Here is a 49,842-nt window from a genome sequence, read left to right on the forward strand (position 1 = left end):
ACGCCTGCGGCTCCGCCCCTCCAGGAAACGCACCAGTCCCGCTTCTTCCGCCCGCAGGCCCTTGCGTGCACGCGCCTTGCGCTGGCCCCGCAGCGAACCCGCCAGGTACGCCGACAGCACCGCCGGGGTATTGCCCAGCTGACTCGAGACCTGGCGGATCACCTCCACTACCTCGCGCTTGGCTCGGGCTTCATCCTCCCAGGGGGCCTCGCGCAAGTAAGCCAAGGCCAGTGCGCTGCCGGCCCAGGTCCGGTAGTCCTTGGCAGTGAAGTATTGAGCGGTAAGGGGCGGGGAATTCTGCCGCCTGGGCGAGGCCTCGTCAGGCAGGTCTTTGCCGGCTCTTGGGGTCACTTCGCTGCGCGCCTCGGCTTACCGTTTTGTAGGAGGCCTGCCCCACACTTGATAGGCAATCCCCATCTGCATCGATATGATGCAGCCTCCTTGAACCGTCGAGTCGGGTTGATGCTGTCCCTGTTAAAGCTCCTCGAAGATGGCCAGTTCCATTCTGGCGAAACGCTCGGTAAACAGTTGGGTGTCAGCCGCAGCGCTGTCTGGAAGCAACTGCAACATATCGAGGAGCAATTAGGCATCTCCTTCCACAAGGTGCGTGGGAAAGGGTATCGCCTTGCGCAGCCCTTATCGCTTCTCGATGAGCAGACGATCAGGAACGCAGTTCCTGACTGGGACGTTCATGTCCTCACAGAAGTCGACTCGACCAATGCCGAGGCGATACGGCGCATGGCTGGTTCGCGAAGCCACCCGATTTTGGTATTGGCGGAACGGCAGACCGCTGGGCGAGGCCGTCGGGGGCGCAAGTGGGTCAGTCCCTTCGGAGAAAACCTCTATTACAGCGTGGCGCTCCCAGTCACCGAGGGCGCGCGGCAGCTTGAGGGGCTCAGTCTGGTCGTAGGGCTGGCAGTGCTTGAGGCACTGGACGCCACAGGTATCCAGGCGGGGTTGAAATGGCCTAACGATCTCCTGGTGAATGGCAAAAAGGTCGCGGGTATCCTGCTGGAGCTAGTGGGCGACCCGGCAGACGTATGCAATGTGATCATCGGCATTGGGGTCAACGTGAACATGACCGTGCCGCCCGAGCAGATCGACCAACCCTGGACGTCTTTACGAGACATTCAGGGTAAGTCCGTCGAGCGAAATGCCTTGGCCATCCGCCTGAGTCAGTCATTACAGCGCTTTCTGGTCCGCCTGCGGCAAGAGGGTTTTTCCGGATTGCGCGCGCTGTGGGAGCACCATCATGCCTGGCAGGGGCGCGCCGTCAGCCTGACTTCCGGAGCCCAGCAGATCGACGGCGTCGTATTGGGTATCGATGAGCAGGGAGCGCTACGGTTGAAAACGGAGCAGGGCACCATCCATTACAGCAGCGGAGAGTTGAGCTTGAGGCTACGTGATGATTCTTGAGCTCGATTGCGGGAATACCTTCATAAAGTGGCGAGTGATCGAAGCCGGCCACGATCGCGTGATCGGTTCCGGTGTGGTGGGTTCGGATGACGAGCTGGTCGCCCGGCTGAAAGCCATTCCCCGACTTCAGCTCCGCCATTGCCGCCTGGTCAGTGTTCGGACGGATGAAGAGACCGAACGATTGATGGCGAGCCTGCAGGTGCATTTCGGCGTCGTGCCGGTCATGGTCCGGCCGGCAGAGCGCCTGGGGGGCGTGACCAACGGCTACGAGCAGCACCAGCGCCTGGGGCTCGACCGCTGGATGGCGATCGTGGGGGGGTACCGCCTCGCGCGCGGCGCCTGCCTGGTGCTGGACCTGGGGACCGCGGTCACCTCGGATCTGGTCAACAGCGACGGCGCCCACGTCGGAGGCTTCATCTGCCCGGGCATCTCCATGATGCGCAACCAATTGCGTACCCACACACGCCGCATTCGCTACGATGACCTGGCCGCTGAGCGAGCGCTGCAGGCAATCGAGCCGGGGCGCTCGACGGTGGAGGCGGTAGAGCGTGGTTGTCTCCTGATGCTCCAGGGTTTCGTGAAAACCCAGATCGACATGGCGCACCACGCGTTCGGCGAATCCTTCACGGTGTTCCTGACCGGCGGAGATGCCGTCCTGGTACAGGACGTATTGCCTGAGGCGAAGGTGGTTCCCGATCTCGTGTTCGTCGGCCTGGCGATCGCCTGCCCCTTGTCTTGAGGCCCATGTAATGCGCTGGTCATTTCTATTCCTGCTTGTCCTGAACCTCTTCTATTACGTATGGCATCAGCAACAGGCTCCCCTGCATCCCAAGGAGACGGGATCGCTTACCGTCTATAAGGATGCGAAGCAAAACATCCAGTTGCTCAGTGAATCAGTTACACAACCGCGCCGAGAGACGACCGCGTCATTGCCAGGCGCTCCCGAGGATGTCTGCCTGTTCCTGGGCGGCTTCGAGCGTGAGGAGGAGGCGCGTGAAGTGGAGCAGCGGCTGCTCAGCCTGGATATCCAATCCCGTGTACAGGCGGTGGATGCGGCGGCGGGGATGGACTACTGGGTCTATCTCGCGCCACTGGCATCGCGACAAGCTTCGCTTCGCCAGCTGAAAGAGTTGCAGGCGCGCAAGATCGACAGCTACATCATCACCCAGGGCGATCTGTCGAACGGCATTTCCCTGGGAATCTTCCCGCGCAGCGATTCGGCGGAAAGCGTCTTGCAGCGCCTGCGGGATGCAGGTTACGAGCCGCTGATGCGGGAACTGCCGCGTGCCCACCGCAGCTTCTGGGTGCGGATCGCGCCGGAAAGTCGACGGCTCGCGGACGATGCGCTGCTCGGCCAACTGTCCAGCAGCTTCAAGGATTTGCAGCATCAATTAATGCCTTGCGAAAGCGTTGCATCGGCTCGCTAGTTTGTCTAGAATGGCGCCCGCTCCGCAGCGCTAGTGTCCATGCCTGGTTCTGAAGAGCGGTTGTCGAAGTAGCTAAGCTCAAGATTTTAATGAGAAAAAGCTTGACAGCCGGGTGGCAGATATTGAAAATGCCGCCTCCTTTGGAGGGATTCCCGAGTGGCCAAAGGGATCAGACTGTAAATCTGACGTCATAGACTTCGAAGGTTCGAATCCTTCTCCCTCCACCAGTTTCAAGCGTGAGCTGCAGGCTCCGCGGGTATAGTTCAGTGGTAGAACCTCAGCCTTCCAAGCTGATGATGCGGGTTCGATTCCCGCTACCCGCTCCAGGTTTGCTGCTGATGCAATAGGTTTGGCTCATGTAGCTCAGTTGGTAGAGCACACCCTTGGTAAGGGTGAGGTCAGCGGTTCAAATCCGCTCATGAGCTCCATTACGTACAAAGGCAGATATGAAAATATCTGCCTTTGTTTTAATGGCGGCGTGACTCGCTCAATTACATGATGGGGGACGGTCTCGATGGCAAAGGAAAAGTTTGAACGTAACAAACCGCACGTCAACGTCGGCACCATCGGTCACGTTGACCATGGCAAGACCACTCTGACCGCTGCGCTGACCAAGGTCTGCTCCGAGACCTGGGGCGGCTCCGCTCGCGCCTTCGACCAGATCGACAACGCGCCGGAAGAGAAGGCTCGCGGTATCACCATCAATACCTCCCACGTCGAGTACGACTCGCCCGTGCGCCACTACGCCCACGTGGACTGCCCGGGTCACGCCGACTACGTGAAGAACATGATCACCGGTGCTGCCCAGATGGACGGCGCGATCCTGGTCTGCTCGGCTGCCGATGGCCCCATGCCGCAAACCCGCGAGCACATCCTGCTGTCCCGTCAGGTAGGCGTTCCGTACATCGTCGTGTTCCTGAACAAGGCCGACATGGTCGACGACGCCGAGCTGCTCGAGCTGGTCGAGATGGAAGTTCGCGATCTGCTGAACACCTACGACTTCCCGGGCGACGACACCCCGATCGTCATCGGTTCCGCGCTGATGGCCCTGAACGGCCAGGACGATAATGAGATGGGCGTCTCCGCCGTGCGCAAGCTGGTGGAAACCCTGGACTCCTACATTCCGGAGCCCGAGCGCGCCATCGACAAGCCGTTCCTGATGCCGATCGAAGATGTGTTCTCGATCTCCGGCCGCGGCACCGTGGTAACCGGTCGTGTCGAGCGCGGCATCGTCAAGATCCAGGAAGAAGTGGAAATCGTCGGTATCAAGGCGACCACCAAGACCACCTGCACCGGCGTCGAGATGTTCCGAAAGCTGCTCGACGAAGGTCGTGCTGGCGAGAACGTGGGCGTGCTGCTGCGCGGCACCAAGCGCGAAGACGTGGAGCGTGGCCAGGTTCTGGCCAAGCCGGGCACCATCAAGCCCCACACCAAGTTCGAGTGCGAAGTGTACGTACTGAGCAAGGAAGAAGGCGGTCGCCACACTCCGTTCTTCAAGGGCTACCGTCCGCAGTTCTACTTCCGGACCACCGACGTGACCGGTAACTGCGAGCTGCCGGAAGGCGTTGAGATGGTAATGCCGGGCGACAACGTGAAAATGGTTGTCACCCTGATCGCTCCGATCGCCATGGAAGAAGGCCTGCGCTTCGCGATTCGCGAAGGCGGCCGTACCGTCGGCGCCGGCGTGGTTGCCAAGATCGTCGAGTAATCGATTGATCTTGCTCTGTCAGGCCGGCATAATGGCCGGCCTGACTTCAGTTACAGGCCAGTAGCTCAATTGGCAGAGCAGCGGTCTCCAAAACCGCAGGTTGGGGGTTCGATTCCCTCCTGGCCTGCCAGATTTCCAAGCGCGCGAAGTCTGGCCTTTCTCCAACAGGATCCATGCTGATGAATGCCAAGGCTGAAGCCAAACCCAATCGCTTCGATGCTCTGAAATGGCTCGTCGTGGCTGTCCTTGTTGTGGTTGGTGTGGTGGGTAATCAGTACTTCTCCGCCCAGCCGATTCTTTACCGCGTTCTTGGTTTGCTGACTTTGGCCGCCGTCGCAGGATTCATCGTCCTGCAGACCGTCAAGGGTCAGGCCTTCTTCGTGCTGGCCAAGGAAGCGCGTGGCGAGATTCGCAAGGTCGTTTGGCCCACTCGTCAAGAGACCACTCAGACCACGTTGATCGTCGTTGCGGTGGTCCTGGTTATGTCGCTGCTGCTGTGGGGGCTCGATTCCCTGCTCGGCTTGATTGTTTCGATGATTGTTGGTCGGTAGGTGCGCCGTGGCTAAGCGTTGGTACGTCGTACATGCTTATTCGGGTTACGAAAAGCATGTCATGCGTTCGTTGATCGAGCGCGTCAAGCTGGCCGGAATGGAAGACGAATTCGGCGAGATTCTGGTCCCCACTGAAGAAGTGGTGGAGATGCGCAATGGCCAGAAGCGCAAGAGCGAGCGCAAGTTCTTCCCCGGCTACGTGCTGGTGCAGATGGAAATGAACGAAGGCACTTGGCACTTGGTCAAGGACACGCCTCGTGTCATGGGCTTCATCGGTGGTACCGCGGACAAGCCCGCGCCGATCACCGACAAGGAAGCCGATGCGATTCTGCGTCGTGTGGCCGACAGCGGTGACAAGCCGAAACCCAAGACGCTGTTCGAACCGGGCGAGACCGTCCGGGTCATCGACGGGCCTTTCGCCGATTTCAATGGCGTCGTCGAGGAAGTCAACTACGAGAAGAGCCGGATCCAAGTCGCCGTGCTCATTTTCGGACGCTCTACTCCGGTGGAGTTGGAGTTCAGCCAGGTCGAAAAGGCATAACTGGCATTGCATCCCTTACCCCGCAGCCGATGGTTGCGGGGTTTTTGCGTCACCGGGATAAACGCGAAAGCAACCGGGGAGCCGTCAAGGCGTCCGCACCCGTAATTGGAGTAGCAAATGGCTAAGAAGATCCAGGCTTATATCAAGCTGCAAGTGAAGGCCGCCCAGGCCAACCCGTCGCCGCCGGTCGGTCCCGCACTGGGCCAGCACGGCGTGAACATCATGGAGTTCTGCAAGGCGTTCAACGCCCGTACCCAGGGCATGGAACCGGGCCTGCCGACTCCGGTGATCATCACCGTCTACAGCGACCGCAGCTTCACGTTCGAGACCAAGAGCACCCCCGCTTCCGTGCTGCTGAAGAAAGCAGCCGGCATCGCCAGCGGTTCTGCGCGTCCCAACAGCCAAAAAGTCGGCACTGTGACCCGTGCCCAGCTGGAAGAGATCGCCAAGACCAAAAATGCCGACCTGACCGCCGCTGACCTCGACGCGGCCGTGCGTACCATCGCCGGCTCCGCTCGCAGCATGGGTCTGACCGTGGAGGGTGTGTAAATGGCTAAGCTGACCAAGCGCCAGAAGGCGATCGCCGAGAAAGTCGAGGCGGGCAAGCAATACGGCTTCGAAGACGCTGCCAAACTGCTGGCCGAGCTGTCGACCATCAAGTTCAAGGAATCCGTGGACATCGCCATCAACCTGGGCGTCGATCCGCGTAAATCCGACCAGGTCGTGCGTGGCGCCACTGTGCTCCCCAACGGCACCGGCAAATCCGTTCGCGTCGCTGTGTTCACCCAGGGTCCGGGCGCCGAAGCCGCGCTGGCTGCGGGCGCCGATCGTGTCGGCATGGACGAGCTGGCTGCCGAGATGAAGGGCGGCGACCTGAGCTATGACGTGGTCATCGCGTCCCCTGACGCCATGCGCGTCGTCGGTCAGCTGGGCCAGATCCTCGGCCCGCGCGGCCTGATGCCGAACCCGAAGGTCGGTACCGTGACCCCGGACGTCGCCACTGCGGTGAAGAATGCCAAGGCCGGTCAGGTTCGTTTCCGTACTGACAAGAACGGCATCATCCACGCGTCCGTGGGCAAGATCGATTTCGAGCCGACCAAGCTGAAGCAGAACGTCGAAGCACTGTTGGCCGACCTGAAGCGCCTGAAACCGTCCACGTCCAAAGGCATCTACGTGCAGCGCGTGACCCTGAGCAGCACCATGGGTCCCGGCCTGCAGATCGACCAGGCTTCCCTGGAGGCGTAAGGAACATGTGGCCGACGGTTCGCCGTCGGCTGCCACTATTGGGGTCCCTGCCTGGCGGGGGCTGTCCAAGACCGTAGGTGGCGCAAGCCTTAAATCACCCGCCTACGCAGATGGTGCTCCCGATTCTTACCGAATCAGACACCAAAGCCGTCCGGCTCCGGCCGGGCGAAACGGTAACATCCAGGAGTAAACCCGTGGCAATCAAACTCGAAGACAAGAAGGCCATCGTCGCTGAAGTCAACGAGGCTGCCCAGGCTGCCCTGTCCGCTGTCGTGGCCGATGCCCGTGGCGTGACTGTCGGCGCCATGACCGGACTCCGTAAAGAGGCCCGCGAAGCCGGTGTGTACGTGAAAGTCGTGCGTAACACCCTGCTGCGCCGCGCCGTCGAAGGCACTCAGTTCGATGTGCTCGGCGACGCGTTCAAAGGCCCGACCCTGATTGCGTTTTCCAACGAGCATCCTGGCGCTGCCGCCCGGATCTTCAAGGACTTCGCCAAGGGTCAGGACAAGTTCGAGATCAAGGCCGCCGCCTTCGAAGGCAAGCTGATCGCAGCCAACCAAATCGACGTACTGGCTACCCTGCCGACCTACGACGAAGCGGTTTCCCAGCTGATGAGCGTGATCCAAGGCGCTACCAGCAAGCTGGCCCGCACCCTGGCCGCCATTCGTGACCAGAAAGAAGCCGCTGCCGCCTGAGGCGCCCGGCCGATTCTGCTCAACCCCATTCCAGGCGGCTTAGGGTCGCCAACCGATACAGGAAACTAGAGTCATGGCTCTGACCAACGAAGACATCATCAACGCCGTATCCGAAATGTCCGTCATGCAAGTGGTGGAACTGATCAAGGCGATGGAAGAGAAGTTCGGTGTGACCGCTGCTGCCGCCGTTGCCGCTGGCCCGGCTGCCGGCCCGGCTGCTGCCGCTGAAGAGCAAACCGAGTTCACCATCGTCCTGACCGAAGCCGGCGACAAGAAAGTGAACGTGATCAAGGTCGTTCGCGAACTGACCGGTCTGGGCCTGAAAGAAGCCAAGGCTGTGGTCGACGGCGCTCCGGGCGTGGTGAAGGAAGGCGCTTCGAAAGAAGAAGCCGAAGCCGCCAAGAAATCCCTGGAAGAAGCAGGCGCCAAGGTCGAGCTCAAGTAAGTTCGCTCTTGCGTCTACAGCCTGAGCGACTCGCGAAAGGCTGATGGCTGGTGGCTCATGCCACCGGCCTTTTTCCGTTCTAGACAGGCAGTCTGGTGGCTGCCTGTCTAGAACGGAAAACCCCACCCGAGGGTGGCGCGAACATGGGTTCGCACGATTTTCTGGCTGCTTCCGTCGGGATGGAGCCAAACAAGCAGGTGACCAAGCTGGGGAACGCTGATGGCTTACTCATACACTGAGAAAAAACGTATCCGCAAAGACTTTAGCAAGTTGCCGGATGTCATGGATGTGCCCTACCTCCTGGCCATCCAGCTGGATTCGTATCGCGAATTCCTGCAGGCAGGGGTGAGCAAGGATCAGTTCCGCGACATCGGCCTGCACGCGGCCTTCAAGTCCGTCTTCCCGATTATCAGCTATTCCGGCAACGCCGCTCTGGAATACGTCGGCTATCGCCTGGGCGAGCCGGCGTTCGACGTCAAGGAATGCGTGCTGCGCGGTGTGACCTTCGCGGTCCCGCTGCGGGTGAAAGTGCGCCTGATCATCTTCGACAAGGAGTCGTCGAACAAAGCGATCAAGGACATCAAGGAACAAGAAGTCTACATGGGGGAAATCCCCCTGATGACCGAGAACGGTACCTTCATCATCAACGGTACCGAGCGCGTCATCGTCTCCCAGCTGCACCGCTCCCCGGGCGTGTTCTTCGACCACGACCGTGGCAAGACCCACAGCTCCGGCAAGCTGCTGTACTCCGCGCGCATCATTCCGTACCGCGGCTCCTGGCTGGACTTCGAGTTCGATCCGAAGGATGCCGTCTTCGTTCGTATCGACCGTCGCCGCAAGCTGCCGGCATCCGTGCTGCTGCGTGCGCTGAACTACAGCACTGAGGAAATCCTCAATGCGTTTTACGACACCAACGTCTACCACGTCACGGGCGAAAGCCTGAACCTGGAACTGGTACCCCAGCGCCTGCGTGGCGAGATCGCGTCGTTCGACATCAAGGACGCCGGCGGCAAGGTCATCGTCGAGCAGGGTCGCCGGATCACCGCGCGCCACATCAACCAGCTCGACAAGGCCGGCATCAAAGAGCTGGAAGTGCCGATGGAATACCTGCTGGGCCGCACCACGGCCAAGGCCATCGTGCACCCGGCCACCGGCGAGATCATCGCCGAGTGCAACACCGAGCTTACCACCGAGATGCTGGTGAAGGTCGCCAAGGCCCAGGTCGTCCGCATCGAGACGCTCTACACCAACGATATCGACTGCGGTCCGTTCATCTCCGACACCCTGAAGATCGACTCCACCGGCAACCAGCTGGAAGCCCTGGTCGAGATCTACCGGATGATGCGTCCCGGCGAGCCGCCGACCAAGGAAGCCGCCGAGACCCTGTTCAACAACCTGTTCTTCAGCGCCGAGCGCTACGACCTGTCCGCAGTCGGCCGCATGAAGTTCAACCGCCGCATCGGTCGTACCGAGATCGAGGGGTCCGGCGTGCTGAGCCGCGAGGACATCGTCGAGGTGCTCAAGACCCTCGTCGACATCCGTAACGGCAAGGGCATCGTCGACGACATCGACCACCTGGGTAACCGTCGCGTCCGCTGCGTCGGCGAGATGGCCGAGAACCAGTTCCGCGTGGGCCTGGTGCGTGTCGAGCGGGCGGTGAAAGAGCGCCTGTCCATGGCCGAGAGCGAAGGCCTGATGCCTCAGGACCTGATCAACGCCAAGCCGGTGGCCGCTGCGATCAAGGAGTTCTTCGGCTCCAGCCAGCTGTCCCAGTTCATGGACCAGAACAACCCGCTCTCCGAGATCACCCACAAGCGCCGTGTCTCCGCACTCGGCCCGGGCGGTCTGACCCGTGAGCGCGCCGGCTTCGAAGTCCGCGACGTACACCCGACCCACTACGGCCGCGTGTGCCCGATCGAGACGCCTGAAGGTCCGAACATCGGCCTGATCAACTCCCTGGCCGCCTATGCCCGCACCAACCAGTACGGCTTCCTGGAAAGCCCGTACCGCGTGGTCAAGGAAGGCAAGGTCACCGACGAGATCGTGTTCCTCTCGGCGATCGAAGAGGCTGACCATGTAATCGCCCAGGCGTCCGCGACCCTGAACGAACAGGGCCAGTTGGTGGACGAACTGGTGGCCGTGCGGCACCTGAACGAGTTCACCGTGAAGGCGCCGGAAGACGTGACCCTGATGGACGTGTCGCCGAAGCAGGTGGTCTCCGTCGCCGCGTCGCTGATCCCGTTCCTCGAGCACGACGACGCCAACCGTGCGTTGATGGGTTCGAACATGCAGCGTCAGGCCGTGCCAACCCTGCGTGCCGACAAGCCGCTGGTGGGCACCGGCATGGAGCGCAACGTCGCCCGTGACTCCGGCGTCTGCGTGGTGGCCCGTCGTGGCGGCGTGATCGACTCCGTCGATGCCGGCCGTATCGTGGTGCGCGTGGTGGATTCCGAGGTCGAGACCGGTGAGGCCGGCGTCGACATCTATAACCTGACCAAGTACACCCGCTCCAACCAGAACACCTGCATCAACCAGCGCCCGCTGGTGAACAAGGGTGACGTGGTGGCGCGTGGCGACATCCTGGCCGACGGTCCGTCCACCGACATGGGCGAGCTGGCCCTGGGCCAGAACATGCGCGTCGCGTTCATGCCCTGGAACGGCTTCAACTTCGAGGACTCCATCTGCCTCTCCGAGCGCGTGGTCCAGGAAGATCGCTTCACCACCATCCACATCCAGGAACTGACCTGCGTCGCCCGCGACACCAAGCTCGGCCCAGAGGAAATTACCGCGGACATCCCGAACGTGGGTGAGGCCGCGCTGAACAAGCTGGACGAAGCCGGCATCGTCTACGTCGGTGCCGAAGTACTGGCCGGCGACATTCTGGTGGGCAAGGTCACGCCAAAGGGCGAGACCCAGCTGACCCCGGAAGAGAAGCTGCTGCGTGCGATCTTCGGCGAGAAGGCCAGCGACGTGAAGGACACTTCTCTGCGCGTGCCCACCGGCACCAAGGGCACCGTCATCGACGTCCAGGTCTTTACCCGTGACGGCGTGGAGCGCGACAGCCGTGCCCTGGCCATCGAGAAGATGCAGCTGGACGAGATCCGCAAGGACCTCAACGAGGAGTTCCGCATCGTCGAAGGCGCGACCTTCGAGCGCCTGCGTTCCGCCCTGGTCGGTGCCAAGGCCGAAGGCGGCGCGGGCCTGAAGAAAGGCGCGGCGATCGACGACGCGTTCCTCGACGGTCTCGAGCACGGCCAGTGGTTCAAGCTGCGCATGAGCGACGACGCGCTGAACGAGCAGCTGGAGAAGGCCCAGGCCTACCTCAGCGATCGCCGTCAGCTGCTGGACGACAAGTTCGAGGACAAGAAGCGCAAGCTGCAGCAGGGCGACGACCTGGCGCCGGGCGTGCTGAAGATCGTCAAGGTCTACCTGGCCATCAAGCGCCGCATCCAGCCGGGCGACAAGATGGCCGGCCGCCACGGTAACAAGGGTGTGGTCTCGGTGATCATGCCGGTCGAAGACATGCCCCACGATGCCAATGGCACCCCGGTGGACATCGTCCTCAACCCGCTGGGCGTACCGTCGCGGATGAACGTCGGCCAGATCCTCGAGACCCACCTGGGCCTCGCGGCCAAGGGCTTGGGCGAGAAGATCAACCGCATGCTCGAAGAGCAGCGCAAGATCGCCGAGCTGCGTCAGTTCCTCAACGAGATCTACAACGAAGTGGGTGGCCGCCAGGAAAGCCTGGACGAGCTGTCGGACAACGAGATCGTCGCCCTGGCCAACAACCTCAAGGGTGGCGTGCCCATGGCGACTCCGGTGTTTGACGGTGCCAAGGAGCGCGAGATCAAGGCCATGCTGAAGCTCGCCGACCTGCCGGAAAGCGGCCAGATGCGCCTGACCGACGGCCGCACCGGCAACCAGTTCGAGCGCCCGACCACCGTCGGCTACATGTACATGCTCAAGCTGAACCACTTGGTCGACGACAAGATGCACGCCCGCTCCACCGGCTCCTACAGCCTCGTCACTCAGCAACCGCTGGGCGGCAAGGCGCAGTTCGGTGGTCAGCGTTTCGGGGAGATGGAGGTCTGGGCGCTGGAAGCCTACGGCGCCGCCTACACCCTGCAGGAGATGCTGACGGTCAAGTCGGACGACGTGAACGGCCGCACCAAGATGTACAAGAACATCGTGGACGGCGATCACCGCATGGAGGCCGGCATGCCCGAATCCTTCAACGTGCTGATCAAAGAGATCCGTTCGCTCGGCATCGACATCGAACTGGAAACCGAATAACACGCGACGCTACACGGTGCGGCCGGCAGGGCCGGTCGCACCGGGTCCGTGAGGAGGAAAGGCCTTGAAAGACTTGCTCAATCTGTTGAAAAACCAGGGTCAACTCGAAGAGTTCGATGCCATCCGTATCGGTCTGGCCTCGCCCGAGATGATCCGCTCCTGGTCCTTCGGTGAAGTGAAGAAGCCGGAGACCATCAACTACCGTACCTTCAAGCCGGAGCGCGACGGCCTGTTCTGCGCCAAGATCTTCGGCCCGGTGAAGGACTACGAGTGCCTGTGCGGCAAGTACAAGCGCCTCAAACACCGTGGCGTGATCTGCGAGAAGTGCGGCGTGGAAGTCGCCCTGGCCAAGGTGCGCCGCGAGCGCATGGGCCACATCGAGCTGGCTTCGCCGGTCGCTCACATCTGGTTCCTCAAGTCGCTGCCGTCGCGTATCGGCCTGCTGCTGGACATGACCCTGCGTGACATCGAGCGCGTGCTCTACTTCGAGAGCTACGTGGTGATCGATCCGGGCATGACCACCCTGGAGAAGGGTCAGCTGCTGAACGACGAGCAGTACTTCGAAGCCCTCGAAGAGTTCGGCGACGACTTCGATGCCCGCATGGGCGCCGAGGCCGTGCGCGAGCTGCTCAATGCCATCGACCTGGAGCACGAGATCGGCCGCCTGCGCGAGGAAATCCCGCAGACCAACTCCGAGACCAAGATCAAGAAGCTGTCGAAGCGCCTGAAGCTGATGGAAGCCTTCCAGGGCTCCGGCAACCATCCCGAGTGGATGGTGCTGACCGTGCTGCCAGTGCTGCCGCCGGACCTGCGTCCGCTGGTGCCGCTGGATGGCGGTCGCTTCGCGACCTCCGACCTGAACGACCTGTATCGCCGGGTGATCAACCGCAACAACCGCCTCAAGCGCCTGCTGGACCTCGCCGCGCCGGACATCATCGTGCGCAACGAGAAACGCATGCTGCAGGAAGCGGTGGATGCCCTGCTGGACAACGGCCGCCGCGGCCGTGCTATCACCGGCTCCAACAAGCGCCCGCTGAAGTCCCTGGCCGACATGATCAAGGGCAAGCAAGGTCGTTTCCGCCAGAACCTGCTGGGCAAGCGCGTGGACTACTCCGGTCGTTCCGTGATCACCGTGGGCCCGACCCTGCGCCTGCACCAGTGCGGTCTGCCCAAGAAGATGGCCCTGGAGCTGTTCAAGCCGTTCATTTTCGGCAAGCTGGAAATGCGTGGTCTGGCGACCACCATCAAGGCCGCCAAGAAGATGGTCGAGCGCGAGCTGCCCGAGGTCTGGGACGTGCTCGCTGAAGTCATCCGCGAACACCCCGTACTGCTGAACCGCGCACCGACCCTGCACCGTCTGGGCATCCAGGCGTTCGAGCCGGTGCTCATCGAAGGCAAGGCCATCCAGCTGCACCCGCTGGTCTGCGCTGCGTACAACGCCGACTTCGACGGTGACCAGATGGCCGTGCACGTGCCGCTGACGCTGGAAGCCCAGCTGGAAGCGCGCGCGCTGATGATGTCCACCAACAACATCCTCTCGCCCGCCAACGGCGAGCCGATCATCGTGCCGTCCCAGGACGTCGTGCTGGGTCTGTACTACATGACCCGTGAAGCGGTGAACGCCAAGGGTGAAGGTCGCGTATTCGCCGACCTGCAGGAAGTCGACCGCGTGTTCCGCGCCGGCGAGGCGTCCCTGCACGCCCGGGTGAAAGTGCGGATCAACGAGACCGTCAAGCACAAGGACGGCAGCATCACCAAGAACACCCGTATCGTCGACACCACCGTCGGCCGCGCGCTGCTGTTCCAGGTGGTTCCGGCCGGCCTGCCGTACGACGTCGTCAACCAGCCGATGAAGAAGAAGGCGATCTCCCGCCTGATCAACCAGTGCTACCGTGTGGTGGGTCTGAAGGACACCGTCATCTTCGCCGACCAGCTGATGTACACCGGCTTCGCCTACTCGACCATCTCCGGTGTGTCGATCGGCGTGAACGACTTCGTCATCCCGGACGAGAAGGCGCGCATCATCGATGCCGCTACCGAGGAAGTGAAGGAGATCGAGAGCCAGTACGCCTCCGGCCTGGTGACCCAGGGCGAGAAGTACAACAAGGTGATCGACCTCTGGTCGAAGGCCAACGACGAAGTGTCCAAGGCGATGATGTCCAACCTCTCCAAGGAGAAGGTGGTCGATCGCGAGGGCAAGGAAGTCGACCAGGAGTCCTTCAACTCCATGTACATGATGGCCGACTCAGGCGCCCGGGGTTCCGCGGCCCAGATCCGTCAGCTGGCCGGTATGCGTGGCCTGATGGCCAAGCCGGACGGCTCCATCATCGAAACCCCGATCACCGCGAACTTCCGTGAAGGCCTGAACGTACTGCAGTACTTCATCTCCACCCACGGTGCGCGGAAAGGTCTGGCGGATACCGCCCTGAAGACCGCCAACTCCGGTTACCTGACCCGCCGCCTGGTGGACGTGGCCCAGGACCTGGTGGTCACCGAGGTGGACTGCGGCACCGAGCACGGCCTGCTGATGACCCCGCACATCGAGGGCGGCGACGTGGTCGAGCCCCTCGGCGAGCGCGTACTGGGCCGTGTCATCGCCCGCGACGTGTTCAAGCCGGGCACCGACGAGGTCATCGTGCCCGCCGGTACCCTGGTGGACGAGCAATGGGTCGAATTCATCGAGCGCAACAGCATCGACGAAGTGATCGTGCGTTCGCCCATCAGCTGCGACACCCGCTACGGCATCTGCGCCAAGTGCTATGGCCGCGACCTGGCCCGCGGGCATCAGGTCAACATCGGTGAAGCGGTCGGCGTCATCGCCGCCCAGTCCATCGGTGAGCCGGGCACCCAGCTGACCATGCGGACCTTCCACATCGGGGGTGCGGCCAGCCGGACCTCCGCCGCGGACAGCGTCCAGGTGAAGAACGGCGGCATCATCCGCCTGCACAACCTCAAGCACGTCGAGCGTGCCGACGGCGCCCTGGTAGCGGTATCCCGTTCCGGCGAGCTGGCGGTGGCGGACGACTTCGGTCGCGAGCGCGAACGCTACAAGCTGCCCTACGGGGCGGTGATTTCCATCAAGGAAGGCGACAAGGTCGAGCCGGGCGCCATCGTCGCCAAGTGGGACCCGCACACCCACCCGATCGTGACCGAAATGAAGGGTACCGTGACCTTCGTCGGCATGGAGGAGGGCATCACCATCAAGCGCCAGACCGACGAACTCACCGGTCTGACCAACATCGAGGTGATGGATCCGAAGGACCGTCCGGCCGCTGGCAAGGACATCCGTCCCGCCGTGAAGCTGGTCGACGCCAGCGGCAAGGACCTGCTGCTGCCGGGTACCGACGTGCCGGCCCAGTACTTCCTGCCGGCGAACGCCCTGGTGGGCGTGGCCGACGGCTCGCAAGTGGGCGTGGGTGACGTGATCGCCCGTATCCCGCAGGAAACCTCGAAGACCCGGGACATCACCGGTGGTCTGCCTCGCGTGGCCGACCTGTTCGAGGCGCGTCGTCCGAAAGAGCCGTCGATCCTGGCGGAAATCAGCGGCACGATCTCCTTCGGCAAGGAAACCAAGGGCAAGCGTCGCCTGGTGATCACACCCACCGACGGTTCCGATCCGTACGAGGAGCTGATTCCGAAGTGGCGCCACCTGAACGTCTTCGAGGGCGAACAGGTGAACCGCGGCGAGGTGATCTCCGACGGTCCGAGCAACCCGCATGACATCCTGCGTCTGCTGGGCGTCAGCGCGCTGGCCAAGTACATCGTCAACGAGATCCAGGACGTGTACCGCCTGCAGGGCGTGAAGATCAACGACAAGCACATCGAGACCATCCTGCGGCAGATGCTGCGCAAGGTCGAAGTGACCGAGTCGGGCGATTCCAGCTTCATCAAGGGCGACCAGATGGAACTGACCCAGGTGCTGGAAGAGAACGAGCGCCTGGCCGCCGACGATCGCTTCATCGCCAAGTTCGACCGCGTGCTGCTGGGTATCACCAAGGCCTCGCTGTCCACCGAGTCGTTCATCTCGGCGGCCTCCTTCCAGGAGACCACCCGCGTCCTCACCGAGGCGGCGGTCACCGGCAAGCGCGACTACCTGCGCGGCCTGAAGGAGAACGTGGTGGTGGGTCGTCTGATCCCGGCCGGTACCGGCCTGGCCTACCACAGCGAGCGCAAGCGTCGCCGCGATGCCGACAAGCCGGTGCGCGTCAGCGCCAGCGAAGTGGAAGCGGCGCTGACCGAAGCGCTGAATTCCAGCGGTAACTGAGTACGGGGCCCGGGCGTTCGACGCCCGGGCCTTGTCTTGACTGGGCGCTGCAGTCTCTTTAGACTCATGCACCCTTAAATTTGGCAGGGCATAACGCTCTGCCATTTTGCTTTCGTAATGCAATAGCGTCGAAAGACCACAGTGGAGCGTATAGATGGCAACGATCAACCAGCTGGTACGTCAGCCGCGCAAGCGTGTCGTCGAGAAATCCGACGTCCCTGCGCTGCAGAACTGCCCGCAACGTCGTGGCGTGTGCACCCGCGTGTACACCACCACGCCGAAGAAACCGAACTCGGCACTGCGTAAAGTCTGCCGTGTGCGTCTGACCAACGGCTTCGAAGTCACCTCCTACATCGGCGGTGAAGGCCACAACCTGCAAGAGCACAGTGTCGTGCTGATCCGTGGCGGTCGTGTAAAAGACCTTCCCGGTGTGCGCTACCACACTGTACGCGGCTCGCTCGACACCTCCGGTGTCAAGGGTCGTAACCAGGGCCGTTCGAAGTACGGCACCAAGCGTCCGAAGTAATCGCCGCATCCTATTTATCTGAGTCGATAAGAGTAAGGTCGGGCACAACGTCCCGGGTTACCTGAAGACCGTTTTGAGGGCTTATCAATGCCAAGACGTCGTGTAGCAGCCAAGCGCGAGATCCTTGACGATCCGAAGTACGGAAGTCTGATCCTCGCCAAGTTCATGAACCACGTGATGGAAAGCGGCAAGAAGGCCGTGGCCGAGCGCATCGTTTACGGTGCCCTGGACAAGGTCAAGGAACGCAAGAACAGCGACCCCCTGGAACTCTTCGAGAAAGCTCTCGACGCCATCGCTCCGCTGGTCGAAGTGAAGTCCCGCCGTGTAGGCGGTGCGACTTACCAGGTTCCGGTCGAAGTTCGTCCGTCCCGTCGTAATGCGCTGGCTATGCGCTGGTTGGTCGACTCGGCGCGCAAGCGCGGCGAGAAATCCATGGCTCTGCGTCTTGCTGGCGAGTTGCTGGATGCCGCGGAAGGCAAGGGCGCTGCCGTGAAGAAGCGTGAAGACGTGCACCGCATGGCCGAAGCCAACAAGGCCTTCTCGCACTACCGTTTCTAATCACGGCACCAATTTTTCTGCGAGGGCTTTATGGCTCGTACTACAGCAATCAACCGCTACCGTAACATTGGTATCTGTGCCCACGTTGACGCGGGCAAGACCACCACGACCGAGCGGATCCTGTTCTATACCGGCCTCAGCCACAAGATGGGCGAAGTGCACGATGGTGCCGCGACCACCGACTGGATGGTGCAGGAGCAGGAGCGTGGTATCACCATCACGTCCGCTGCGATCACCACCTTCTGGGAAGGGTCGCGCGGCCAGTACGACAAGTACCGCGTAAACGTCATCGACACCCCCGGTCACGTTGACTTCACCATTGAAGTGGAGCGCTCCCTGCGCGTGCTGGATGGCGCGGTCGTGGTGTTCTGCGGGACGTCCGGCGTCGAGCCGCAGTCCGAGACCGTGTGGCGTCAGGCCAACAAGTACGGTGTCCCGCGTATCGTCTACGTGAACAAGATGGACCGTGCGGGCGCCAACTTCCTGCGCGTCGTCGGTCAGATCAAGAGCCGCCTGGGCCACACCCCGGTTCCGATCCAGATCGCCATCGGTGCAGAAGAGAACTTCGAAGGTCAGGTCGATCTGATCAAGATGAAGGCCATCTACTGGAACGAAGACGACAAGGGCACCAGCTACCGCGAGGAAGAAATTCCGGCTGAGCTGATGGACCTGGCCACCGAGTGGCGCAACAACATGGTCGAGGCGGCTGCCGAGGCCAACGAAGAGCTGATGAACAAGTACCTCGAAGAAGGTGACCTGACGGCTGACGAAATCAAGGCGGGTCTGCGTCTGCGCACCCTGGCCAGCGAGATCGTCCCGGCTGTCTGCGGTTCTTCCTTCAAGAACAAGGGTGTTCCTCTGGTTCTCGATGCCGTCATCGACTTCCTGCCCGCGCCGACCGAGATTCCTGCGATCCAGGGTATCCACCCGGATCACGTCGACGATGGCGACGAAGCGCCGAAAGACGAGCGTCATGCCGACGACAACGAGCCGTTCTCCGCGCTCGCGTTCAAGATCGCGACCGACCCCTTCGTCGGCACGCTGACCTTCGTCCGCGTGTACTCGGGTGTCCTGGAGTCTGGCCAGTCGGTCATCAACTCCGTCAAGGGCAAGAAAGAGCGCGTTGGCCGTATGGTACAGATGCACGCCAACCAGCGTGAAGAGATCAAGGAAGTGCGCGCAGGCGACATCGCCGCCCTGATCGGCATGAAGGACGTCACCACCGGTGAAACCCTCTGCGATCCGGACAAGCCGATCATCCTCGAGCGCATGGACTTCCCGGAGCCGGTGATCTCGGTCGCTGTCGAGCCGAAGACCAAGGCCGACCAGGAGAAGATGGGTATCGCCCTCGGCAAGCTGGCCCAGGAAGACCCGTCGTTCCGCGTCAAGACCGACGAAGAAACCGGCCAGACCATCATCTCTGGCATGGGCGAGCTGCACCTGGACATCCTCGTTGACCGCATGAAGCGCGAGTTCAACGTCGAAGCCAACATTGGCAAGCCGCAGGTTTCCTACCGCGAGACCATCACCAAGGACAACGTGGAGATCGAAGGCAAGTTCGTTCGTCAGTCCGGTGGCCGCGGTCAGTTCGGTCATTGCTGGATCCGCTTCTCCTCGGCCGACGTGGACGAGAAGGGCAACATCACCGAAGGCCTGGTCTTCACCAACGAAGTCGTGGGTGGTGTGGTTCCGAAGGAATACATCCCGGCGATCCAGAAGGGCATCGAAGAGCAGATGAAGAACGGCGTCGTTGCCGGCTATCCGCTCATCGGCCTGAAGGCGACCGTGTTCGATGGCTCCTACCATGACGTCGACTCCAACGAGATGGCGTTCAAGATCGCGGCCTCCATGGCCACCAAGCAGTTGGCCCAGAAGGGCGGCGGCAAGGTGCTCGAGCCGATCATGAAAGTGGAAGTGGTAACGCCCGAGGACTACATGGGCGACGTGATGGGTGACCTGAACCGTCGTCGTGGTCTGATTCAGGGCATGGAAGACTCGGTTTCCGGTAAGGTGATCCGCGCCGAGGTTCCGTTGGGCGAGATGTTCGGTTACGCGACCGATGTCCGCTCCATGTCCCAAGGGCGTGCGAGCTATTCCATGGAATTCTCCAAATACGCCGAAGCTCCGTCGAACGTCGTCGAAGCGCTGGTTAAAAAACAAGGTTGATTCAGCCCTTTAAGTAAGAGGTTTACTGTCGTGGCTAAGGAAAAATTCGAACGTAACAAACCGCACGTCAACGTCGGCACCATCGGTCACGTTGACCATGGCAAGACCACTCTGACCGCTGCGCTGACCAAGGTCTGCTCCGAGACCTGGGGCGGCTCCGCTCGCGCCTTCGACCAGATCGACAACGCGCCGGAAGAGAAGGCTCGCGGTATCACCATCAACACCTCCCACGTCGAGTACGACTCGCCCGTGCGCCACTACGCCCACGTGGACTGCCCGGGTCACGCCGACTACGTGAAGAACATGATCACCGGTGCTGCCCAGATGGACGGCGCGATCCTGGTCTGCTCGGCTGCTGACGGCCCCATGCCGCAGACCCGTGAGCACATCCTGCTGTCCCGTCAGGTAGGCGTTCCGTACATCGTCGTGTTCCTGAACAAGGCCGACATGGTCGACGACGCCGAGCTGCTCGAGCTGGTCGAGATGGAAGTTCGCGATCTGCTGAACACCTACGACTTCCCGGGCGACGACACCCCGATCGTCATCGGTTCCGCTCTGATGGCCCTGAACGGCCAGGACGACAACGAGATGGGCGTCTCCGCCGTGCGCAAGCTGGTGGAAACCCTGGACTCCTACATCCCGGAGCCCGAGCGTGCCATCGACAAGCCGTTCCTGATGCCGATCGAAGACGTGTTCTCGATTTCCGGTCGCGGCACCGTGGTGACCGGTCGTGTCGAGCGCGGCATCGTCAAGATCCAGGAAGAAGTGGAAATCGTCGGTATCAAGGCGACCACCAAGACCACCTGCACCGGCGTCGAGATGTTCCGCAAACTGCTGGACGAAGGTCGTGCGGGCGAGAACGTGGGCGTGCTGCTGCGCGGCACCAAGCGTGAAGACGTGGAGCGTGGCCAGGTTCTGGCCAAGCCGGGCACCATCAAGCCCCACACCAAGTTCGAGTGCGAAGTGTACGTACTGAGCAAGGAAGAAGGCGGTCGTCACACTCCGTTCTTCAAGGGCTACCGCCCGCAGTTCTACTTCCGGACCACCGACGTGACCGGTAACTGCGAACTGCCGGAAGGTGTTGAGATGGTAATGCCGGGCGACAACGTGAAAATGGTTGTCACCCTGATCGCTCCGATCGCCATGGAAGAAGGTCTGCGCTTCGCGATTCGCGAAGGCGGCCGTACCGTCGGCGCCGGCGTGGTTGCCAAGATCGTCGAGTAATCGGTGATCCCTGGAAAAAGGCCCTTCGGGGCCTTTTTCTTTGGATTGATCAAATATTGACACCCCTCGGGGCCATCCGTACAATTGCGCCTCCTTTTTATCGGGCGTATGCGTCCGAGGGGAAAGGCAACTTGGAGTCTGAGGCAAATGCAAAACCAACAAATCCGTATCCGGCTGAAGGCTTTTGACCATCGCCTGATCGACCAGTCCACCCAGGAAATCGTGGAAACCGCGAAGCGTACTGGGGCTCAAGTGCGTGGTCCGATTCCTCTGCCTACCCGCAAGGAACGCTTCACGGTGCTGATCTCCCCGCACGTCAACAAAGATGCTCGCGATCAATACGAGATCCGTACCCACAAGCGCGTGCTGGACATCGTTCAGCCGACCGACAAGACCGTCGATGCGCTGATGAAGCTTGATCTTGCGGCTGGTGTAGAAGTGCAGATCAGCCTCGGCTGAAATCCTTCGGGGTTTTAGTCGTGTAACGCTCTGAAATGGGCGGCCATAGCGGGTGAAAGCCCCGTACACTCATGAGGTTTTACAACATGACTATTGGTGTAGTCGGTCGTAAGTGCGGCATGACCCGCATTTTCACCGAGGAAGGTGTCTCCATTCCGGTTACGGTCATCGAGATCGAGCCGAATCGCGTCACCCAATTCAAGAGCGAAGAGAGCGATGGCTATCGCGCCGTGCAGGTCACTGTCGGCGAGCGTCGTGCCTCTCGTGTGACCAAGGCGCAAGCCGGTCACTTCTCCAAGGCCAACGTGGCCGCGGGCCGCTCGACTGTCGAGTTCCGTCTTGAAGAAGGCGAATACAAGGCGGGCGATCAGCTCAACGTCGAGTTGTTCCAGGCAGGCCAACTGGTGGATGTCACCGGTCAGTCCAAGGGTAAAGGCTTCGCCGGTACCATCAAGCGCTGGAATTTCCGCGGCCAGGACAATACCCACGGTAACTCCGTATCTCACCGTGTCCCGGGTTCCATCGGCCAGTGCCAGACTCCTGGTCGAGTGTTCAAGGGCAAGAAGATGTCCGGTCACCTGGGTGCCGAGCGCGTAACCGTGCAATCCCTGGAAGTCGTCCGTGTCGACGCCGAACGCAATCTGCTGCTCGTCAAGGGCGCCGTTCCCGGCGCTACCGGTGGCGATGTGCTGGTGCGTCCGGCTGCCAAGGCTCGCGGTTAAGGGGAGAGCATCAGATGCAATTGAATGTAAATGGCGCTCAGGCGATCGAAGTTTCCGAGCTGACCTTCGGCGGTGAATTCAACGAAACGCTGGTTCACCAGGCCGTTGTGGCCTACATGGCCGGTGGCCGTCAGGGCACCCGTGCCCAGAAGACCCGTTCCGAAGTCCGTGGCGGCGGCAAGAAGCCGTGGCGTCAGAAGGGTACCGGCCGCGCCCGTGCCGGCACCATCCGTAGCCCCATCTGGCGCTCCGGTGGTACCACCTTCGCCGCCAAGCCTCAGGATCACACCCAGAAGCTCAACAAGAAGATGTACCGCGCAGCCCTGCGCTCCATCCTCGCCGAGCTGGTACGTCAGGATCGTCTGGTCGTGGTGAACGAGTTCGCCGTCGACGCGCCGAAGACCAAGTCGCTGCTGGGCAAGCTGAACGACATGGGCCTGAGCGACGTACTGATCGTGTCCGACGCCGTCGACCAGAACCTGTATCTGGCCGCGCGCAACCTGCCTCACGTCGACGTTCGTGATGTGCAGGGTTCCGACCCGGTCAGCCTGATCGCCTACGACAAGGTGCTGATCACCGTGTCCGCCGTGAAGAAATTCGAGGAGCTGCTGGGATGAACCAGGAACGCGTTTTCAAAGTGCTGCTGGGCCCGCATATTTCCGAGAAGGCAACGGTCCTGGCTGATGGCAAGAGCCAATTCGTTTTCAAGGTTGCCACCGATGCAACCAAGCTGGAAATCAAGAAGGCCGTCGAAAGCCTGTTCAGCGTGAAAGTCGCCGGTGTCAGCACCCTCAACGTGAAGGGCAAGACCAAGCGTACCGCTCGCGGCCTGGGCAAGCGCAACGACTGGAAGAAAGCGTACATCGCTCTTCAGCCGGGCCAAGATCTCGATTTCGCCAGCAGCGCTGAGTAAAGGGGTGCACCATGGCAATCGTTAAATGCAAACCGACTTCCGCTGGCCGCCGTTTCGTGGTCAAGGTCGTCAACAAAGATCTGCACAAAGGCGCTCCCTACGCTCCGCTGGTCGAGAAGAAGTCCAAGTCGGGCGGCCGCAACAACAATGGCCGTATCACCACCCGTCATATCGGTGGTGGTCACAAGCAGCACTACCGTCTGGTCGACTTCCGCCGCAACAAGGATGGCATCCCTGCCATCGTCGAGCGTGTGGAATACGATCCGAACCGTACCGCGCACATCGCCCTGCTGAAGTATGCGGACGGCGAACGCCGCTACATCATCGCGCCGAAAGGCATCGTGGCGGGTGATCAGCTGGTCTCCGGTGCTGGCGCGCCGATCAAGGCTGGCAACAGCCTGCCGCTGCGCAACATCCCGGTCGGTTCCACCGTTCACGGTATCGAGCTGAAGCCTGGCAAGGGCGCTCAGATCGCTCGCTCCGCTGGCGCTTCCGCTCAGCTGGTAGCGCGTGAAGGGGCCTACGTGACGCTGCGTCTGCGCTCCGGCGAAATGCGCAAAGTCCTGGCCGAGTGCCGTGCGACCCTGGGCGAAGTCTCGAACACCGAGCACAGCCTGCGTTCGCTGGGTAAAGCCGGTGCCAAGCGCTGGCGTGGCGTTCGTCCGACCGTTCGTGGCGTGGCCATGAACCCGGTCGACCACCCGCACGGTGGTGGTGAAGGTCGTACCTCGGGTGGTCGTCATCCGGTGTCGCCGTGGGGCTTCCCGACCAAGGGCGCGAAGACCCGTTCGAACAAGCGCACCGACAACATGATCGTTCGCCGCCGCAAGTAAATAGAGGGTTACGACAGTGCCACGTTCTCTGAAAAAAGGTCCCTTCATCGACCTTCATCTGTTGAAGAAAGTCGAAACGGCGGTGGAAAAGAACGATCGCAAGCCGGTGAAAACCTGGTCGCGTCGCTCCATCGTACTGCCGCAGATGGTCGGTCTGACCATCGCCGTGCACAACGGTCGCCAGCATGTCCCGGTTCTCGTGAACGAAGACATGGTCGGCCACAAACTGGGCGAGTTCGCCGGTACCCGCACTTATCGCGGGCACGCTGCGGACAAGAAAGCCAAGCGTTAAGGGGTAAGGAAAGATGGAAGTAGCCGCTAAGTTGTCGGGCGCTCGCATCTCCGCCCAGAAAGCCCGCTTGGTCGCCGACCAGATTCGCGGGAAGAAGGTGGGCGAAGCGCTCAACCTCCTGGCTTTCAGCAGCAAGAAAGCCGCCGAGATCATGAAGAAAGTGCTGGAGTCGGCCGTGGCCAACGCCGAGCACAACGAAGGCGCGGATGTGGATGACCTCAAGGTCAGCACCGTCTTCGTCAACGAAGGGCGTTCGCTGAAGCGCATCATGCCGCGAGCCAAAGGTCGTGCTGATCGCATCGTCAAGCGGTCTTGCCATATCACTGTCAAGGTTGCGGACAAGTAACGGAGTCGTTCAGATGGGTCAGAAAGTACATCCCACTGGCATTCGCCTGGGAATCGTCAAGGAGCACACCTCCGTCTGGTACGCCGACAAGCGCACCTACGCGGATTACCTGTTCGCCGACCTGAAGGTCCGCGAATACCTCCAAGACAAACTAAAAAGCGCGTCCGTCAGCCGTATCGATATTCATCGCCCGGCTCAAACCGCACGCATCACCATCCACACCGCTCGTCCCGGCATCGTGATCGGCAAGAAAGGTGAAGATGTTGAAAAGCTGCGTCAGGACCTGACCAAGCAGATGGGTGTGCCGGTGCACATCAACATCGAAGAGATCCGCCGTCCCGAGCTCGACGGCATGCTGGTTGCGCAAAGCGTGGCTCAGCAGCTTGAGCGTCGTGTGATGTTCCGTCGCGCCATGAAGCGCGCTGTACAGAACGCCATGCGTATTGGTGCCAAGGGCATCAAGATCCAGGTGAGCGGTCGTTTGGGCGGTGCTGAAATCGCTCGTACCGAGTGGTATCGCGAAGGTCGTGTGCCCCTGCACACCCTGCGTGCCGATATCGACTACGCAACCTACGAAGCGCACACCACTTACGGTGTGATCGGTGTGAAGGTTTGGATCTTCAAGGGTGAGGTCATCGGTGGCCGCCAGGAAGAACTGAAGCCGGTCGCGCCCGCGCCTCGTAAAAAAGCTGCTAAGTAAGGAGTACGCACATGCTGCAACCCAAGCGTACGAAATTCCGCAAGCAAATGACCGGCCACAACCGTGGTCTGGCTCAGCGCGGTAGCAAGGTCAGCTTCGGCGAATTCGCCCTGAAAGCTGTCGCTCGTGGTCGTCTGACCGCTCGCCAGATCGAGGCCGCTCGTCGTGCCCTGACTCGTCACGTGAAGCGTGGCGGGAAAATCTGGATCCGCGTGTTCCCCGACAAGCCTGTCACCAAGAAGCCCCTCGAAGTTCGGATGGGTAAAGGTAAGGGTGGGGTCGAGTACTGGGTAGCCCAGATTCAGCCGGGCAAGGTCCTGTACGAGATCGAGGGTGTTTCCGAAGAGCTGGCGCGTGAGGCTTTCGCCCTGGCTGCTGCAAAGCTGCCGCTCGCCACCTCTTTTGTTAAGCGGACGGTGATGTGATGAAAGCGAATGAACTTCGTGAAAAATCCGCGCAACAGCTGAACGAGCAACTGCTCGGCCTGCTGCGCGACCAGTTCAATCTGCGCATGCAGAAGGCAACTGGCCAGTTGGGGCAGTCTCACCTGCTCTCGCAAGTCAAGCGTGACATCGCTCGCGTGAAGACTGTGCTCAACCAGCAGGCAGGTAAGTGATCATGGCTGAAGCTGAGAAAACCGTCCGCACGCTGACCGGCCGCGTCGTCAGCGACAAGATGGATAAGACCATCACCGTACTGATCGAGCGTCGCGTCAAGCACCCGATCTACGGCAAATACGTGAAGCGTTCGACCAAGTTGCACGCCCACGACGAGACCAACCAGTGCCGTACCGGTGACCTGGTCACCATTCGCGAGACTCGTCCGCTGGCTAAAACCAAGGCTTGGGCCCTGGTGGAAGTCGTCGAGCGCGCCGTTGAAGTTTGAGGTGAGGAACCATGATTCAGACTCAATCCATGCTCGAAGTGGCCGATAACAGCGGTGCACGCCGTGTCATGTGCATCAAGGTGCTGGGTGGTTCGCATCGTCGCTATGCGGGTATCGGCGACATCATCAAAGTGACCGTGAAGGAAGCGATTCCGCGCGGCAAGGTCAAGAAAGGCCAGGTGATGACCGCTGTGGTAGTCCGTACCAAGCACGGCGTTCGCCGTCCGGACGGCTCCATCATTCGCTTCGATGGCAATGCTGCCGTTCTGCTGAACAACAAGCAGGAGCCCATCGGCACCCGCATCTTCGGGCCCGTGACCCGTGAGCTTCGTTCCGAGAAGTTCATGAAAATCGTCTCGCTCGCCCCCGAAGTGCTGTAAGGAGAAGCCGTCATGCAAAAGATTCGTCGTGACGACGAGATCATCGTCATCGCCGGCAAAGACAAGGGCAAGCGTGGCAAGGTGCTCAAGGTGCTCGCCGACGACCGTCTGGTCGTCGCCGGGATCAACCTGGTCAAGCGCCATACCAAGCCGAACCCCATGTCCGGCATCCAGGGCGGTATCGTCGAGAAGGAGGCGCCGCTGCACGTCTCCAACGTCGCCATCTTCAATACCGAAACCAACAAGGCTGATCGCGTAGGTTTCAAGGTCGAAGAAGGCAAGAAGATTCGTGTCTTCAAGTCGACCCAGAAATCTGTCGATGCTTGAGCACTGCTAGGTAGAAGACCATGGCACGATTGAAAGAGATTTACCGGAAGGAAATTGCGCCCAAGCTGAAGGAAGAACTGAAGCTTGCGAACGTGATGGAAGTTCCGCGCATCACCAAAATCACCCTGAACATGGGTCTTGGCGAAGCGATCGGTGACAAGAAGATCATCGAGAACGCCGTTGCCGACCTGGAAAAGATCACCGGTCAGAAGGTCGTCGTGACCCACGCCCGGAAATCCGTTGCAGGGTTCAAAGTTCGTGAAGGCTGGCCGATCGGTGTGAAAGTGACCCTGCGTCGCGATCGCATGTACGAATTCCTGGATCGCCTGCTCTCCATCTCCCTGCCGCGCGTGCGTGACTTCCGCGGCCTGAATGCCAAGTCCTTCGATGGTCGTGGCAACTACAGCATGGGTGTAAAAGAGCAGATCATCTTCCCGGAAATCGATTACGACAAGATCGATGCGCTCCGTGGTCTGGACATCACGCTCACCACTACTGCTCGTACGGATGATGAAGGGCGTGCACTGCTGCGCGCTTTCAACTTCCCGTTCCGCAACTGATTGGAGTAGGACATGGCCAAGAAGAGCATGAAGAACCGTGAGCTGAAGCGTCAGCTGACGGTTGCCAAGTTCGCCAAGAAGCGCGCCGAACTCAAAGCGATCATCGCCAACCCGAATTCCGCCCCGGAAGCTCGTTGGGAAGCGCAGATCGCTCTGCAGAAGCAGCCTCGTGACGCCAGCGCCAGCCGCCTGCGTAACCGCTGCCGTCTGACCGGCCGCCCGCACGGCGTCTATCGCAAGTTCGGCCTCGGCCGTAACATGCTGCGCCAGGCCGCGATGCGCGGCGACGTACCGGGTCTGGTGAAAGCCAGCTGGTAAGTCGGTCTCGGGGCCGACAGTTCGTCGGCTTCAGAGGAACCAAACGAATCAAGCCCCTGCCGGGGCTTGATTCGTTTCTGGCCGGTCTCTAGAATGACCGGCTCGCCGAAGTGGGCCCTGTTTTCTGGTGCCCGGGCGATACGAGCCGCAAGGCTGATTCTTTTGTATTAGGAGCTACTAGCCCATGAGTATGCAGGACCCGTTAGCGGACATGCTAACTCGTATCCGTAATGCCCAGATGGCTGAAAAGACCGTCGTGAGCATGCCCTCTTCCAAGTTGAAGGTGGCTGTAGCCAGCGTTCTGAAGAACGAAGGCTACATTTCGGATTACAACGTCACCAGCGATGCCAAGCCGCAGCTGTCGATCGAGCTGAAGTATTTCGAAGGCCGTCCGGTCATCGAAGAGCTGAAGCGCGTCAGCCGTCCTGGTCTGCGCCAGTACAAATCCGTCGACCAGTTGCCGAAAGTTCGCGGTGGCCTGGGTGTTTCGATCGTCTCCACCAACAAGGGTGTGATGACTGATCGTGCTGCCCGTGCTGCAGGTGTCGGCGGCGAAGTGCTCTGCACTGTGTTCTAAGGGGAGTAAGCATGTCTCGCGTTGCTAAGAACCCCGTCAAACTGCCGTCCGGTGTTGAGATCAAGCTCAACGGCCAGCAGCTCTCGGTGAAAGGCGCCAAGGGCGCTCTCGAACTGAACGTACATCCTTCCGTGGAAGTGATCCAGGATTCCGGCGAGCTGCGTTTTGCCGCTCGCAATGGCGATCAGCAGAACAAGGCCATGGCCGGCACCACCCGTGCGCTGGTGAACAACATGGTCGTCGGCGTCAGCCAGGGCTTCGAGCGCAAGCTCCAGCTGGTCGGCGTTGGCTACAAGGCGCAAGCCAAGGGCCAGGTGCTGTCCCTCGCGCTCGGCTTCTCGCATCCGGTGGATTACGAACTGCCGCAAGGCGTCACCGCTGAAACCCCCAGCCAGACCGATATCCTGATCAAGGGCATCGACAAGCAACTGGTCGGCCAGGTAGCGGCGGAAATCCGCGACTTCCGTCCGCCGGAGCCTTACAAAGGCAAGGGCGTGCGTTACTCCGACGAAGTCGTCCGTCGTAAAGAAGCTAAGAAGAAGTAGGGCATAGCAAATGAGCGTAAAGAAAGAAACTCGTCTGCGCCGTGCTCGCAAGGCACGCCTGAAAATGCGCGAGCTGGAAACCGTGCGCCTCTGCGTGTACCGCTCTTCCCAGCACATCTACGCCCAGGTCCTTTCGGCCGACGGCGCCAAGGTCCTGGCCAGCGCCTCGACCCTGGACAAAGAACTGCGTGACGGCGCCACCGGCAACGTCGAAGCGGCCAAGAAAGTCGGCCAGCTGGTCGCGGAGCGTGCGAAAGCCGCTGGCGTCACCCAGGTGGCGTTCGATCGTTCTGGCTTCAAGTACCACGGCCGTGTGAAAGCGCTGGCTGATGCTGCTCGTGAAGGCGGGCTGGAGTTCTAAGTTATGGCAAATAACGAGCAAAGACGCGACAGCCGCGACAATCGCGATGACAGCCGCGATGAAGGCTACATCGAGAAGCTGATCCAGGTTAACCGCGTCGCCAAGACCGTGAAGGGTGGTCGTATCTTCACCTTCACCGCCCTGACCGTCGTTGGCGATGGCAAGGGTCGAGTCGGCTTCGGCCGTGGCAAGTCCCGCGAAGTGCCGGCTGCCATCCAGAAAGCGATGGAAGCGGCTCGCCGCAACATGATCCAGGTCGACCTGAGCGGCACCACGCTGCAGTACCCGGTGAAGTCCGCCCATGGCGCTTCCAAGGTCTACATGCAGCCGGCTTCCGAAGGTACCGGGATCATCGCGGGCGGCGCCATGCGTGCGGTGCTGGAAGTGGCGGGCGTCCAGAACGTCCTCGCCAAGTGCTACGGCTCCACCAACCCGGTGAACGTGGTGTACGCCACCTTCAAAGGCCTCAAGTACATGCAGTCGCCCGAATCCGTGGCGGCCAAGCGTGGCAAGAGCGTCGAGGAGATCCGCTGACCATGGCTAACGCTACTGTCAAAGTCACGCTGATCAAGAGCGTGAACGGCCGTCTGGCTAACCACAAAGCCTGCGTCAAGGGTCTCGGCCTGCGTCGCATCGGTCATACCGTCGAGGTTCAGGACACGCCTGAAAACCGCGGCATGATCAACAAGGCTTACTACCTGCTGCGCGTTGAGGGTTAATCCATGAAACTGAACGATCTGCGTTCCGCGCCGGGTGCCCGTCGCGAGAAGCACCGTCCGGGTCGTGGCATCGGTAGCGGTCTGGGCAAGACCGGTGGCCGTGGTCACAAAGGTCTGACTTCCCGCTCCGGCGGCAAGGTCGCCCCGGGCTTCGAGGGTGGTCAACAGCCGTTGCACCGCCGTCTGCCGAAGTTCGGCTTCGTTTCCCTGAAAGCCATGGATCGTGCGGAAGTCCGTACCTCCGAACTGGCCAAGGTGGAAGGCGACGTCATTACCGTGCAGGCCCTCAAGGATGCCAACGTGATCAACCAGAACGTACAGCGCGTGAAAATCATGCTGTCCGGCGACGTTGCTCGCGCAGTCACCCTGAAAGGGGTCGCCGCCACCAAAGGTGCGCGCGCGGCTATCGAAGCAGCTGGCGGCAAATTCGAGGACTAAATGGCTAAGCAAGGTGCTCTCTCTTCGCTGAGCAACGGCGGTCTGTCCGAGCTCTGGGCGCGTTTGCGCTTCCTGTTCCTGGCGATCATCGTCTACCGGATCGGCGCTCACATCCCAGTCCCGGGCATAAACCCCGATCGCTTGGCGGCGCTGTTTCAGCAGAACGAGGGAACCATTCTTAGCCTCTTCAACATGTTTTCCGGCGGCGCGCTGGAGCGGATGAGCATCTTTGCACTTGGGATCATGCCGTACATCTCGGCATCGATCATCATGCAGTTGATGACTGCCATCAGCCCGCAGCTGGAGCAGTTGAAGAAAGAAGGGGAGTCTGGCCGTCGCAAGATCAGCCAGTACACCCGCTACGGCGCGATGATTCTCGCTTGCGTCCAGGCCTTTGGCATGTCCATGGGGCTGGCTGGTCAAGGCGTCGCATTCTCGGCTGATTTCAGCTTCTACTTCGTGGCGGTCACCACTTTCGTGGCGGGCTCGATGTTCATGATGTGGCTGGGCGAGCAAATCACCGAGCGTGGCGTGGGCAACGGTATTTCGATGCTGATCTTCTCGGGCATCGTGGCCGGTTTGCCGAGAGCCATCGGGCAGTCCTTCGAGTCTGCGCGTCAGGGCGATATCAACATTTTCGCCCTGGTCGCGATCGGCTTGCTGGCGGTCGCCATCATCGGCTTCGTGGTGTTCATCGAGCGTGGTCAGCGTCGCATCGCGGTGCACTACGCCAAGCGTCAGCAGGGCCGCAAGGTCTTCGCGGCGCAGACCAGCCACCTGCCGCTGAAGGTGAACATGGCCGGGGTCATCCCTGCGATCTTCGCCAGCAGCATCCTGCTGTTCCCGGCGTCGCTCGGCTCCTGGTTCGGTCAGTCCGAAGGCATGAGCTGGCTCCAGGACCTCGCCCAGGCGATCGCTCCCGGCCAGCCGTTGAACATTCTGCTGTTTAGTGCAGGGATCATTTTCTTCTGCTTCTTCTACACGGCATTGATGTTCAACCCGAAGGACGTGGCGGAAAACCTGAAGAAGTCCGGTGCCTTCATTCCGGGCATCCGTCCGGGCGAGCAGTCCGCACGCTACATCGATAGCGTACTGACCCGCTTGACTCTGTTCGGCGCTCTGTACATGACGGCCGTCTGCCTGCTGCCCCAGTTCCTGGTGGTGGCGGCCAACGTACCGTTCTACCTTGGCGGGACCTCGTTGCTGATCGTGGTCGTGGTTGTGATGGACTTTATGGCCCAAGTGCAATCTCACCTCGTTTCGCACCAGTACGAATCCCTGATGAAGAAAGCCAACCTGAAGGGCTACGGCGGCAGCGGCATGCTGCGCTGAGTGGCCCGTAAGGTTAGAGGAGTTGGTGATGAAAGTTCGTGCATCGGTGAAGAAGCTGTGCCGTAACTGCAAGATCATCCGTCGCGACGGCGTCGTGCGGGTCATCTGCAGCGCGGAGCCGCGTCACAAACAGCGCCAAGGCTGAGTGTGATCCACGCGTGATGAGCCCGGCAGCTAGTGCGCTGCCGGGTTGTATATTTGATATTACAGCGCTAATATCTCGCGCCCTTTTCTTGGCTTCCGGGGCGTAGGTAGCTGTCAATTGGAGTTTCACTGAATGGCCCGTATTGCAGGCGTCAACATTCCGGATAACAAACACACTGTTATCTCGCTGACCTACATCTACGGTGTTGGTCGCACCTCTGCGCAGAGCATCTGCGCCGCCACCGGGATCAACCCGGCGGTGAAGATCAAGGATCTGTCCGACGAACAGTTGGAACAGCTGCGTGGCGAAGTCGCCAAGCTCACCACCGAGGGTGATCTGCGCCGCGAAATCAACATGAACATCAAGCGTCTCATGGACCTGGGCTGCTACCGCGGTCTGCGCCATCGTCGTGGCTTGCCTGTTCGTGGTCAGCGTACCAAGACCAACGCGCGTACCCGCAAGGGCCCGCGTAAGCCGATCCGCAAGTAATTGCGCCCGCGAATCGACAGGAATTAAGTCATGGCCAAGCCAGCTGCTCGTCCTCGTAAAAAAGTCAAAAAGACAGTGGTTGATGGGATCGCCCACATCCACGCGTCGTTCAACAACACCATCGTGACCATCACCGATCGTCAGGGCAACGCATTGTCCTGGGCGACCTCGGGTGGTTCCGGTTTCCGTGGCTCCCGTAAGAGCACCCCGTTCGCTGCCCAGGTAGCCGCGGAGCGTGCCGGTCAAGCCGCACTGGAATACGGTCTGAAGAACCTCGACGTGAACGTCAAGGGTCCCGGTCCGGGTCGTGAGTCCGCCGTGCGTGCACTGAACGCCTGCGGTTACAAAATCGCCAGCATCACCGACGTGACGCCCATCCCGCACAACGGGTGCCGTCCGCCGAAGAAGCGTCGCGTGTAATCAGGAGACAGTGAGAAATGGCTCGTTACATTGGTCCCAAGTGCAAACTGTCCCGTCGTGAAGGCACCGATCTCTTCCTGAAGAGTGGTTCGCGCGCGCTCGAATCCAAATGCAACATCGAACAGGCTCCCGGCCAGCACGGCGCTCGCCGTGGCCGTCTGTCCGACTACGGCACCCAGCTGCGCGAGAAGCAGAAAGTGCGCCGTATCTACGGTGTGCTGGAGCGTCAGTTCAGCGGTTACTACAAGGAAGCGGCCCGTCGCAAGGGCGCTACCGGCGAGAACCTGCTGCAACTGCTCGAATGCCGTCTGGACAACGTCGTCTATCGTATGGGCTTCGGTGCCACCCGCGCCGAGTCCCGTCAGTTGGTTTCCCACAAGACCATCAGCGTCAACGGCCAGACCGTGAACATCCCGTCCTACCAGGTCAAGGCCGGTGACGTGGTTGCCGTTCGCGAGAAGTCGAAGAATCAGCTGCGCATCGCCCAGGCTCTCGAGCTGAATGCACAGCGCGGCCGCGTTGAGTGGGTCGAGGTGGACGCCGAGAAGAAATCCGGTGTGTTCAAGAGCGTGCCGGCTCGCGGCGATCTGTCTGCCGACATCAACGAAAACCTGATTGTCGAGCTCTACTCCAAGTAAGGGCTAGAAAATAGGTGCATCCATGCAGAGTTCGGTAAATGAGTTTCTGACCCCCCGCCATATCGATGTGCAGGTGGTCGGTCCGACCCGCGCCAAGATCACGCTCGAGCCTCTCGAGCGTGGTTTCGGCCATACCCTGGGCAACGCGCTGCGTCGCATCCTGTTGTCCTCCATGCCTGGCTGTGCAGTAGTCGAGGCCGAAATCGATGGCGTGCTCCACGAGTACAGCGCCATCGAAGGTGTGCAGGAAGATGTCATTGAAATCCTGCTCAACCTGAAAGGTCTGGCTATCAAGTTGCACGGCCGCGACGAAGTAACGCTGAACCTGGTCAAGAAAGGTTCGGGCGTGGTCACCGCTGCCGATATTCAGCTGGATCATGATGTCGAAATCGTCAACGGCGACCACGTGATCGCCAATCTGGCGGACAACGGTTCCCTGAACATGAAGCTGAAGGTTGCCCGTGGGCGCGGCTACGAGCCCGCCGACGTGCGCCAGAGCGATGAAGACGAAAGTCGCAGCATCGGTCGCCTTCAGCTGGATGCTTCGTTCAGCCCGGTCCGTCGGGTCGCCTACGTGGTGGAAAACGCCCGCGTCGAGCAACGCACCAACCTGGACAAACTGGTCATCGACCTGGAAACCAACGGTACCCTGGATCCCGAAGAGGCCATCCGTCGTGCCGCGACCATCCTGCAGCAGCAGCTGGCCGCGTTCGTCGACCTCAAGGGTGACAGCGAGCCGGTGGTGGTCGAGCAGGAAGACGAGATCGATCCGATCCTTCTCCGCCCTGTCGACGACCTGGAACTGACCGTGCGTTCGGCCAACTGCCTGAAAGCAGAAAACATCTACTACATCGGTGACCTGATCCAGCGCACCGAAGTGGAGCTGTTGAAGACGCCGAACCTGGGCAAGAAGTCCCTGACTGAAATCAAGGATGTTCTGGCTTCCCGTGGTCTGTCCCTCGGTATGCGCCTCGACAACTGGCCGCCGGCAAGTCTGAAGAAGGACGACAAGGCGACTGCCTGATCGTCGTAATCACCGAACTCAAGGTTTGGTAAGGAATTTCAATCATGCGTCATCGTAAAAGTGGCCGTCACCTGAGCCGCACCAGCGCACACCGCAAAGCGATGTTCCAGAACATGGCCGTGTCGCTGTTCGAGCACGAACTGATCAAGACCACCCTGCCGAAAGCCAAGGAACTGCGCCGCGTTGCCGAGCCGCTGATCACCCTGGCCAAGGAAGACAGCGTCGCCAACCGTCGCCTGGCCTTCGACCGTACCCGTTCGAAAGCCATCGTCGGCAAGCTGTTCAACGACCTGGGCAAGCGCTACGCCAACCGTCAAGGTGGCTACCTGCGCATCCTGAAGTGCGGCTTCCGCGCTGGGGACAATGCGCCCATGGCCTACGTCGAGCTGGTCGACCGTCCGGTCGCTGGTGAAGTGCAGGCTGCCGAGTAATTCTCGGACGTCATAAAGAACCGGGCCTAGGCCCGGTTTTTTATTGCCTGATCAATTGTCAGGCTCTATCAATCTTTTTGCCTTAATAAATTGGCTGTTGTTTTGTGCTGCTCGGTACGCTGGTGCCCGAACCTCGAGCCGGAATCCAGGAGCACATTAATGAGTGACACGATCCTTACCAGCGCCAGTGGCATCCCGATCGCCGATAACCAGAACTCCCGTTCCGCAGGCCCACGCGGGCCTCTCCTGCTCGACGACTTCCACCTGCTGGAAAAATTGGCCCATTTCAACCGGGAGGTCATTCCAGAGCGGCGCGTGCATGCAAAGGGCTCCGGTGCCCATGGCACCTTCACCGTAACCGCCGAGCTCAGTCGCTACACCCACGCCAGGCTGTTCGAGGTAGTCGGCAAGCAGACACCAGTCTTCCTGCGCTTTTCAACCGTCGGAGGCGAGCGGGGCTCGGCCGACACCGAGCGTGACCCGCGGGGGTTCGCGCTCAAGTTCTACACCGAGGAAGGCAACTGGGATGTGGTGGGCAACAACACCCCGGTGTTCTTCATCCGCGATCCGCTGAAATTTCCCGACTTCATCCACACCCAGAAACGCGACCCCCAGACCCACCTGAAGAGTCCGCGAGCCATGTGGGACTTCTGGTCGTTGTCCCCCGAATCCCTGCACCAGGTCACCATCCTCTTCTCCGATCGCGGCATTCCAGATGGCTATCGCTTCATGCACGGCTTCGGCAGCCATACCTACAGCCTGATCAACGCCCAGGGCGAACGCCATTGGGTGAAGTGGCACTACAAGTCCATGCAGGGCATCCGCAACCTGGCGCCCCGGGAGGCCATGAGGCTCGCTGGGAGTGACCCCGACTATGCGCAGCGGGACCTGTTCCAGGCCATCGAGCGGGGCGAGTACCCGAGGTGGCGGGTGTGCATGCAGGTGATGAGCGAAGCCCAGGCTGCGAGCCACCCCGAGAACCCGTTCGATGTCACCAAGACGTGGTCGCAGCGGCAATTCCCGCTGGTGGAGGTGGGCGTGCTCGAGCTGAACCGCAACCCGCTCAATTATTTCGCGGAGGTGGAGCAGGCCACGTTCGCCCCCAGCAACGTGGTGCCTGGTGTGGGCTTGTCACCGGACCGCATGCTGCAGGGACGGGTATTCGCCTATGCCGATGCCCAACGCTACCGGGTCGGCACCAATCATCAGCAGCTGCCGATCAATGCGCCCCGCAGCCCGGTCAACAGCTACCAGCGCGACGGTGCCATGGCGCTCGGCAGCAATGGCGGCGCGGCGCCGAACTATGAGCCCAACAGCGTCGAGGGTTCGCCCCGGCAGACGGCTCGGTCTGCCGAACCGCCGCTGCCGCTGAGCGGTGCTGCAGGTCGCCACGACCATCGTCTCGACGACGACTACTACAGCCAGGCCGGCGCACTGTTCCGGCTAATGAGCCCGGCCCAGAAGGCGTTGCTGATCGACAACATCGTGAATGCCATGAGGGGCGTCGACCGGGTGATCCAGCGCCGGCAGATCGCCCACTTCCTGAAGGCCGACCGGGTTTACGGCGAGGGTGTGGCCTTGGGACTGGAGGTCGCCCTGGCGGAGGTGGAGTGACGACTCACTCTGCCGGCGACCTGCCTCCCCGTGCAGGCCGCCACAGGCGTCCATCAGGCCCGGTCACGCTCCAGCAGGGGCTTGAGGAAGTGCCCGGTGTAGGACTTGGGATTGGCCGCCACGTCTTCCGGGGTCCCGGTGGCGATGATCCGTCCACCCTTGGAACCGCCCTCGGGTCCCAGGTCCACCAGCCAGTCGGCGGTCTTGATCACATCCAGGTTGTGTTCGATCACCACCACGGTGTTGCCGTGGTCGCGCAGGCGGTGCAGCACGTCGAGCAGCTGCTGGATGTCGGCGAAGTGCAGGCCGGTGGTGGGCTCGTCGAGAATGTAGAGGGTCTTGCCGGTATCGCGCTTGGAGAGTTCGCGGGACAGCTTGACCCGCTGCGCCTCGCCGCCCGACAACGTGGTCGCGCTCTGGCCCAACTTGATGTAGCTGAGGCCCACGTCCATCAGGGTCTGCAGCTTGCGGGCGATGGCCGGGACCGCGTCGAAGAAGGCCCGGGCCTCCTCGATGGTCATGTCGAGCACCTCGGTGATGCTCTTGCCCTTGTACTTCACTTCCAGGGTTTCCCGGTTGTAGCGCTTGCCCTTGCACACGTCGCAGGGCACGTAGATGTCCGGCAGGAAGTGCATCTCCACCTTGATCACGCCATCGCCCTGGCAGGCCTCGCAACGGCCGCCCTTGACGTTGAACGAGAAGCGCCCCGGGCCATAGCCCCGGGAACGGGCTTCCGGCACGCCGGAGAACAGCTCGCGGATCGGCGTGAACAGGCCGGTGTAGGTGGCTGGGTTGGAGCGGGGCGTACGGCCGATGGGGCTCTGATCGATGTCCACCACCTTGTCCAGGTGCTGTAGGCCGTCGAAGGTGTCGTGGGGCGCCACTTCCAAGGTGGTGGCGCCGTTCAGCGCGGTGGCGGTGATGGGGAACAGCGTGTTGTTGATCAGGGTGGACTTGCCCGAGCCGGACACCCCGGTGATGCAGGTGAACAGGCCCACCGGGATTTCCAGGTCGACCTTCTGCAGGTTGTTGCCGCGGGCACCCTTGAGCTTGAGCAGCGCCTTCTTGTCCCGTGGCGTGCGTTTCGGGGGCACGACGATCTTGGTGCGGCCCGACAGGTACTTGCCGGTGAGGGAGTCCGGGTGGGCCATCACTTCGTCGGGCGTGCCTTCGGCAACGATGCTGCCGCCATGCACACCGGCGCCGGGGCCGATGTCCACCACGTAGTCGGCGAGGCGGATGGCGTCCTCGTCGTGCTCCACCACGATCACCGTGTTGCCCAGGTTGCGCAGGTGGGTAAGGGTCCCCAGCAAACGCTCGTTGTCCCGCTGGTGCAAGCCGATGGACGGCTCGTCGAGGATGTACATCACCCCCACCAGGCCGGCGCCGATCTGGCTGGCCAGGCGGATGCGCTGGGCCTCGCCGCCGGACAGGGTGTCGGCGCTGCGATCCAGGGTGAGGTAGTCGAGGCCCACGTTCACCAGGAACTGCAGGCGCTCGCGGATCTCCTTGAGGATCTTGGCGGCGATCTCGCCGCGGCGGCCGGTCAGCGCCAGGCCGCCGAAATAGTCGCTGGCGTCGCCCACCGGCAGGTTGGTCACCGCCGGCAGGGTCTTCTCGCCCACCCACACGTGGCGTGCCTCGCGGCGCAGGCGGGTGCCGCGGCAGTCCGGGCAGGGCTGGGTGCTGAGGAACTTGGCCAGTTCCTCGCGGACGGTCTGGGACTCGGTCTCCCGGTAGCGGCGCTCCAGGTTGGGCAGGATGCCCTCGAAGGGGTGGGAACGCTTGACGATGTCGCCACGGTCATTGAGGTAGCGGAAGTCGACGTTTTCCCGGCCGGAGCCGTGCAACACGACCTTCTGCTGCTCCGGCGGCAGGCTGTCGAACGGCTCTTCCAGGCTGAAGCGGAAATGCGAGGCCAGGGAGCCGAGCATCTGGAAGTAATAGACGTTGCGCCGGTCCCAGCCGCGGATCGCGCCCTCGGCCAGGGTCAGCTCGCCGTTCACCACCCGGCGTGCATCGAAGAACTGCTTCACCCCCAGGCCGTCGCAGGTGGGACAGGCGCCGGCGGGGTTGTTGAAGGAGAACAGCTTGGGTTCCAGCTCGCTGATGGAGTGGCCGCAGACCGGGCAGGCGAAGCGCGCGGAGAAAATGGTCTCCTCGCCGGTCTCGCCCTCCATCGGCGCCACCAGGGCGATGCCATCGGCCAGGGACAGGGCGGTCTCGAAGGATTCCGCCAGGCGCTGCTGCAGGTCGCCGCGGACCTTGAAGCGGTCCACCACCACGTCGATGGTGTGCTTCTTCTGCTTGTCCAGCTTGGGCAGCTCGTCCAGTTCGTAGAGCTTGCCGTTGACCCGGGCGCGGACGAAGCCCTGGGCGCGCATTTCCTCGAACACCGACAGATGCTCGCCCTTGCGCTCGCGGACGATGGGCGCCAGCAGCATCAGCTTGCTGCCCTCGGGCATCGCCAGGACCTGGTCCACCATCTGGCTGACGGTCTGGGCCTCCAGCGGCGTGTCGTGGTCGGGGCAGCGGGGGATGCCGACGCGGGCGTACAACAGGCGCAGGTAGTCGTAGATCTCGGTGATGGTGCCCACGGTGGAGCGGGGGTTGTGGGAGGTGGACTTCTGCTCGATGGAGATGGCCGGGGACAAGCCTTCGATGGTGTCGACGTCGGGCTTTTCCATCATCGAGAGGAACTGGCGGGCGTAGGCCGACAGCGATTCCACGTAGCGGCGCTGGCCTTCCGCGTAGAGGGTGTCGAACGCCAGCGAGGATTTCCCGGACCCGGACAGGCCGGTGATGACGATCAGCTTGTCGCGGGGCAGTGTCAGGTCGATGTTCTTCAGGTTGTGGGTACGTGCCCCACGGATCAGGATCTTATCCAAAACAGCCTCGCTGTAGCGGGCGGGAAAACCCGCGAGTATACGGTTCGCCCAAGGTGTGCGGCAAAGCGACACCGCTGTGCCCGCACAGGTTGGACTGCTAGAATCGCCGCCGGTTTTGATGAGGTTATTCCATGCACGACTCGCACAGCGAACGCATGAGCCGCGGCGAGACACGCGCCGCGGGCGGCCTGGCGCTGGTGTTCGCCTTCCGCATGCTCGGCATGTTCATGGTGCTGCCGGTCCTCGCTACATATGGGCGCGACCTGAGCGGTGCAACCCCCGCGCTGATCGGCCTGGCCATCGGCGCCTACGGCCTGACCCAGGCCGTGCTGCAGATTCCCTTCGGTATCCTCGCCGACCGCATCGGTCGCCTGCCGGTGATCTACGTCGGGTTGCTGGTGTTCGCCGCCGGCGCGGCGCTGGCGGCCAACGCCGATTCCATCTGGGGCGTGATCGCCGGCCGCGTGCTGCAGGGCGCCGGGGCGATCTCGGCGGCGGTGATGGCGCTGCTTTCCGACCTCACCCGCGAACAGCACCGTACCAAGGCCATGGCCATGATCGGCATGAGCATCGGCCTGTCGTTCGCCGTGGCCATGGTAGTGGGGCCGGTGCTGACCCACCTGTTCGGCCTCGCTGGGCTGTTCTGGACCACCGCCGGCATGGCGCTGCTGGGCATCCTCATCACCTGGCTGGTGGTGCCGCGCACCGCCGGCCCCCTGCAGCACCGGGAGTCCGGCGTGGCGCGCCAGGCGCTGGGGCCGACCCTGCGCCACCCCGACCTGCTCCGTCTGGACTTCGGCATCCTCGCCCTGCACGCGATCCTCATGGCCAGCTTCGTCGCGCTGCCCCTGGCGCTGGTGGAGCAGGGCGGGCTGCCCAAGGAGCAGCACTGGTGGGTCTATCTGACTGCCTTGCTGGTGGGGTTCTTCGGCATGGTGCCGTTCATCATCTACGCCGAGAAGCAACGCCGGATGAAGCGGGTGCTGATCGGCGCCGTGGCGGTGCTGCTGCTCTGCGAGCTGTATTTCTGGGCCTTCGGTGACAACCTGCGGGCGCTGGTACTGGGCACCATCGTGTTCTTCACCGCGTTCAACCTGCTGGAGGCTTCGCTGCCGTCGCTGATCAGCAAGGTGGCGCCGGCCGGCGGCAAGGGCACGGCCATGGGCGTGTACTCCACCAGCCAGTTCCTCGGCGCGGCCCTGGGGGGCATACTCGGGGGCTGGCTGTTCCAGCACGGCGGCCTGGGCAGCGTGTTCCTCGGCTGCTCGGTCCTCGCGCTGCTTTGGTTGGTCATTGCTGCTACGATGCGCGAGCCGCCCTACGTGACCAGCCTGCGCCTGCCGCTGGACGCCGATGCCCTCGGCGATGCCGGACTCGTGGCGCGCCTGCTGGCGCAGCCGGGCATCACCGACGCCATGGTGGTGGCCGAGGAATCCGCCCTGTACGTGAAGCTGGATACCCAGCAGGTGGACCGTGCGCTCCTGGATGGGCTGATCGCACCGGCTGGCGCGGCGCCCGGGCACTGAGGCCCTCCACCGATTATGCTTGGACGGGCGAGCCGGCCCGCCAGGCTTCCGAACCAACCCGGGGCGTTTGCCTCGACGATCAACAGAACAATGCGTGCCGGACTGCCGCTTTCGGCGGGGCCCGGTCGCCTCTAGGAGAACGCTATGGCCCGTGGGGTTAACAAAGTCATTCTGATCGGCAACGTCGGCGGCGACCCGGAAACCCGCTACCTGCCCAATGGCAACGCGGTGACCAACATCACCCTGGCCACCAGCGACAGCTGGAAGGACAAGCAGACCGGCCAGCAGCAGGAGCGCACCGAATGGCACCGCGTGGTGTTCTTCGGCAAGCTGGCGGAGATCGCCGGCGAATACCTGCGCAAGGGCTCCCAGGTCTACGTGGAAGGTCGCCTGCAGACCCGCGAGTGGGAAAAGGACGGCGTCAAGCGCTACACCACCGAGATCGTGGTGGACATGACCGGCAGCATGCAGATGCTCGGCGGCCGGGGCGGCAACGAAGGCGGTGGCGACTACGCGCCGCAGCAGCGTGCACCGCGTCCGCAGCGCGACCCCCAGCAGCAGGCCCCGCAATCCCGCCCGGCCCCACAGCAGCAGGCACCCCAGCCGGCCCCGGACTACGACAGCTTCGACGACGACATTCCGTTCTGATGCGCTGACCCGGTATCCATCCAGAAGCCCCCTGGCCCGCAAGGCCCGGGGGCTTTTTCGTGGGCGTGCACAATTCAGGATGGGCTGATGCCCAGCCGGGCATGGGCGAAAAAGGGATCGCATCGGCCCCAGTGAGGGAGGTCGACCTGGGCCAGGTTCGTCTCGGCAAACGCCGGAATCGGCGGGCCCTGTCATCACCCCCTCACGGTCCCGGAGAGCGGAATTGCACGGGAAGATTCCGTCCGGATAGAATTGAGAATTGTTCTTGTTTATGTCCGGGGTAACCGTGTCCCTATCGCCATCCGCCGAGTCGTCCGCGAGCCGCGACGTCGGCGCGCTCTACCGCAGCCACCACGGCTGGCTGCATGGCTGGTTGCGGACGCGCCTGGGCAACGCCTGCGAGGCGGCAGACCTGGCCCAGGACACCTTTCTCCGGGTACTGCTGGCCACCGCCTCGGCGGAGCGTCCGCTCCGCCTGGAACAGGTTCGCGAGCCGCGGGCCTACCTGGTCACCGTGGCGCGGCGCGTGCTGTGCAATCACTACCGGCGCCAGTCCCTGGAGCGGGCCTGGTTGCAGGCCCTGGCCCTGGTGCCGGAGGCGGAGCACCCGTCGCCGGAGCAGCAGTTGTTGCTGGTCGAGGCCCTGCACGAGGTGGATGCGTTGCTGGAGGGACTGGCGCCGCGGGTGCGCGAGGCCTTCCTTCTGGCCCAGCTGGAAGGGCTGGGCTACGCCGAGATCGCCCTGCGCCTGCAGGTCTGCGAGCGCAGCGTGAAGCGCTACGTGGCCCAGGCCCTGGCCCACTGCATGCTGGCGGCGCCATGAGCGCCCTCGATCCCCGGGTCGCGCGGCAGGCGGCCGAATGGTTCGTCCTGCTGCAGGACCCCGACGCCGCCCCGGCCGAGCACGACGCCTGCGCCCACTGGCGCGCCAGCCATGCCGACCACGAGGCGGCCTGGCAGCGCGCCCTGTGGGTCAGCCAGCGGGTCGGCCAGTTACCCGCGGCGGTGGCCGTGCCGGTGCTGGGGCGTCGCCAACTGGCCCGGCGTGACGTGCTGAAGTCGATGGTGCTGGCTTCCGGTGGCGCGACCCTCGCGGTCCTCGGCTACCGGGAAGGGGCGGACCATCACTGGCTGGCGGACTACCGCACCGGTACCGGCGAGCATGCCCGCCACACCTTGAGCGATGGTTCGCAGTTGCACCTGGATACCGCCAGCGCGGCGGACGTGCGCTACGACGCCGCCTGCCGACGGGTCAGGCTGTTGCGGGGCGAGTTACTGGTGGAGGTGGCGACGGACGTCGCCGGCCGACCCTTCGTGGTGGAGAGCGCAGCGGGCTGCGCGCAGGCGCCTTCCGGGCGCTTCAGTCTGCGGGAGGAGGGGGTCGGCAGCCGCCTCACGGTATTCGAGGGGCGGGTCCAGGTCCGTACCCGCAGCGGCGGGCAGCCCTCCTTGGACGTGAACGCCGGCGAGCAACTGCTCTTCGGCGAGACCTGGCTGGGCGCCCCGACCCCGGCGGACCCACGGCGGGACGCCTGGACCCGCGGCGTGCTGCACGTGGACGGTATGCGCCTGGATGCCTTCGCCGTGGAACTGCAGCGCTACCGAGCCGGGGTGCTGACCTGCGACGCGGCGGTGGCGGCGCTGACCCTGTCCGGCAGTTATCAGTTGGCCAACACCACGCCGATCCTCGACAGCCTGCCGGGGCTGCTGCCGGTGCGGGTGCGCTACCGGACCCGCTACTGGGTCAGCCTGCTGCCGGCCTGAAAAAAACGCCGGCACCCTGTCCCTTTTCCGGCGCTCGCGTGTCAAGGCGGGCAGAACCCTCCTTTACACTCCTCAGCAGAGCTCCGTTGCCATGTCCCTATCCTCCGCGGCCGCCGGCCATTCCCGTTTCCTTCTCGCCCCGGCCGCCGTTGCCGTCCGCCAGGGGCTGCTGCTGGGCCTGCTGTCCGCAGGGCTGCCATTCGCCGCGGCTCCGGCGCTGGCGGCGACGGCGGAACAGGGCGGCTACGCCATTCCCGCCGGCCCCTTGAGCGGAGCCCTGGCCAGCTTCGCCGAGCAGGCCGGGGTCAGCGTGTCGCTGCCGCCAGGCCTGGCGGCGGGCAAGCGCAGCGCCGGGTTGTCCGGGCACTGGTCGGTGGCGGACGGCCTGCGGCACCTGCTGCAAGGAACCGGGCTGGACGCGCTGCCCAGCGGCGAGGGCGTGTACCGGGTGCGCGAGGCGCCGTCCGTGGGCAGCGCCGTGGAACTGGGCGCCACCGACGTGCATGCCAATGGCCAGAGCGCCACCGGGCCGGTGGACGGCTACCTGGCCGAGCGCAGCGCCGCCGGCACCAAGACCGACACGCCGCTGACCCGCACCGCCCAGAGCGTATCGGTGGTCACCCGCGACCAGATGGACGACCAGGCGGTGGCCAACGTCGCCCAGGCGCTGCGCTATTCCAGCGGTGTGTTCAGCGAATACCGCGGCTCGTCGCGGCGGGTGGACGAAGTCTTCGTGCGGGGCTTCGGCTATGCGCCCACCTATCTGGATGGGCTCAGCTTCGGCGGCGAGTCGCGCTCCCAGATCGACCCCTGGATGCTGGAGCGGGTCGAGCTGATCCACGGCCCGGCCTCGGTGCTCTACGGGCAGGCCAACCCCGGCGGCCTGCTGAGCATGGTCAGCAAGCGGCCCTCCGTCGAGGCGCGCAACGCCGTGCAACTGGCAGCCGGGAGCGACTCCCTGGTGCGCGGCGCCTTCGACCTCAATGGCCGGCTCAGCGAAGACGGCACCCTGCTGTACCGCCTGAACGGCGTGCTCAGCAAGGGCCAGGCGGAAGTGGACCATGTGGACGAAGAGCGCCGCGCCATCGCCCCGGCCCTCACCTGGCAGCCGGACGAGAACACCAGCCTGACCCTGCTGGGCTACTACCAGCACGACCCGGAGGCCGGCTACCGCAACTTCTGGCCCACCGAGGGGGTGGCCAACGACGGCCGCTACGGCCGCCTGTCGCGGCACTTCGACGTGGGCGACCCGCACTTCTATGTCTCCCGGCGCGAAGAATCCGCCCTTGGCTACCAGTTCGAGCACCGCTTCAACGACACCCTGACCGTCCGCCAGAACCTGCGCTACCTGGAGGAACGCGGGCGCTACCGGCAGATGGTGTTCATGAGCGCCAGCGCCGATGGCCGCTACCTGCAGCGGGCGCCGTCCGAGTCCCGCGAGGACCTGCGGCAGTTCGTGGTGGACAACCAGATGCAACTGGACCTGCAGACCGGGCCGTTGAACCACACCGTGCTGGCCGGGGTGGACTACAAGCGTACCCATCTGGACACCGACACCGCCCGCGACCAGGACTGGCGCGGCCGCTACCTGCTGGACGTGCGCAACCCGGTGTACGGCGTGCCGGTGGGGCCGCTGACCATGATCGCCGACGACACCCAGCGCGCCGACCAACTGGGCGGCTACCTGCAGGACCAGATCGAGATGGACGGCTGGAACCTGATGCTCGGCGGCCGCCACGACCGCTCCGAGATCCGTACTGACAACAACCTGGGCGGTAGCCGGGTGACGGTAAAGGACGACAAGGTCACCGGTCGCGCTGGCCTGCTCTATGCCTTCGACAACGGCCTGTCGCCCTACGTCAGCTACAGCACCTCCTTCGAGCCCGAGCTGAGCAGCGGTGCGCCGGGCAGTGCGCCGTTCAAACCCACCACCGGCAAGCAGGCCGAGGTGGGGCTGAAGTACCAGCCGCCAGGCACCGACAGCCTGTTCACCCTGTCCGGCTTCGACTTGCGCCAGCGCAACGTCAGCGCCTGGGACAGCAACCTCGGCTACAACGTGCAGAACGGCGAGGTGCGTTCCCGCGGCGTGGAGTTCGAGGCCCGCGGCCGGGTCGGCGAATCCCTCGACCTGGTGGGTTCCTACACCTACCTCAAGCCCGAAGTCACCGAGACCGCCCAGGCCGGGGTCGAGGGCAAGCAGCCGGCGCGGCAGCCCAACCACCTCGCCGCCCTGTGGGGCAGCTACCACCTGGATGGTCTCGGCCTGGCGGGGCTGACCGTGGGCGGTGGCGCGCGCTACGTCGGCTCCAGCTTCGGCGACGCCCGCAACACCTACAAGGTGGACGCCGTGACCCTGTTCGACGCCATGCTCGGCTACGACCTCGACCACCTGGCGCCGGCCCTGAAGGGCACCTCGCTGCAGCTCAATGCCAGCAACCTCACCGACAAGCGCTACGCGGCCTCCTGCGCCAGCGTCGACTCGTGCTTCTACGGTGCCAGCCGCACCGTCACCGCCAGCGTGAACTACGCATGGTGATCCGCGGCCTGCTGTGGGCCGGCCTGCTGGCCGGTCTCGTCGCCCTGGCGAACGCCGACCCGGGGCCGCGCACCGTCGAGGGTCGCCTGGACGCCCGCGGCCAGCAGCGCGTGCCGCTGTCCCTGGAGCGGGACGCCTACCTGAGCGGCGAGCTGCCCGGGCGCGGGCTGCAACTGGAGCTGGCGGATTCCGCCGACCGGCCCCTGCGCCGACTGGTGGAGGCCCAGGACGGTCGCCGCGGCTTCCAGCTGGTGGCCCCGGCCGGGAACGACTTCCTGCTGCACCTGAGCGGCGCGCCGGACGCCGCCTATCGCCTGGTGCTGGCCGCGCCGGTGCCCCTGGCGGCGCAACACGCGCCCGCGGAGACCCTGGACAGCCCGCGGCTGCGGCGCCTCCAGGCGGAGTTGGAGCGGGGCGGCGACAGCACGGCGTTCTGGGCGGAGAGGGCCGCCCACGGTACGCCCTTGGTGGAACCAGCGGGCCCTGGCGAAGACTGGGTGACCTTCCTCTGGCGTGGCGCGCAGCGCAATGTTCGGCTGTTCGGCGGCCCCGGCTACGACCACGCGGCGCTGCAACGGCTGGGGCGCTCCGACGTGTGGTTCGTCACCTTCCGCCTGCCCCGGCAGACCCGGCTGTCCTACCAGCTGGCGCCGGATGTCCCGGAGCTGAATGCCGACCCGGGCACCCGGCGCCGGGCGATCCTCGCCACTGCCCAGGCTGACCCGCTCAACCCGCGGGCCTTCCCGGCGCGGCAGGCCGATCCGTTCCGCTACGACTCGGTGCTGGAACTGGCCGACGCGCCGCCCCAGCCCTGGGTGGCGCCGCGCCCGGGCGTGGCCAGGGGCAGCGTGGAGCGCCATCTGTTCGACAGCCCGTTGCTGGGTAACCAGCGGGCCGTCTACCTCTACCGCCCCGCGGGCTACCAGCCGGGTGGCGCCGACAACCACCTGCTCTACCTGTTCGACGCCGGGCCCTATCTGGACAAGGTGCCGACCCCGACCGTGCTGGACAACCTGATCGCCGCCGGCGCGCTGCCGCCCACCGCCGCCGTGCTGATCGACAACCCCAGCGGCGACACGCGGGCGGCGGAGCTGCCCGGCAATCCGCGGTTCGCCCGCTTCCTCGCCGAAGAGCTGCGGCCCTGGCTGCAGGCCCGGGGGCTCGATGCACCGGCGTCGCGCACCGTGGTGGCGGGTTCCAGCTACGGCGGCCTGGCTGCGTCCTACGTGGCGCTGCGCTACCCCCAGGTGTTCGGCAACGTGCTCAGCCAGTCAGGCTCCTACTGGTGGGCGCCGCCCGGCGAGGAGCCGGAATGGCTCACCCGGCAGTACGTCGAGGCGCCGCGCCTGCCGGTGCGCTTCTACCTGGAGGCGGGGCAGTTCGAGCAGGGCGACGGCCAACTGGGCATCTTCGAGACCACCCGCCACCTGCGCGATGTGCTGCGGGCGAAGGGCTACCCGGTGGTGCACCGGGAGTGGGCCAGCGGGCACGACTACCTGAACTGGCGCGGCACCCTGGCCGAGGGGCTGCTGGCGCTGATCGGCACGCCGCCACCCCGGTGACGCGGCCGGCGTCGCGCGGGCTGCCGCGGCGCCGATCACTTTGCGGGTGACGAGCCAGGGCAAAATCCGCACAATACGGCTCTTTCCGGCCGCTCGCCGCGGCCTCATCACCTGTTCACGCCACGGTCGCGGTCCTCGCCGCGCGGTGGTCCTTTCACTGGAGTGACCTGCACCACCATGCGCATGCGCCTGATGTTGTTGGGTGGCGGCAATGCCCTGGGGCAGGCGCTGATCCGATTGGGAGCCGAGGAGGACATCGGTTTCCTCGCACCGCGCCCGCCCGAGCAGGGCTGGGATGTCCCCAGCCTGACCCAGCTGCTCGACGATACCCGCCCGGACGCGGTGATCAACCTCGCCTACTACTTCGACTGGTTCCAGGCCGAGCAGGTCAGCGAAGCGCGCTGCGCTGCACAGGAAGAAGCCGTGGAGCGTCTCGGCGAACTCTGCCAGCACCACGGCATGCTGCTGCTGCAACCCTCCAGCTACCGCGTCTTCGATGGCACCCGCGCCACCGCCTACAGCGAGAAGGACGAGCCCGCGCCCCTGGGGTTGCGGGGCCAGTCCCTCTGGCGGATCGAGCAGCAGGTCCGTGCCGTCTGCCCCCGTCACGTGCTGCTGCGCTTCGGCTGGCTGCTGGACGATAGCCGCGAAGGCGTGCTGGGCCGCCTGCTGACCCGTGCCGAGAACGACGAGGACGTGCTCCTTGCCGACGACCGCCGGGGCAACCCGACGCCGGTGGACGACGCCGCCCGGGTCCTGCTGGCGGTGCTCAAACAACTGGACTGCCAGGCGCCCCTGTGGGGCACCTACCACTACGGCGGCCAGGAGGCGACCACGCCCCTGGTGCTGGGCCAGACCATCCTCGGCGAGGCCCGCGGCCTGCATCCTCTCAAGACCCGCGAGATCACCGCCCAGGCCCACGCCGAGCGTCCCGATGCCGGCGCCGAGCCGCAGCACGCGGTGCTCGCCTGCAAGAAGATCCTGCACACCTTCGGCATCAAGCCCCGCGCCTGGCGCAGCGGCCTGCCGGACCTGCTGAACCGTTACTACCGCCATGTCTGACGCCCCCATCCTGATCACCGGCGGTGCCGGTTTCATCGGCTCGCACCTGGCCGACGCCCTGCTGGCCCGGGGGCATGCCGTGCGGGTGCTGGACGACCTCTCCACCGGCCGCCCTGGCAACCTGCCGCTGGACGACCCGCGTCTGGAGCTGATCGAGGGCGACGTCGCCGACCCGGCGCACCTGGCGCGGGCCGTGGCCGGCTGTCGCGCCGTGGCCCACCTGGCGGCGGTCGCCTCGGTGCAGGCCTCGGTGGATGACCCGGTGGGCACCCACCGCAGCAATTTCCTCGGCACCCTCAACCTGTGCGAGGCGATGCGCGTGCACGGCGTGCGCCGCGTGCTGTTCGCCTCCAGCGCGGCGGTGTACGGGCAGAACGGCGAGGGCCTGGCGGTGGACGAGGACACCCCCAAGGCGCCGCTGACGCCCTATGCCGCCGACAAGCTGGCCAGCGAGCACTACCTGGACTTCTACCGGCGTCAGCACGGCCTGGAGCCGGCGATCTTCCGCTTCTTCAATATCTTCGGGCCGCGCCAGGACCCGTCCTCGCCCTATTCCGGGGTGATCAGCATCTTCGCCGAGCGCGCCCTGGCGGGCACGCCCATCGACATCTTCGGCGACGGCGAGCAGACCCGCGATTTCGTCTACATCGGCGACCTGGTGGGCGTGCTCTGCCAGGCCCTGTTGCGGGACCACATCGAGCCGGGCCCGGTGAATGTCGGGCTCGACCGCAGCATCAGCCTCAACCAGCTCCTGGACGCCGTGCGCGAGGTCCTCGGCAGCCTGCCACCGGTGCGCCATCGCCCCGCTCGGGCCGGCGACATCCGCCACTCCCGCGCCGCCAACCGGCGCCTGCTGCAGCGCTACGACTTCCCCGAACCCACACCCCTCGCCGTCGGTCTCGCCCATCTGCTGGAACGCTGAGCGTCCTGCGGATTTTTTTCGGTTTGCGAAACCGTCGGCATTCGCCGGCGGTAGAAGCGGAAGGCCATCACAGAACGCCGGACGGCTACCGCAGTAGCATGCCGCCATCATTTTGGAGGGCCACTCGGCCGCCTCCGCCTTCCTGAACTCGACACGCCGCGACGGACTTCGGCCCCTCATGGCAGGGAGCCTATTCGTGAACCGCGTCCTCAACGTCACCACAGCCCTGGGCCCGACCGTGCTGCGCTTCGCGGCGCTGAGCGGGCGGGAAGCGCTTTCCCGGCTGTTCGACTTCATGGTGACCCTGAAGAGCGAGCAGAAGGACCTGGACCCGGAGTCGATGCTGGGCACGCCGGTGACGGTGGAGATCGAGCTGCAGGGGGGTGGCACGCGCCACCTCAACGGCC

The 49,842-nt window shown here is 63.4% G+C and carries 55 protein-coding genes, 4 tRNA genes and 1 pseudogene; 58 read left to right on the plus strand and 2 right to left on the minus strand.

Annotated elements, in window-relative coordinates; genetic code table 11:
- Positions 1-285 (minus strand): annotated as a pseudogene (locus tag FM069_RS19590) (DNA topoisomerase IB); the annotation flags it as partial.
- 177 nt (positions 286-462) lie between these two features.
- Here FM069_RS19590 and birA point away from each other — a divergent pair.
- From birA to FM069_RS19835, 49 genes are all read left to right on the plus strand, one after another.
- Complete coding sequence (birA, locus tag FM069_RS19595; protein WP_143490105.1) at positions 463-1,416, plus strand: bifunctional biotin--[acetyl-CoA-carboxylase] ligase/biotin operon repressor BirA; 954 nt, start codon at positions 463-465, stop codon at positions 1,414-1,416.
- Positions 1,406-2,155 carry a pantothenate kinase gene (locus FM069_RS19600; protein WP_143490106.1) on the plus strand — a complete coding sequence of 250 codons (750 nt, stop codon included), beginning with the start codon at positions 1,406-1,408 and terminating at the stop codon, positions 2,153-2,155. Before birA ends, FM069_RS19600 begins: the two co-directional genes overlap by 11 nt.
- A 10-nt stretch (positions 2,156-2,165) precedes the next feature.
- A complete protein-coding gene (locus FM069_RS19605) occupies positions 2,166-2,843 on the plus strand; it encodes an SPOR domain-containing protein (RefSeq protein WP_143490107.1) in 678 nt (225 codons plus the stop codon).
- 142 nt (positions 2,844-2,985) lie between these two features.
- A tRNA-Tyr gene (locus tag FM069_RS19610) sits at positions 2,986-3,070 on the plus strand.
- A gap of 25 nt (positions 3,071-3,095) precedes the next feature.
- A tRNA-Gly gene (locus tag FM069_RS19615) sits at positions 3,096-3,169 on the plus strand.
- Positions 3,170-3,195: 26 nt separating this feature from the next.
- Positions 3,196-3,271 (plus strand) — tRNA-Thr (locus FM069_RS19620).
- A gap of 86 nt (positions 3,272-3,357) precedes the next feature.
- Positions 3,358-4,551, plus strand: a complete 1,194-nt coding sequence (gene tuf, locus FM069_RS19625; RefSeq protein WP_143490108.1) for an elongation factor Tu — start codon at positions 3,358-3,360, stop codon at positions 4,549-4,551.
- Between the two features lie 54 nt (positions 4,552-4,605).
- Positions 4,606-4,681: transfer RNA gene (locus tag FM069_RS19630), tRNA-Trp, on the plus strand.
- 49 nt (positions 4,682-4,730) lie between these two features.
- Complete coding sequence (gene secE, locus FM069_RS19635; protein WP_143490109.1) at positions 4,731-5,102, plus strand: preprotein translocase subunit SecE; 372 nt, start codon at positions 4,731-4,733, stop codon at positions 5,100-5,102.
- A 7-nt stretch (positions 5,103-5,109) separates the two neighbouring features.
- Positions 5,110-5,643, plus strand: coding sequence for a transcription termination/antitermination protein NusG (gene nusG / locus FM069_RS19640; protein WP_143490110.1), 534 nt, complete (start codon positions 5,110-5,112; stop codon positions 5,641-5,643).
- A 117-nt stretch (positions 5,644-5,760) separates the two neighbouring features.
- Positions 5,761-6,192 (plus strand): 50S ribosomal protein L11, encoded by a 432-nt coding sequence (gene rplK, locus FM069_RS19645; protein ID WP_143490111.1) that lies wholly within the window; start codon positions 5,761-5,763, stop codon positions 6,190-6,192.
- Positions 6,193-6,888 (plus strand): 50S ribosomal protein L1, encoded by a 696-nt coding sequence (rplA, locus tag FM069_RS19650; RefSeq protein WP_143490112.1) that lies wholly within the window; start codon positions 6,193-6,195, stop codon positions 6,886-6,888.
- Between the two features lie 194 nt (positions 6,889-7,082).
- A complete protein-coding gene (rplJ, locus tag FM069_RS19655; RefSeq protein ID WP_143490113.1) occupies positions 7,083-7,583 on the plus strand; it encodes a 50S ribosomal protein L10 in 501 nt (166 codons plus the stop codon).
- A gap of 73 nt (positions 7,584-7,656) precedes the next feature.
- Positions 7,657-8,028: a 50S ribosomal protein L7/L12 gene (rplL, locus tag FM069_RS19660; protein WP_143490114.1), complete on the plus strand. Its 372-nt coding sequence runs from the start codon at positions 7,657-7,659 to the stop codon at positions 8,026-8,028.
- 219 nt (positions 8,029-8,247) lie between these two features.
- Entirely contained in the window at positions 8,248-12,321 is a 4,074-nt protein-coding gene (gene rpoB, locus FM069_RS19665) for a DNA-directed RNA polymerase subunit beta (protein ID WP_143490115.1), read from the plus strand.
- Positions 12,322-12,385: 64 nt separating this feature from the next.
- Positions 12,386-16,585, plus strand: coding sequence for a DNA-directed RNA polymerase subunit beta' (rpoC, locus tag FM069_RS19670; protein ID WP_143490116.1), 4,200 nt, complete (start codon positions 12,386-12,388; stop codon positions 16,583-16,585).
- Between the two features lie 154 nt (positions 16,586-16,739).
- On the plus strand, positions 16,740-17,111 hold the full coding sequence (rpsL, locus tag FM069_RS19675) for a 30S ribosomal protein S12 (RefSeq protein WP_143490117.1): 372 nt from the start codon (positions 16,740-16,742) through the stop codon (positions 17,109-17,111).
- Between the two features lie 87 nt (positions 17,112-17,198).
- Positions 17,199-17,669, plus strand: coding sequence for a 30S ribosomal protein S7 (gene rpsG, locus FM069_RS19680; protein ID WP_143490118.1), 471 nt, complete (start codon positions 17,199-17,201; stop codon positions 17,667-17,669).
- 30 nt (positions 17,670-17,699) lie between these two features.
- On the plus strand, positions 17,700-19,835 hold the full coding sequence (fusA, locus tag FM069_RS19685) for an elongation factor G (RefSeq protein ID WP_143490119.1): 2,136 nt from the start codon (positions 17,700-17,702) through the stop codon (positions 19,833-19,835).
- Positions 19,836-19,865: 30 nt separating this feature from the next.
- Positions 19,866-21,059 carry an elongation factor Tu gene (gene tuf / locus FM069_RS19690; protein ID WP_143490108.1) on the plus strand — a complete coding sequence of 398 codons (1,194 nt, stop codon included), beginning with the start codon at positions 19,866-19,868 and terminating at the stop codon, positions 21,057-21,059.
- Between the two features lie 147 nt (positions 21,060-21,206).
- Positions 21,207-21,518 carry a 30S ribosomal protein S10 gene (gene rpsJ / locus FM069_RS19695; RefSeq protein WP_003103876.1) on the plus strand — a complete coding sequence of 104 codons (312 nt, stop codon included), beginning with the start codon at positions 21,207-21,209 and terminating at the stop codon, positions 21,516-21,518.
- Positions 21,519-21,604: 86 nt separating this feature from the next.
- Positions 21,605-22,240 (plus strand): 50S ribosomal protein L3, encoded by a 636-nt coding sequence (gene rplC / locus FM069_RS19700; RefSeq protein ID WP_143490120.1) that lies wholly within the window; start codon positions 21,605-21,607, stop codon positions 22,238-22,240.
- A gap of 14 nt (positions 22,241-22,254) precedes the next feature.
- Complete coding sequence (gene rplD, locus FM069_RS19705; RefSeq protein WP_143490121.1) at positions 22,255-22,857, plus strand: 50S ribosomal protein L4; 603 nt, start codon at positions 22,255-22,257, stop codon at positions 22,855-22,857.
- Positions 22,854-23,153, plus strand: coding sequence for a 50S ribosomal protein L23 (rplW, locus tag FM069_RS19710; protein WP_143490122.1), 300 nt, complete (start codon positions 22,854-22,856; stop codon positions 23,151-23,153). The genes rplD and rplW overlap by 4 nt, the downstream gene beginning before the upstream one ends.
- 11 nt (positions 23,154-23,164) lie before the next feature.
- The gene (gene rplB, locus FM069_RS19715; RefSeq protein WP_143490123.1) at positions 23,165-23,986 is read left to right on the plus strand and encodes a 50S ribosomal protein L2; all 822 of its coding nucleotides are present in this window, start codon (positions 23,165-23,167) and stop codon (positions 23,984-23,986) included.
- A 16-nt stretch (positions 23,987-24,002) separates the two neighbouring features.
- Positions 24,003-24,278 carry a 30S ribosomal protein S19 gene (gene rpsS / locus FM069_RS19720; protein WP_143490124.1) on the plus strand — a complete coding sequence of 92 codons (276 nt, stop codon included), beginning with the start codon at positions 24,003-24,005 and terminating at the stop codon, positions 24,276-24,278.
- 13 nt (positions 24,279-24,291) lie between these two features.
- A complete protein-coding gene (rplV, locus tag FM069_RS19725; RefSeq protein WP_003103908.1) occupies positions 24,292-24,624 on the plus strand; it encodes a 50S ribosomal protein L22 in 333 nt (110 codons plus the stop codon).
- 13 nt (positions 24,625-24,637) lie between these two features.
- Positions 24,638-25,324: a 30S ribosomal protein S3 gene (gene rpsC / locus FM069_RS19730; protein WP_143490125.1), complete on the plus strand. Its 687-nt coding sequence runs from the start codon at positions 24,638-24,640 to the stop codon at positions 25,322-25,324.
- Between the two features lie 11 nt (positions 25,325-25,335).
- Positions 25,336-25,749, plus strand: coding sequence for a 50S ribosomal protein L16 (gene rplP / locus FM069_RS19735; protein ID WP_111261956.1), 414 nt, complete (start codon positions 25,336-25,338; stop codon positions 25,747-25,749).
- A complete protein-coding gene (gene rpmC, locus FM069_RS19740) occupies positions 25,749-25,940 on the plus strand; it encodes a 50S ribosomal protein L29 (RefSeq protein ID WP_002555481.1) in 192 nt (63 codons plus the stop codon). Before rplP ends, rpmC begins: the two co-directional genes overlap by 1 nt.
- 2 nt (positions 25,941-25,942) lie before the next feature.
- Positions 25,943-26,209 carry a 30S ribosomal protein S17 gene (gene rpsQ, locus FM069_RS19745; RefSeq protein WP_143490126.1) on the plus strand — a complete coding sequence of 89 codons (267 nt, stop codon included), beginning with the start codon at positions 25,943-25,945 and terminating at the stop codon, positions 26,207-26,209.
- Positions 26,210-26,220: 11 nt separating this feature from the next.
- Positions 26,221-26,589 (plus strand): 50S ribosomal protein L14, encoded by a 369-nt coding sequence (rplN, locus tag FM069_RS19750; protein ID WP_016490539.1) that lies wholly within the window; start codon positions 26,221-26,223, stop codon positions 26,587-26,589.
- 12 nt (positions 26,590-26,601) lie between these two features.
- Positions 26,602-26,916 carry a 50S ribosomal protein L24 gene (gene rplX, locus FM069_RS19755; protein WP_143490127.1) on the plus strand — a complete coding sequence of 105 codons (315 nt, stop codon included), beginning with the start codon at positions 26,602-26,604 and terminating at the stop codon, positions 26,914-26,916.
- Positions 26,917-26,936: 20 nt separating this feature from the next.
- The gene (rplE, locus tag FM069_RS19760) at positions 26,937-27,476 is read left to right on the plus strand and encodes a 50S ribosomal protein L5 (RefSeq protein WP_143490128.1); all 540 of its coding nucleotides are present in this window, start codon (positions 26,937-26,939) and stop codon (positions 27,474-27,476) included.
- Positions 27,477-27,488: 12 nt separating this feature from the next.
- A complete protein-coding gene (gene rpsN / locus FM069_RS19765; RefSeq protein WP_143490129.1) occupies positions 27,489-27,794 on the plus strand; it encodes a 30S ribosomal protein S14 in 306 nt (101 codons plus the stop codon).
- 184 nt (positions 27,795-27,978) lie between these two features.
- The gene (rpsH, locus tag FM069_RS19770; RefSeq protein WP_143490130.1) at positions 27,979-28,371 is read left to right on the plus strand and encodes a 30S ribosomal protein S8; all 393 of its coding nucleotides are present in this window, start codon (positions 27,979-27,981) and stop codon (positions 28,369-28,371) included.
- An 11-nt stretch (positions 28,372-28,382) separates the two neighbouring features.
- Positions 28,383-28,916, plus strand: a complete 534-nt coding sequence (gene rplF, locus FM069_RS19775) for a 50S ribosomal protein L6 (RefSeq protein ID WP_143490131.1) — start codon at positions 28,383-28,385, stop codon at positions 28,914-28,916.
- Positions 28,917-28,926: 10 nt separating this feature from the next.
- On the plus strand, positions 28,927-29,277 hold the full coding sequence (rplR, locus tag FM069_RS19780) for a 50S ribosomal protein L18 (protein WP_143490132.1): 351 nt from the start codon (positions 28,927-28,929) through the stop codon (positions 29,275-29,277).
- A gap of 3 nt (positions 29,278-29,280) precedes the next feature.
- Positions 29,281-29,811 (plus strand): 30S ribosomal protein S5, encoded by a 531-nt coding sequence (rpsE, locus tag FM069_RS19785; protein WP_143490133.1) that lies wholly within the window; start codon positions 29,281-29,283, stop codon positions 29,809-29,811.
- 2 nt (positions 29,812-29,813) lie between these two features.
- A complete protein-coding gene (gene rpmD / locus FM069_RS19790; protein WP_143490134.1) occupies positions 29,814-29,996 on the plus strand; it encodes a 50S ribosomal protein L30 in 183 nt (60 codons plus the stop codon).
- A 3-nt stretch (positions 29,997-29,999) separates the two neighbouring features.
- Entirely contained in the window at positions 30,000-30,434 is a 435-nt protein-coding gene (gene rplO / locus FM069_RS19795) for a 50S ribosomal protein L15 (RefSeq protein WP_143490135.1), read from the plus strand.
- Complete coding sequence (secY, locus tag FM069_RS19800) at positions 30,435-31,766, plus strand: preprotein translocase subunit SecY (protein WP_143490136.1); 1,332 nt, start codon at positions 30,435-30,437, stop codon at positions 31,764-31,766.
- 28 nt (positions 31,767-31,794) lie between these two features.
- On the plus strand, positions 31,795-31,911 hold the full coding sequence (gene rpmJ, locus FM069_RS19805) for a 50S ribosomal protein L36 (protein ID WP_003281814.1): 117 nt from the start codon (positions 31,795-31,797) through the stop codon (positions 31,909-31,911).
- 132 nt (positions 31,912-32,043) lie between these two features.
- Positions 32,044-32,400: a 30S ribosomal protein S13 gene (gene rpsM / locus FM069_RS19810; RefSeq protein WP_143490137.1), complete on the plus strand. Its 357-nt coding sequence runs from the start codon at positions 32,044-32,046 to the stop codon at positions 32,398-32,400.
- Positions 32,401-32,430: 30 nt separating this feature from the next.
- The gene (gene rpsK, locus FM069_RS19815; protein WP_003093689.1) at positions 32,431-32,820 is read left to right on the plus strand and encodes a 30S ribosomal protein S11; all 390 of its coding nucleotides are present in this window, start codon (positions 32,431-32,433) and stop codon (positions 32,818-32,820) included.
- A 17-nt stretch (positions 32,821-32,837) separates the two neighbouring features.
- Positions 32,838-33,458 (plus strand): 30S ribosomal protein S4, encoded by a 621-nt coding sequence (gene rpsD / locus FM069_RS19820; protein ID WP_143490138.1) that lies wholly within the window; start codon positions 32,838-32,840, stop codon positions 33,456-33,458.
- Between the two features lie 22 nt (positions 33,459-33,480).
- On the plus strand, positions 33,481-34,482 hold the full coding sequence (locus FM069_RS19825; RefSeq protein WP_143490139.1) for a DNA-directed RNA polymerase subunit alpha: 1,002 nt from the start codon (positions 33,481-33,483) through the stop codon (positions 34,480-34,482).
- A gap of 44 nt (positions 34,483-34,526) precedes the next feature.
- The gene (gene rplQ, locus FM069_RS19830) at positions 34,527-34,913 is read left to right on the plus strand and encodes a 50S ribosomal protein L17 (protein ID WP_143490140.1); all 387 of its coding nucleotides are present in this window, start codon (positions 34,527-34,529) and stop codon (positions 34,911-34,913) included.
- A gap of 159 nt (positions 34,914-35,072) precedes the next feature.
- On the plus strand, positions 35,073-36,527 hold the full coding sequence (locus tag FM069_RS19835) for a catalase (RefSeq protein WP_143490141.1): 1,455 nt from the start codon (positions 35,073-35,075) through the stop codon (positions 36,525-36,527).
- Between the two features lie 53 nt (positions 36,528-36,580).
- Here the strand turns inward: FM069_RS19835 and uvrA are convergent, their stop codons facing one another.
- Positions 36,581-39,415 carry an excinuclease ABC subunit UvrA gene (gene uvrA, locus FM069_RS19840; RefSeq protein WP_143490142.1) on the minus strand — a complete coding sequence of 945 codons (2,835 nt, stop codon included), beginning with the start codon at positions 39,413-39,415 and terminating at the stop codon, positions 36,581-36,583.
- 131 nt (positions 39,416-39,546) lie between these two features.
- Here uvrA and FM069_RS19845 point away from each other — a divergent pair, with 131 nt between their 5' ends.
- The 9 genes from FM069_RS19845 to FM069_RS19885 form a co-directional block, all read left to right on the plus strand.
- On the plus strand, positions 39,547-40,941 hold the full coding sequence (locus tag FM069_RS19845) for an MFS transporter (RefSeq protein WP_143490143.1): 1,395 nt from the start codon (positions 39,547-39,549) through the stop codon (positions 40,939-40,941).
- 144 nt (positions 40,942-41,085) lie between these two features.
- Positions 41,086-41,589, plus strand: a complete 504-nt coding sequence (locus FM069_RS19850) for a single-stranded DNA-binding protein (protein WP_143490144.1) — start codon at positions 41,086-41,088, stop codon at positions 41,587-41,589.
- Positions 41,590-41,875: 286 nt separating this feature from the next.
- The gene (locus FM069_RS19855) at positions 41,876-42,412 is read left to right on the plus strand and encodes a sigma-70 family RNA polymerase sigma factor (RefSeq protein WP_233282088.1); all 537 of its coding nucleotides are present in this window, start codon (positions 41,876-41,878) and stop codon (positions 42,410-42,412) included.
- Complete coding sequence (locus FM069_RS19860; RefSeq protein ID WP_143490146.1) at positions 42,409-43,353, plus strand: FecR domain-containing protein; 945 nt, start codon at positions 42,409-42,411, stop codon at positions 43,351-43,353. The genes FM069_RS19855 and FM069_RS19860 overlap by 4 nt, the downstream gene beginning before the upstream one ends.
- 91 nt (positions 43,354-43,444) lie before the next feature.
- Positions 43,445-45,889 carry a TonB-dependent siderophore receptor gene (locus FM069_RS19865; RefSeq protein WP_143490147.1) on the plus strand — a complete coding sequence of 815 codons (2,445 nt, stop codon included), beginning with the start codon at positions 43,445-43,447 and terminating at the stop codon, positions 45,887-45,889.
- On the plus strand, positions 45,883-47,451 hold the full coding sequence (locus FM069_RS19870; RefSeq protein WP_143490148.1) for an alpha/beta hydrolase-fold protein: 1,569 nt from the start codon (positions 45,883-45,885) through the stop codon (positions 47,449-47,451). The genes FM069_RS19865 and FM069_RS19870 overlap by 7 nt, the downstream gene beginning before the upstream one ends.
- A 177-nt stretch (positions 47,452-47,628) precedes the next feature.
- The gene (locus tag FM069_RS19875; RefSeq protein ID WP_143490149.1) at positions 47,629-48,513 is read left to right on the plus strand and encodes a sugar nucleotide-binding protein; all 885 of its coding nucleotides are present in this window, start codon (positions 47,629-47,631) and stop codon (positions 48,511-48,513) included.
- Positions 48,506-49,435, plus strand: a complete 930-nt coding sequence (locus tag FM069_RS19880; RefSeq protein WP_143490150.1) for an NAD-dependent epimerase/dehydratase family protein — start codon at positions 48,506-48,508, stop codon at positions 49,433-49,435. Before FM069_RS19875 ends, FM069_RS19880 begins: the two co-directional genes overlap by 8 nt.
- Positions 49,436-49,631: 196 nt before the next feature.
- Positions 49,632-49,842: contractile injection system protein, VgrG/Pvc8 family (locus FM069_RS19885; RefSeq protein ID WP_267904211.1), on the plus strand; the 211-nt coding region annotated here is incomplete at its 3' end.

This window comes from Pseudomonas mangiferae, from assembly GCF_007109405.1.
GTDB lineage: Bacteria > Pseudomonadota > Gammaproteobacteria > Pseudomonadales > Pseudomonadaceae > Pseudomonas_T > Pseudomonas_T mangiferae.

Excerpts from the sequence above, each read along its gene's own strand:
- birA (WP_143490105.1), top strand. The coding sequence starts at position 463 with ATGCTGTCCCTGTTAAAGCTCCTCGAAGATGGCCAGTTCCATTCTGGC.
- FM069_RS19600 (WP_143490106.1), top strand. The coding sequence starts at position 1,406 with ATGATTCTTGAGCTCGATTGCGGGAATACCTTCATAAAGTGGCGAGTG.
- FM069_RS19605 (WP_143490107.1), top strand. The coding sequence starts at position 2,166 with ATGCGCTGGTCATTTCTATTCCTGCTTGTCCTGAACCTCTTCTATTAC.
- tuf (WP_143490108.1), top strand. The coding sequence starts at position 3,358 with ATGGCAAAGGAAAAGTTTGAACGTAACAAACCGCACGTCAACGTCGGC.
- secE (WP_143490109.1), top strand. The coding sequence starts at position 4,731 with ATGAATGCCAAGGCTGAAGCCAAACCCAATCGCTTCGATGCTCTGAAA.
- rplK (WP_143490111.1), top strand. The coding sequence starts at position 5,761 with ATGGCTAAGAAGATCCAGGCTTATATCAAGCTGCAAGTGAAGGCCGCC.
- rplA (WP_143490112.1), top strand. The coding sequence starts at position 6,193 with ATGGCTAAGCTGACCAAGCGCCAGAAGGCGATCGCCGAGAAAGTCGAG.
- rplL (WP_143490114.1), top strand. The coding sequence starts at position 7,657 with ATGGCTCTGACCAACGAAGACATCATCAACGCCGTATCCGAAATGTCC.
- rpoB (WP_143490115.1), top strand. The coding sequence starts at position 8,248 with ATGGCTTACTCATACACTGAGAAAAAACGTATCCGCAAAGACTTTAGC.
- rpsL (WP_143490117.1), top strand. The coding sequence starts at position 16,740 with ATGGCAACGATCAACCAGCTGGTACGTCAGCCGCGCAAGCGTGTCGTC.
- rpsG (WP_143490118.1), top strand. The coding sequence starts at position 17,199 with ATGCCAAGACGTCGTGTAGCAGCCAAGCGCGAGATCCTTGACGATCCG.
- fusA (WP_143490119.1), top strand. The coding sequence starts at position 17,700 with ATGGCTCGTACTACAGCAATCAACCGCTACCGTAACATTGGTATCTGT.
- rpsJ (WP_003103876.1), top strand. The coding sequence starts at position 21,207 with ATGCAAAACCAACAAATCCGTATCCGGCTGAAGGCTTTTGACCATCGC.
- rplC (WP_143490120.1), top strand. The coding sequence starts at position 21,605 with ATGACTATTGGTGTAGTCGGTCGTAAGTGCGGCATGACCCGCATTTTC.
- rplD (WP_143490121.1), top strand. The coding sequence starts at position 22,255 with ATGCAATTGAATGTAAATGGCGCTCAGGCGATCGAAGTTTCCGAGCTG.
- rplW (WP_143490122.1), top strand. The coding sequence starts at position 22,854 with ATGAACCAGGAACGCGTTTTCAAAGTGCTGCTGGGCCCGCATATTTCC.
- rplB (WP_143490123.1), top strand. The coding sequence starts at position 23,165 with ATGGCAATCGTTAAATGCAAACCGACTTCCGCTGGCCGCCGTTTCGTG.
- rplV (WP_003103908.1), top strand. The coding sequence starts at position 24,292 with ATGGAAGTAGCCGCTAAGTTGTCGGGCGCTCGCATCTCCGCCCAGAAA.
- rpsC (WP_143490125.1), top strand. The coding sequence starts at position 24,638 with ATGGGTCAGAAAGTACATCCCACTGGCATTCGCCTGGGAATCGTCAAG.
- rplP (WP_111261956.1), top strand. The coding sequence starts at position 25,336 with ATGCTGCAACCCAAGCGTACGAAATTCCGCAAGCAAATGACCGGCCAC.
- rpmC (WP_002555481.1), top strand. The coding sequence starts at position 25,749 with ATGAAAGCGAATGAACTTCGTGAAAAATCCGCGCAACAGCTGAACGAG.
- rpsQ (WP_143490126.1), top strand. The coding sequence starts at position 25,943 with ATGGCTGAAGCTGAGAAAACCGTCCGCACGCTGACCGGCCGCGTCGTC.
- rplN (WP_016490539.1), top strand. The coding sequence starts at position 26,221 with ATGATTCAGACTCAATCCATGCTCGAAGTGGCCGATAACAGCGGTGCA.
- rplX (WP_143490127.1), top strand. The coding sequence starts at position 26,602 with ATGCAAAAGATTCGTCGTGACGACGAGATCATCGTCATCGCCGGCAAA.
- rplE (WP_143490128.1), top strand. The coding sequence starts at position 26,937 with ATGGCACGATTGAAAGAGATTTACCGGAAGGAAATTGCGCCCAAGCTG.
- rpsN (WP_143490129.1), top strand. The coding sequence starts at position 27,489 with ATGGCCAAGAAGAGCATGAAGAACCGTGAGCTGAAGCGTCAGCTGACG.
- rpsH (WP_143490130.1), top strand. The coding sequence starts at position 27,979 with ATGAGTATGCAGGACCCGTTAGCGGACATGCTAACTCGTATCCGTAAT.
- rplF (WP_143490131.1), top strand. The coding sequence starts at position 28,383 with ATGTCTCGCGTTGCTAAGAACCCCGTCAAACTGCCGTCCGGTGTTGAG.
- rplR (WP_143490132.1), top strand. The coding sequence starts at position 28,927 with ATGAGCGTAAAGAAAGAAACTCGTCTGCGCCGTGCTCGCAAGGCACGC.
- rpsE (WP_143490133.1), top strand. The coding sequence starts at position 29,281 with ATGGCAAATAACGAGCAAAGACGCGACAGCCGCGACAATCGCGATGAC.
- rpmD (WP_143490134.1), top strand. The coding sequence starts at position 29,814 with ATGGCTAACGCTACTGTCAAAGTCACGCTGATCAAGAGCGTGAACGGC.
- rplO (WP_143490135.1), top strand. The coding sequence starts at position 30,000 with ATGAAACTGAACGATCTGCGTTCCGCGCCGGGTGCCCGTCGCGAGAAG.
- secY (WP_143490136.1), top strand. The coding sequence starts at position 30,435 with ATGGCTAAGCAAGGTGCTCTCTCTTCGCTGAGCAACGGCGGTCTGTCC.
- rpmJ (WP_003281814.1), top strand. The coding sequence starts at position 31,795 with ATGAAAGTTCGTGCATCGGTGAAGAAGCTGTGCCGTAACTGCAAGATC.
- rpsM (WP_143490137.1), top strand. The coding sequence starts at position 32,044 with ATGGCCCGTATTGCAGGCGTCAACATTCCGGATAACAAACACACTGTT.
- rpsK (WP_003093689.1), top strand. The coding sequence starts at position 32,431 with ATGGCCAAGCCAGCTGCTCGTCCTCGTAAAAAAGTCAAAAAGACAGTG.
- rpsD (WP_143490138.1), top strand. The coding sequence starts at position 32,838 with ATGGCTCGTTACATTGGTCCCAAGTGCAAACTGTCCCGTCGTGAAGGC.
- FM069_RS19825 (WP_143490139.1), top strand. The coding sequence starts at position 33,481 with ATGCAGAGTTCGGTAAATGAGTTTCTGACCCCCCGCCATATCGATGTG.
- rplQ (WP_143490140.1), top strand. The coding sequence starts at position 34,527 with ATGCGTCATCGTAAAAGTGGCCGTCACCTGAGCCGCACCAGCGCACAC.
- FM069_RS19835 (WP_143490141.1), top strand. The coding sequence starts at position 35,073 with ATGAGTGACACGATCCTTACCAGCGCCAGTGGCATCCCGATCGCCGAT.
- FM069_RS19845 (WP_143490143.1), top strand. The coding sequence starts at position 39,547 with ATGCACGACTCGCACAGCGAACGCATGAGCCGCGGCGAGACACGCGCC.
- FM069_RS19850 (WP_143490144.1), top strand. The coding sequence starts at position 41,086 with ATGGCCCGTGGGGTTAACAAAGTCATTCTGATCGGCAACGTCGGCGGC.
- FM069_RS19860 (WP_143490146.1), top strand. The coding sequence starts at position 42,409 with ATGAGCGCCCTCGATCCCCGGGTCGCGCGGCAGGCGGCCGAATGGTTC.
- FM069_RS19865 (WP_143490147.1), top strand. The coding sequence starts at position 43,445 with ATGTCCCTATCCTCCGCGGCCGCCGGCCATTCCCGTTTCCTTCTCGCC.
- FM069_RS19870 (WP_143490148.1), top strand. The coding sequence starts at position 45,883 with ATGGTGATCCGCGGCCTGCTGTGGGCCGGCCTGCTGGCCGGTCTCGTC.
- FM069_RS19875 (WP_143490149.1), top strand. The coding sequence starts at position 47,629 with ATGCGCATGCGCCTGATGTTGTTGGGTGGCGGCAATGCCCTGGGGCAG.
- FM069_RS19880 (WP_143490150.1), top strand. The coding sequence starts at position 48,506 with ATGTCTGACGCCCCCATCCTGATCACCGGCGGTGCCGGTTTCATCGGC.